General features: G+C 64.8%; 51 protein-coding genes and 2 pseudogenes (1 of these 53 cut by a window edge). 27 read left to right on the top strand and 26 right to left on the bottom strand.

Annotation, left to right across the window (positions count from 1 at the left end; translation table 11 throughout):
- Nucleotides 1-152: pseudogene (locus ABIB06_RS00005) on the top strand (transposase); the annotation flags it as partial.
- Between the two features lie 13 nt (nucleotides 153-165).
- On the opposite strand, the gene ABIB06_RS00010 reads toward ABIB06_RS00005, so the two are convergent.
- The 5 genes from ABIB06_RS00010 to ABIB06_RS00030 form a co-directional block, all read right to left on the bottom strand.
- Nucleotides 166-597, bottom strand: coding sequence for a hypothetical protein (locus ABIB06_RS00010; protein ID WP_354047694.1), 432 nt, complete (start codon nucleotides 595-597; stop codon nucleotides 166-168).
- 66 nt (nucleotides 598-663) lie between these two features.
- Nucleotides 664-1689, bottom strand: a complete 1026-nt coding sequence (locus tag ABIB06_RS00015) for an AlbA family DNA-binding domain-containing protein (RefSeq protein ID WP_354047692.1) — start codon at nucleotides 1687-1689, stop codon at nucleotides 664-666.
- A gap of 44 nt (nucleotides 1690-1733) precedes the next feature.
- Nucleotides 1734-2084: a HigA family addiction module antitoxin gene (locus tag ABIB06_RS00020; RefSeq protein WP_354047690.1), complete on the bottom strand. Its 351-nt coding sequence runs from the start codon at nucleotides 2082-2084 to the stop codon at nucleotides 1734-1736.
- 41 nt (nucleotides 2085-2125) lie between these two features.
- Nucleotides 2126-2542 carry a hypothetical protein gene (locus ABIB06_RS00025; RefSeq protein ID WP_354047688.1) on the bottom strand — a complete coding sequence of 139 codons (417 nt, stop codon included), beginning with the start codon at nucleotides 2540-2542 and terminating at the stop codon, nucleotides 2126-2128.
- Nucleotides 2539-2802 (bottom strand): type II toxin-antitoxin system prevent-host-death family antitoxin, encoded by a 264-nt coding sequence (locus ABIB06_RS00030; protein WP_502916535.1) that lies wholly within the window; start codon nucleotides 2800-2802, stop codon nucleotides 2539-2541. The genes ABIB06_RS00025 and ABIB06_RS00030 overlap by 4 nt, the downstream gene beginning before the upstream one ends.
- A gap of 798 nt (nucleotides 2803-3600) precedes the next feature.
- Between ABIB06_RS00030 and ABIB06_RS00035 the strand changes: the two genes are divergently transcribed.
- Both ABIB06_RS00035 and ABIB06_RS00040 read left to right on the top strand, forming a co-directional pair.
- Nucleotides 3601-5091: an amidohydrolase family protein gene (locus ABIB06_RS00035; RefSeq protein ID WP_354047684.1), complete on the top strand. Its 1491-nt coding sequence runs from the start codon at nucleotides 3601-3603 to the stop codon at nucleotides 5089-5091.
- A 3-nt stretch (nucleotides 5092-5094) separates the two neighbouring features.
- Nucleotides 5095-6066, top strand: a complete 972-nt coding sequence (locus ABIB06_RS00040) for a CobW family GTP-binding protein (RefSeq protein ID WP_354068824.1) — start codon at nucleotides 5095-5097, stop codon at nucleotides 6064-6066.
- Nucleotides 6067-6076: 10 nt separating this feature from the next.
- Here ABIB06_RS00040 and ABIB06_RS00045 read toward each other — a convergent pair whose 3' ends face one another.
- The gene (locus ABIB06_RS00045; protein ID WP_354047680.1) at nucleotides 6077-6454 is read right to left on the bottom strand and encodes a tautomerase family protein; all 378 of its coding nucleotides are present in this window, start codon (nucleotides 6452-6454) and stop codon (nucleotides 6077-6079) included.
- A 110-nt stretch (nucleotides 6455-6564) separates the two neighbouring features.
- Between ABIB06_RS00045 and ABIB06_RS00050 the strand changes: the two genes are divergently transcribed.
- The 5 genes from ABIB06_RS00050 to ABIB06_RS00070 all read left to right on the top strand — a co-directional run bounded on the left by ABIB06_RS00050 (nucleotide 6565) and on the right by ABIB06_RS00070 (nucleotide 15260).
- The gene (locus ABIB06_RS00050) at nucleotides 6565-7164 is read left to right on the top strand and encodes a TetR/AcrR family transcriptional regulator (protein ID WP_354047678.1); all 600 of its coding nucleotides are present in this window, start codon (nucleotides 6565-6567) and stop codon (nucleotides 7162-7164) included.
- A gap of 190 nt (nucleotides 7165-7354) precedes the next feature.
- Nucleotides 7355-10660 carry an acetyl-CoA carboxylase family protein gene (locus ABIB06_RS00055; protein ID WP_354047676.1) on the top strand — a complete coding sequence of 1102 codons (3306 nt, stop codon included), beginning with the start codon at nucleotides 7355-7357 and terminating at the stop codon, nucleotides 10658-10660.
- A 108-nt stretch (nucleotides 10661-10768) separates the two neighbouring features.
- Nucleotides 10769-12640, top strand: a complete 1872-nt coding sequence (locus ABIB06_RS00060; RefSeq protein ID WP_354047674.1) for a sigma-54-dependent Fis family transcriptional regulator — start codon at nucleotides 10769-10771, stop codon at nucleotides 12638-12640.
- Nucleotides 12641-12765: 125 nt separating this feature from the next.
- Nucleotides 12766-13653 carry a LysR family transcriptional regulator gene (locus ABIB06_RS00065; protein ID WP_354047672.1) on the top strand — a complete coding sequence of 296 codons (888 nt, stop codon included), beginning with the start codon at nucleotides 12766-12768 and terminating at the stop codon, nucleotides 13651-13653.
- 176 nt (nucleotides 13654-13829) lie between these two features.
- Entirely contained in the window at nucleotides 13830-15260 is a 1431-nt protein-coding gene (locus tag ABIB06_RS00070; RefSeq protein ID WP_354047671.1) for an FAD-binding protein, read from the top strand.
- A gap of 43 nt (nucleotides 15261-15303) precedes the next feature.
- Here the strand turns inward: ABIB06_RS00070 and ABIB06_RS00075 are convergent, their stop codons facing one another.
- Both ABIB06_RS00075 and ABIB06_RS00080 read right to left on the bottom strand, forming a co-directional pair.
- Nucleotides 15304-15858: a flavin reductase family protein gene (locus ABIB06_RS00075; RefSeq protein WP_354047669.1), complete on the bottom strand. Its 555-nt coding sequence runs from the start codon at nucleotides 15856-15858 to the stop codon at nucleotides 15304-15306.
- A 55-nt stretch (nucleotides 15859-15913) separates the two neighbouring features.
- Entirely contained in the window at nucleotides 15914-17011 is a 1098-nt protein-coding gene (locus tag ABIB06_RS00080) for an LLM class flavin-dependent oxidoreductase (protein ID WP_247339375.1), read from the bottom strand.
- Between the two features lie 240 nt (nucleotides 17012-17251).
- On the opposite strand from ABIB06_RS00080, the gene ABIB06_RS00085 reads away from it, so the two are divergent.
- From ABIB06_RS00085 to poxB, 3 genes are all read left to right on the top strand, one after another.
- A complete protein-coding gene (locus tag ABIB06_RS00085) occupies nucleotides 17252-18166 on the top strand; it encodes a 2-dehydro-3-deoxygalactonokinase (protein WP_354047666.1) in 915 nt (304 codons plus the stop codon).
- Nucleotides 18167-18179: 13 nt separating this feature from the next.
- Nucleotides 18180-18812 (top strand): 2-dehydro-3-deoxy-6-phosphogalactonate aldolase, encoded by a 633-nt coding sequence (locus tag ABIB06_RS00090; protein WP_354047664.1) that lies wholly within the window; start codon nucleotides 18180-18182, stop codon nucleotides 18810-18812.
- Nucleotides 18813-18892: 80 nt separating this feature from the next.
- Nucleotides 18893-20629, top strand: coding sequence for a ubiquinone-dependent pyruvate dehydrogenase (gene poxB / locus ABIB06_RS00095; RefSeq protein ID WP_354047663.1), 1737 nt, complete (start codon nucleotides 18893-18895; stop codon nucleotides 20627-20629).
- On the opposite strand, the gene ABIB06_RS00100 is transcribed toward poxB, so the two are convergent.
- Together ABIB06_RS00100 and ABIB06_RS00105 are read right to left on the bottom strand one after the other, a co-directional pair.
- Entirely contained in the window at nucleotides 20626-20991 is a 366-nt protein-coding gene (locus ABIB06_RS00100; RefSeq protein ID WP_247339388.1) for a hypothetical protein, read from the bottom strand. The genes poxB and ABIB06_RS00100 overlap by 4 nt on opposite strands.
- Before the next feature lie 67 nt (nucleotides 20992-21058).
- Entirely contained in the window at nucleotides 21059-21967 is a 909-nt protein-coding gene (locus ABIB06_RS00105; protein WP_354047661.1) for a PaaI family thioesterase, read from the bottom strand.
- Nucleotides 21968-22113: 146 nt separating this feature from the next.
- Here ABIB06_RS00105 and ABIB06_RS00110 point away from each other — a divergent pair, with 146 nt between their 5' ends.
- A complete protein-coding gene (locus ABIB06_RS00110) occupies nucleotides 22114-22431 on the top strand; it encodes a hypothetical protein (protein ID WP_247339390.1) in 318 nt (105 codons plus the stop codon).
- Between the two features lie 181 nt (nucleotides 22432-22612).
- Here the strand turns inward: ABIB06_RS00110 and ABIB06_RS00115 are convergent, their stop codons facing one another.
- Both ABIB06_RS00115 and atzD read right to left on the bottom strand, forming a co-directional pair.
- Nucleotides 22613-24082 carry an amidase gene (locus ABIB06_RS00115; RefSeq protein ID WP_354047658.1) on the bottom strand — a complete coding sequence of 490 codons (1470 nt, stop codon included), beginning with the start codon at nucleotides 24080-24082 and terminating at the stop codon, nucleotides 22613-22615.
- Nucleotides 24083-24214: 132 nt separating this feature from the next.
- Nucleotides 24215-25318: a cyanuric acid amidohydrolase gene (gene atzD, locus ABIB06_RS00120; RefSeq protein WP_354047656.1), complete on the bottom strand. Its 1104-nt coding sequence runs from the start codon at nucleotides 25316-25318 to the stop codon at nucleotides 24215-24217.
- Between the two features lie 299 nt (nucleotides 25319-25617).
- Here atzD and ABIB06_RS00125 point away from each other — a divergent pair, with 299 nt between their 5' ends.
- The 4 genes from ABIB06_RS00125 (at nucleotide 25618) to ABIB06_RS00140 (ending at nucleotide 30633) form a co-directional block, all read left to right on the top strand.
- On the top strand, nucleotides 25618-27951 hold the full coding sequence (locus tag ABIB06_RS00125; protein ID WP_354047654.1) for a Tex family protein: 2334 nt from the start codon (nucleotides 25618-25620) through the stop codon (nucleotides 27949-27951).
- Between the two features lie 295 nt (nucleotides 27952-28246).
- Nucleotides 28247-28780, top strand: coding sequence for a hypothetical protein (locus ABIB06_RS00130; RefSeq protein WP_354047652.1), 534 nt, complete (start codon nucleotides 28247-28249; stop codon nucleotides 28778-28780).
- Nucleotides 28781-28877: 97 nt separating this feature from the next.
- Nucleotides 28878-29570: a response regulator transcription factor gene (locus ABIB06_RS00135; RefSeq protein WP_354047650.1), complete on the top strand. Its 693-nt coding sequence runs from the start codon at nucleotides 28878-28880 to the stop codon at nucleotides 29568-29570.
- Nucleotides 29557-30633, top strand: coding sequence for a sensor histidine kinase (locus tag ABIB06_RS00140; protein ID WP_354047649.1), 1077 nt, complete (start codon nucleotides 29557-29559; stop codon nucleotides 30631-30633). The genes ABIB06_RS00135 and ABIB06_RS00140 overlap by 14 nt, the downstream gene beginning before the upstream one ends.
- A 12-nt stretch (nucleotides 30634-30645) precedes the next feature.
- Here the strand turns inward: ABIB06_RS00140 and ABIB06_RS00145 are convergent, their stop codons facing one another.
- Together ABIB06_RS00145 and ABIB06_RS00150 are read right to left on the bottom strand one after the other, a co-directional pair.
- A complete protein-coding gene (locus tag ABIB06_RS00145; RefSeq protein WP_354047647.1) occupies nucleotides 30646-31017 on the bottom strand; it encodes a response regulator transcription factor in 372 nt (123 codons plus the stop codon).
- Entirely contained in the window at nucleotides 31014-31880 is an 867-nt protein-coding gene (locus tag ABIB06_RS00150; RefSeq protein ID WP_354047645.1) for a S1C family serine protease, read from the bottom strand. Before ABIB06_RS00150 ends, ABIB06_RS00145 begins: the two co-directional genes overlap by 4 nt.
- Nucleotides 31881-32064: 184 nt before the next feature.
- On the opposite strand from ABIB06_RS00150, the pseudogene ABIB06_RS00155 reads away from it, so the two are divergent.
- The 3 genes and pseudogenes from ABIB06_RS00155 to ABIB06_RS00165 form a co-directional block, all read left to right on the top strand.
- Nucleotides 32065-32274, top strand: a pseudogene (locus ABIB06_RS00155) (VOC family protein); the annotation flags it as partial.
- A gap of 94 nt (nucleotides 32275-32368) precedes the next feature.
- Entirely contained in the window at nucleotides 32369-33244 is an 876-nt protein-coding gene (locus tag ABIB06_RS00160) for a dihydrodipicolinate synthase family protein (protein WP_354047643.1), read from the top strand.
- Nucleotides 33245-33362: 118 nt separating this feature from the next.
- Nucleotides 33363-35687 carry a xanthine dehydrogenase family protein molybdopterin-binding subunit gene (locus ABIB06_RS00165; protein ID WP_354047641.1) on the top strand — a complete coding sequence of 775 codons (2325 nt, stop codon included), beginning with the start codon at nucleotides 33363-33365 and terminating at the stop codon, nucleotides 35685-35687.
- A 107-nt stretch (nucleotides 35688-35794) separates the two neighbouring features.
- On the opposite strand, the gene ABIB06_RS00170 is transcribed toward ABIB06_RS00165, so the two are convergent.
- From ABIB06_RS00170 to ABIB06_RS00180, 3 genes are read right to left on the bottom strand one after another with little or no spacing between them, the layout of a single operon-like run.
- Entirely contained in the window at nucleotides 35795-36991 is a 1197-nt protein-coding gene (locus ABIB06_RS00170; protein WP_247339414.1) for an acyl-CoA dehydrogenase family protein, read from the bottom strand.
- Nucleotides 36992-37006: 15 nt separating this feature from the next.
- The gene (locus ABIB06_RS00175; protein WP_354047639.1) at nucleotides 37007-38155 is read right to left on the bottom strand and encodes an acyl-CoA dehydrogenase family protein; all 1149 of its coding nucleotides are present in this window, start codon (nucleotides 38153-38155) and stop codon (nucleotides 37007-37009) included.
- 5 nt (nucleotides 38156-38160) lie between these two features.
- On the bottom strand, nucleotides 38161-39015 hold the full coding sequence (locus ABIB06_RS00180; protein ID WP_354047637.1) for an enoyl-CoA hydratase: 855 nt from the start codon (nucleotides 39013-39015) through the stop codon (nucleotides 38161-38163).
- A 186-nt stretch (nucleotides 39016-39201) separates the two neighbouring features.
- Between ABIB06_RS00180 and ABIB06_RS00185 the strand changes: the two genes are divergently transcribed.
- From ABIB06_RS00185 to ABIB06_RS00195, 3 genes are all read left to right on the top strand, one after another.
- Complete coding sequence (locus tag ABIB06_RS00185) at nucleotides 39202-39804, top strand: LemA family protein (protein ID WP_354047636.1); 603 nt, start codon at nucleotides 39202-39204, stop codon at nucleotides 39802-39804.
- 138 nt (nucleotides 39805-39942) lie between these two features.
- The gene (locus tag ABIB06_RS00190) at nucleotides 39943-40845 is read left to right on the top strand and encodes a TPM domain-containing protein (protein ID WP_354047634.1); all 903 of its coding nucleotides are present in this window, start codon (nucleotides 39943-39945) and stop codon (nucleotides 40843-40845) included.
- A 3-nt stretch (nucleotides 40846-40848) separates the two neighbouring features.
- Complete coding sequence (locus tag ABIB06_RS00195; RefSeq protein ID WP_354047633.1) at nucleotides 40849-41346, top strand: TPM domain-containing protein; 498 nt, start codon at nucleotides 40849-40851, stop codon at nucleotides 41344-41346.
- Between the two features lie 155 nt (nucleotides 41347-41501).
- Here ABIB06_RS00195 and ABIB06_RS00200 read toward each other — a convergent pair whose 3' ends face one another.
- Nucleotides 41502-42314 carry an MBL fold metallo-hydrolase gene (locus tag ABIB06_RS00200; RefSeq protein ID WP_354047631.1) on the bottom strand — a complete coding sequence of 271 codons (813 nt, stop codon included), beginning with the start codon at nucleotides 42312-42314 and terminating at the stop codon, nucleotides 41502-41504.
- A complete protein-coding gene (locus ABIB06_RS00205) occupies nucleotides 42311-42682 on the bottom strand; it encodes a Crp/Fnr family transcriptional regulator (protein ID WP_354047629.1) in 372 nt (123 codons plus the stop codon). Before ABIB06_RS00205 ends, ABIB06_RS00200 begins: the two co-directional genes overlap by 4 nt.
- Nucleotides 42683-42971: 289 nt before the next feature.
- Here ABIB06_RS00205 and ABIB06_RS00210 point away from each other — a divergent pair, with 289 nt between their 5' ends.
- The 3 genes from ABIB06_RS00210 to ABIB06_RS00220 all read left to right on the top strand — a co-directional run bounded on the left by ABIB06_RS00210 (nucleotide 42972) and on the right by ABIB06_RS00220 (nucleotide 45807).
- Nucleotides 42972-43970: a hypothetical protein gene (locus tag ABIB06_RS00210; RefSeq protein ID WP_354047714.1), complete on the top strand. Its 999-nt coding sequence runs from the start codon at nucleotides 42972-42974 to the stop codon at nucleotides 43968-43970.
- A 94-nt stretch (nucleotides 43971-44064) separates the two neighbouring features.
- On the top strand, nucleotides 44065-45615 hold the full coding sequence (locus ABIB06_RS00215) for a hypothetical protein (RefSeq protein WP_354047627.1): 1551 nt from the start codon (nucleotides 44065-44067) through the stop codon (nucleotides 45613-45615).
- Between the two features lie 27 nt (nucleotides 45616-45642).
- Entirely contained in the window at nucleotides 45643-45807 is a 165-nt protein-coding gene (locus tag ABIB06_RS00220) for a hypothetical protein (protein ID WP_247441577.1), read from the top strand.
- A 9-nt stretch (nucleotides 45808-45816) separates the two neighbouring features.
- Here the strand turns inward: ABIB06_RS00220 and ABIB06_RS00225 are convergent, their stop codons facing one another.
- From ABIB06_RS00225 to putA, 3 genes are all read right to left on the bottom strand, one after another.
- Entirely contained in the window at nucleotides 45817-46464 is a 648-nt protein-coding gene (locus ABIB06_RS00225; RefSeq protein WP_354047625.1) for a glutathione S-transferase family protein, read from the bottom strand.
- Between the two features lie 146 nt (nucleotides 46465-46610).
- Nucleotides 46611-47816: a CaiB/BaiF CoA transferase family protein gene (locus tag ABIB06_RS00230; protein ID WP_354047623.1), complete on the bottom strand. Its 1206-nt coding sequence runs from the start codon at nucleotides 47814-47816 to the stop codon at nucleotides 46611-46613.
- Nucleotides 47817-47930: 114 nt separating this feature from the next.
- Nucleotides 47931-50942: a bifunctional proline dehydrogenase/L-glutamate gamma-semialdehyde dehydrogenase PutA gene (gene putA / locus ABIB06_RS00235; protein WP_354047622.1), complete on the bottom strand. Its 3012-nt coding sequence runs from the start codon at nucleotides 50940-50942 to the stop codon at nucleotides 47931-47933.
- Nucleotides 50943-51056: 114 nt separating this feature from the next.
- On the opposite strand from putA, the gene ABIB06_RS00240 reads away from it, so the two are divergent.
- Nucleotides 51057-51518 carry an Lrp/AsnC ligand binding domain-containing protein gene (locus ABIB06_RS00240; protein ID WP_007596520.1) on the top strand — a complete coding sequence of 154 codons (462 nt, stop codon included), beginning with the start codon at nucleotides 51057-51059 and terminating at the stop codon, nucleotides 51516-51518.
- Between the two features lie 171 nt (nucleotides 51519-51689).
- Here ABIB06_RS00240 and ABIB06_RS00245 read toward each other — a convergent pair whose 3' ends face one another.
- From ABIB06_RS00245 to ABIB06_RS00260, 4 genes are all read right to left on the bottom strand, one after another.
- On the bottom strand, nucleotides 51690-51890 hold the full coding sequence (locus ABIB06_RS00245; RefSeq protein WP_007596519.1) for a cold-shock protein: 201 nt from the start codon (nucleotides 51888-51890) through the stop codon (nucleotides 51690-51692).
- Between the two features lie 208 nt (nucleotides 51891-52098).
- The gene (gene sorB / locus ABIB06_RS00250; RefSeq protein WP_247441589.1) at nucleotides 52099-52407 is read right to left on the bottom strand and encodes a SorB family sulfite dehydrogenase c-type cytochrome subunit; all 309 of its coding nucleotides are present in this window, start codon (nucleotides 52405-52407) and stop codon (nucleotides 52099-52101) included.
- A gap of 11 nt (nucleotides 52408-52418) precedes the next feature.
- Nucleotides 52419-53618, bottom strand: a complete 1200-nt coding sequence (gene sorA, locus ABIB06_RS00255) for a SorA family sulfite dehydrogenase catalytic subunit (RefSeq protein WP_354047619.1) — start codon at nucleotides 53616-53618, stop codon at nucleotides 52419-52421.
- A gap of 324 nt (nucleotides 53619-53942) precedes the next feature.
- Entirely contained in the window at nucleotides 53943-55676 is a 1734-nt protein-coding gene (locus ABIB06_RS00260; protein ID WP_354047617.1) for an adenylate/guanylate cyclase domain-containing protein, read from the bottom strand.
- A 346-nt stretch (nucleotides 55677-56022) separates the two neighbouring features.
- Between ABIB06_RS00260 and ABIB06_RS00265 the strand changes: the two genes are divergently transcribed.
- Nucleotides 56023-56236: the 5' end (the start) of a glycosyltransferase family 39 protein gene (locus ABIB06_RS00265; RefSeq protein WP_502916534.1), read on the top strand. The gene runs 1316 nt beyond the window's last position; only the first 214 of its 1530 coding nucleotides appear in the window; it begins with the start codon at nucleotides 56023-56025; its stop codon lies beyond the right edge, outside the window.

The following is a 56236-nucleotide window of genomic DNA, read 5'->3' on the forward strand; positions in this document are numbered from 1 at the left end:
TCGACAAGGAGATGTACAAATGGCGGCATCTCATCGAGAACTTCTTCGGCAAGCTCAAGGAATTCAAGCGCATCGCAATGCGCGCCGACAAGACCCACCAGAGCTTCACTTCAATGATCTATCTGGCCGCGGCCGCGATAAACTCCAGATGAATCCCAACAGACCCTAGCCGACGACCTCAATCTCATTCTCCTTGCACCACTCCCGCAAAGCCTGCTCTGTCGCCTCATTTTCGAAGGCGTGCCAGCGATCGATTGCACCGCGTCGGGCGAGCAGGGCCTTGAATTTCGGATAGGCTCCCCGTTTGCTGAAGAAATACCGGACGTCGTCGAAATCGTCCGGCAGGACCTCGCGGGCAAAATCGAGCACCAGCGGCTTGCCCTGGCCGAGGTCGTTTTTGTCCGGGAGCGGTACGTATTTCTCCTCGTCGTCAATGTCGTCCGGCAGTTCGTCGTTGAACTCCGCTGCGTCCATAAAATCGGTTTGATAGTAAATCTTCCCGGTTTCCATGCAAACGAAGGCGCAAAACTCCCCCATGTCGCCGTTGGTGTTGGCCCAATTGAAGGCTTGAGTGATGTCCGCGAAATTCACTGGCATGGGATATCCGGTACTCGCGATTGCGTCGTTCTCAGACCGCCTCGTGAGTCTCCCTGGAGCGCCACATTAGAACGACGAATTTTCAAGGCTCTCGGCCAATATCTCAAACATCTCCCATTTGCCTAACTCGAACGTGGCGGTGTCGGGAAGGACGTTCTCCGCGCCGAACGTTACTCGGAAAGTGCCGAATGAAAGATCTGACGGATTTTGCTCCTCGAACGGCTTAATTCGAAACAGCTTGTCATCTCTGGTCTCGCGAATCTTCGAAATTATCTCGCGGCGATCTCCTGTCATCATCAACTCGATACCTGTTGCGCGTCGTGCGAGATGAAACTCGTCGTCAACGTGAACCAACTGATCAGTTTTGGCGTAGAGGCCTACTGTATTGCCCCGAAGCTGGCGCATATCGAGGAGCCCAACACCAACTGCCTGCCAACCAGAGCTCGGAGAAACCTTCAGATATGGCGCTCGTACCGGAAGCCGCCCGACGTTTGCGACCGAAAGCAAGAAGCTACCTCCGAATTTGTTTCCTGATCGGATGCCGATCTGAGTTGATGTTCTTACTTCTAGGCTGCCGTGGCGTGTGGCGAACATGAGGTCACGAATTTCACCATGTTCCATCACCCGGGTCCTGTCTGCCCCACGCGTAAAGTACTGGTGGTGGACGTTGCTGTAGTGAGGGCGGTCCGGTGATGCGGGGACGTCAATTACGACAAAACCCTCGTCATCCTTTGCAGCTTCAGTAATGGACAGTAGTTTGATCCCCGAATGTTGAGGCGAGAACATTTCAGGGATCTGTGCGCGTATCAGATTAGCCGTGCGCTGCAGTTGTTTGACAGGTCGCTTGCCGGCTGCCACATCGACCCCTTCGACGTGCCTTGTCTCGATACCGATGACCAGAACGCCGCCCTCCGCATTTGCGAGGCCGGCGAGAGCTTCTGCGATCATTTTTCGATCATCACGCGTGAGCCTGCCGCCATCTTGTGCGAGTGTCTTGAACTCCAGATGGAGCGTCTCCTCCTCACGGTCGGCGACTATCTGCTCGAAATAGCCGGCGCCAAGCGCGCGTATGTGATCAATACGACTTTCCATTGAGGGTTCTCGCTCACAGGTTGGCGGGTTACGCGAGGGTGCACTTAATTTTTCGGGTTTGGATGTCGCCTTGGAGGTCTGCTAGACATTTGCGCTCGCAACTGCATCAAACCGCCTCGTAAGCCGCAATCTTCCTGATCTGTGGTGCGAGCACGTCTTCGGCCGTTTCGAGGTCGTAGCGCGTCTGGATGTTCATCCAGAACGCCGCGCCGGTACTTGCCGAGCCGCAGCGCGGTGTCGGCCGTGACCGGCTTTTCCTCGCGCGCAATGCGCTCGATCCGGGTGCGCGGCACGCTCAGGGCGGCCGCGACCGCGTAGGGCGTCAGCTTGAGCGGAACGAGAAATTCTTCACGCAGGATTTCGCCGGGATGAATCGGCGGCAGCTTCCTTGCCATCGGCGCCCCCTTTTTTATTTGGCCACAACGGCTCGTCCATTTCAGCGTTGCCGGTTAACCGCGCGCGCGCTGGCGCGCCGCGCAATGAACTTCTTCATTAAGGGCAGGAAGAACGCTTTGCTGAAGCGACCAAGTGGCGGCTGCGGCTCGAGATAGAACGAGCGTCCGACCGTGTCCTGATTATATTCGTCGAGGATGATCCAGAGCCGCAATGCGACGTCGAGCCCGGCCCGGCGTTTTTCCATCTCGGGAATTTCGGCAGCGAAACGACCCGGAGCGGGCGGTTGGCTGGTGATCGGAAACAGCACCAGCACATCGTCGCCTCCGGGCCGCGGGATCCTCACGCCTACCGCGACCGGGCGAGATTTGCGGCCTTCGGTTTCGCCGCGCTCGGCCTCGCGGACCCAGAGATAGGGAAATCGGATCACATGGCCAGTGCGAAGCGCATCAAGGCTCACGTCTCGTCGCGCTCCTGTTCGTAACTGCCAATCGCGCTCTTGACCTCGTTGAAGAGGTCGTCAGGCATTGCTTCCAGCCGGCCAGCCTTGCGCGTATCCGCCTTGGACATGAGCCTATTGTAGTCTTCAATGCTCAGCAGCACTAGGCGAGGCTTGTTTCGCTGGGTAATCGTCACGGGCCTGCGCAAGGCCTCGGCAATGATATCTCCCGACTTTCGGGAGAGGTCGCTGGTCGAAAACTTAGCCATTGCAATCTCCATCATTGCTCTAAAATACAGCAAATACGTAAATGCTGCAAGGGGGCTGACTGTGACCAGTTCCCGCTGCCAAAACACTCCGATCCGTCGTCAACCCCTGTCCACAAAAATATTCCACTTTACCGAAATTCGGAAATATCGTATCTCTCGCCCATCCCAGCCCAGCAAAGGGGCGGTCGTACGTCGTCACGAACGCGGGCTGGAGTGCGGTGGACGCGGGCGGCGTTAAAGGCGGGCTTGTGCGTGCAGGGCGAGATGAACCTCGTGAGCATGGTACGAACCGCGATAGACGGACGGCGCTCAAGTCTTGCGGACCCTTTGGCGACGCAAGGCAGCCTGCGTACGGCGAAACCGTGTGGTCCTGGCCGTCGTTGCTACGGTCAAGCCTTTGCGAAGGCGTCAGCGCGTCAACCGGCGCGTTGCCGTGGATTTCGCGGGGGTGACGGAGGCAAGAAGGAACTCGTCTCCGGGGAGAGCGCGGCATAGGCCGTCAAACCATCCCGCAGGGAAGGTCTGGTCTCGGCTGCCCTGTGTCTCCCCTGTGCATTGCGTGTGCAATCAGTTCGCATAGGGGTTTTTATGGGTGCCAGCCGGCGCCCGGTCTTCCCTGCGCCCTTTCTTTCGAGAGGGGTGAAGCGAGAAGCATAGCTCGGGCAAACCTGCCGCGAGACTGCGAGCGCGTGTCTGCGACGCGCATGTGAATTGACCTCCCTTGCGAGCATGATGCGTCGGCATCGGTGGAGGTGGTCGGACCTTCCGGAATCTGCCTTGATGCGAATTCAGCGTGGAGGGAGTGACGATATGAGCGGCTTGGTGATCTCTGGCGGCCGGGTGGTGGATCCCGCCAGCGGAATGGACGCCATCGGGGATGTGGCGGTGGTGGACGGCAAGGTCGCCGCGGTCGGCTCCTCGCTCGGCGGCGCCGAGCGGGTGATTGACGCGACCGGGCTCGTGGTCGCACCTGGCTTCATCGATCTGCACGCACATGGCCAGTCGATCCCGGCCGACCGCATGCAGGCGTTCGACGGCGTGACGACGACGCTCGACCTCGAAGCAGGCGTGCTGCCGGTCGGGTCCTGGTATGAGCGCCAGGCGCGGAAGGGACGCGTGCTGAATTATGGCGCCGCCGCCAACTGGGCCTTTGCGCGCATCGGCGCGATGACCGGCTCCAATGCGGAAAGCTCGCTGGAGGCGTTCGGCAACGCCATGCGCGATCGTCGCTGGATCGACAACGTGGCGAGCGATGCGGAGGTCGCCGGCATCCTCGAGCGCCTCGCACGCGGCCTGAACGAGGGCGGCATCGGTATCGGCATCCTCAACGCCTACGCGCCGGGCGCCGGCGTGCAGGAGCTGACCGCGGTCTGCCAGCTCGCGGCCGCGCAGGACGTGCCGACCTTCACCCATGTCGCCTACATGTCGCGCGTCGACCCCGAGAGCGCGGCGGAAGCCTACATCCGCCTGATCGGCTATGCCGGCGCCACCGGCGCGCATATGCACATCTGCCATTTCAACTCGTCGAGCAAGACCGATGTCGAGCGCTGCCGCGTGCTGATCGCGAAAGCGCAGGCGCAGGGCCTGCCCATCACGGTCGAGGCCTATCCGTACGGCACCGGCTCGACCGTGCTGGCGGCTGCCTTCTTCAGCGACCCCGAATTCGTCGAGCGCAACGGCACCGGCTACGATTCCGTGCAGCGGGTCACCGACGGCCATCGCTTCAGCGATCGCGAGGAGCTCTTGAAAGCGCAGGCCGAAGAACCGTCTTCGCTGGTGCTGTGGCACATCCTCGACACCGAGAACAACGCGCATCATCGCGACCTGCTCGACATGTCGGTGCTCTATCGCGGCGGCGCGATCGCCTCCGACGCGATGCCGTGGACGACCTCGGACGGCAAGACCTACACCGGCGATGCCTGGCCGCTGCCCGATGACGCCACCTCGCATCCGCGTTCGGCGGGCTGCTTCACGAAATTCATCCGCGAATGGGTGCGCGAGCGCAAGACCGTGTCGCTGCTGGAAGGTGTGCGCAAATGTGCGCTGATCCCGGCGGAAATCCTGTCGCCGGGCACGCCGGCGATGCGCGCCAAGGGCAGGCTTGCGAAAGACGCCGATGCCGACATCGTCGTGTTCGACTACGAGAAGCTCAGCGACCGCGCCACGTTCACGGCGATGAACCGTCCCTCGGAAGGTGTGCGGCATCTGATCGTCAGCGGCCAGCCGCTGATCACAGATGGTGTGCTGGACGTGGCGGCGCGGCCCGGCCGGCCCGTGCGCCGCACCGTCGTCGAGGGCTGACCCGTGCCGGTCCCCATTCTTCTGGTGACAGGCTTTTTGGGAGCGGGCAAAACCACTGTCGTGAACCATCTGCTGGCGCATGCGGAGGGGCGGCGGATCGCCGCAATCGTCAACGATTTCGGGGCGATCAACATCGATGCCGAGCTGATCGCCGGCGCGAGCGACGGCGTGGTCAGCCTCGCCAATGGCTGCATCTGTTGCTCGCTCGAAGGCGACCTCCTGCGCACGCTCTCGACGCTGCTGCGGCGTGATCCGAAACCGGAATACATCGTCATCGAGACTAGCGGCGTTGCCGATCCCGCCGACATCGTCCGCAATCTGATGGATCCCGTGATCCTGCGCGCGGCGCCGCTCGAAACGGTGCTCTGCGTGATGGATGCGGCGACACCGCTGGCCGCCCTGGACGATGCGCTTCAGCGTTCGCAATTGCGCGTTGCCGACATCGTGGCGTTGAGCAAGCTGGATCTGGCGGACGAGGGCGCGGGCGGGCGGATGCGCGAGGCCATCCGCGCGCAACGCGTCCCTGCCGTGGTGGTCGACGCGCCGCACGGCGAGATTCCGTCCGCGCTGCTGTTCCCCCCGACCGTCGATCGCGCGTCCGCGCCGCGCGATCCCGGACCGCGCCGGCCGGCAGAAGAGCGCTTCGAAACGCTGAGCTGGACGTCGGACCAACCGCTCTTGCTGCCCCGCTTGCAAAAGGCGATCGGCAAGCTGGCGCCAAAACTCGCGCGGGCAAAAGGCCTGTTCGAGACCGTCGAGCAGCCCGGGCGCCAGATGCTGTTTCAATTCGCCGCCGGCCGCGCCACGCTCGCCCCTGGCGATGCCGCGCTCGCCCTTGGCGATGCCGCGCTCGCCCTTGGCGATGCGCCGGCCGAAGGCGTGCCGCGCGCGCGGATCGTCTTCATCGCCGAACTCGGGGTGCTCTCGAAAGCGGAGCTCGATGGAATCATGGAGACGTGCGTTGCGGATCGGTGACGCTGGCGCTTCAAGCGAATTGCGCGACGCCGTGGCCGACGGACCAGTTCTCTGCCGGCGCATCGAGCACGTTGACGAACACGTCTTCGGGACGGATGCCCGGATTTTCGCCGAGCAGGTCGGCGATCCGCCGGTACAAGGCCTTCTTCTGCTCAGGAGTGCGCGAGGCGAATACGGTGATCTGGATGAGCACGGCGTCGTCGCTGCGCCTGACGCCGTAGGCGTTGCCGCAGCGGAAGTTTGCGGCGGCATGCTCGCTGATGGTCATGAACTCGTCGCCTTCCGGCACGTTCAGTGCCTCGCGCATGGCGCGGTAAAGGCCGTCGAGGATCGCCTGCCGGTAGGGCTCCGGCTTTCCGGCGCGCATCGAGATATGAAGGAGAGGCATCGCGAGTTCCTCATTGACGAAAGGGGGCGTCGGCCCCAATTTGTTTTTGACGCAGCGTCTAGAATGCACGTTTTTGACATCGTGTCAAATATACCGGACAGGAGCGAAGCTTGAGGCCGCGCGAGTTCGACCACGACGATGTCCTGCGCATCGCGTTCGATCAGTTCTGGCGCAACGGCGTGCGCGGCACTTCGCTGTCGGACATCGCGCGCGACGCCGGTGTCCAGCGCGGCAGTCTCTACAACGCCTTCGGCAGCAAGGAGGCGCTGTTCCTCCTGGCCTATGAGCGCTATGCGGGCGACTATCTCATTGCCTTGCAAAAGGCGCTCGGTGCGGGCTCATTGCGCAAGCGTCTCACCGCGTTCTTTGATTCGACCATCACCAATTTCCGCTCCGGCTCACCGCCGCGGGGATGCCCGACCACGCGCGGATTGATGGAGCTCGGCGCGGCCGAAGGCGAGGGGCTGGATGAGGACGCGCGCCAGGCCTTCGCGAACCTCATCTCGCGCATCACCGCTCTGGTTCAGGATGCGTTGTCGGCGGGCGCAAAGCGCGGCGAATTCAGCGGCAACCCCGCGACCGCAGCGCTGCACATCATCACCGTGACGCGCGGCCTCGCCGTAATCGAGCGTGCCTTCGATGACGAGCCGCAGCTGCGCAAGATCGCCGCCCACACCATCGATCTCGTGCTCGACAAAAGGGGCCGCTAGGTGTCAGCAGAAAGCGAGCGCGATGCAGCAGGCCGCGCAAGGCAGCGCGCGCGACCAACTGATATTCCGGCTCGCGGGAACGGGCATCGCGACCGGCGTCCTCCACCCTTGACGGCCTCGGCTAAAGCGACGAAGCAGAACCATCGGACCTGCCGACCCGCGCTTGGACACGCGGGCATGGAGACGCTGCATGTCGTTCAAAAAACTCCTGATCGCCAACCGCGGCGAGATCGCCATCCGCATCGCGCGCGCGGCGGCTGATGCCGGCATCGCGACGGTCGCGATCCACCCGGCCGACGATGCGCTGTCGCTGCATGTGCGGGTTGCCGATGAGGCGACCGAAATCCCCGGCCGCGGCGCGCGGGCCTATCTCGACATCGAGGCCGTGGTGAAGGCGGCGAAGAGCGCAGGCTGCGATGCCGTGCATCCCGGCTATGGCTTCCTCAGCGAGAACGCTGCGTTTGCGAAGGCCTGCGCCGATGCAGGCATCGCCTTCGTCGGACCGAAAGCTGCGGCGCTCGAACTGTTCGGCGACAAGGTCGCGGCGCGGCAATTGGCAAGACGTTGCGGCGTGCCGATCATCGCCGGCACCAGCGGGCCTTCGTCGCTCGGGGAGATCACGGCATTCTTCGAATCCCTTGGCGAAGGCGCCGCGATCGTGATCAAGGCGATGGCCGGGGGCGGCGGCCGCGGCATGCGCGTGGTCGAGAACGCATCCGATCTCGCGGAGGCCTATGCGCGCTGCCAGTCCGAGGCCAAGGCCGCGTTCGGCTTCGACGGCGTCTATGCCGAGCGCCTGATCCGGCAGGCGCGCCATATCGAGGTGCAGATCATCGGCGACCGCCACGGCGCAATCTCTCATCTCTGGGAGCGCGAATGCACCATCCAGCGCCGGCACCAGAAGCTGATCGAGGTGGCGCCGAGCCCGTCGCTCGGCGAAGGCTTGCGCGGCCGTATCATCGAGGCAGCGAAGCAGCTCGCCGCAGCCGCGTCTTACGACAGTCTCGGCACCTTCGAGTTCCTGGTCGACGGCGCCGCCCAAGACAGTTTTGCCTTCATCGAAGCCAATCCGCGGCTGCAGGTCGAGCACACCGTGACGGAAGAGGTGCTTGGCCTCGATCTCGTCCGCGCCCAGCTCGCGGTCGCCGCCGGCGCCTCGCTTGCCTCGCTTGGCCTGGCGCAAGGTTCGATCCCGAAGCCGCGCGGCTATGCCATGCAGCTCCGCGTCAACATGGAGACGCTGGACGAGCTAGGCGCGACTCATCCGACCGGCGGCGTGCTTGCCGTGTTCGAACCGCCGTCGGGCCCCGGCGTCCGCGTCGATAGTTTTGGTTATGCCGGCTACAAGACCAGCGCCGCCTTCGACTCGCTCTTGGCGAAGGTCATCGTGCATACGCCGGGAGAGGCTTGGCACGACGTGGTTGCAAAAGCCTCGCGGGCGTTGCGCGAATTTCGGATCGACGGCGTCGTTACCAACATCGCCTTCCTTCAGGCGGTGCTGGCGCATCCCGATTTCAGGACCAACCGCATCGCGACCGACTTCATCGACCGCAATATCGCGAAGCTCGTGGAGGCCGCCGATGGCGCTGCAAAGCCGCTCTATTTTGCGGCGACGGAGCGAAGCGGCGGCCGCGGCACCGAAGCGCATACCGCACAGATCGTGCCGGAAGGCGCGGTGATGGTCGCGGCTCCCTTGCAGGGGACCATCGTCACCATCCAGGTCAGGGAAGGCGAGATCGTGCGCCCCGGCCAGCAGCTCGCCGTGATCGAGTCCATGAAGATGGAGCATCTCGTGATGGCCGAGCAGGGCGGCCGGGTCATGAAGCTCGTCGCCGGCGACGGTGTCACGCTGATGCATGGCGAGGCGATTCTCTACCTCGAGCCGCTCGACGTCGCCGCCGATCATTCGGCGCAGGAAGCGGATATCGCTCTCGACCACATCCGTCTCGATCTCGCCGAAATGATCGCGCGCCAGGCCAACACGCTCGACGAACATCGCCCGGCCTCGGTCGAGCGCCGCCGCAACACCAACCAGCGCACCGCACGCGAAAACGTCGCGCAACTCGTCGACGACGGCTCGTTCATGGAGTACGGCAGCCTTGCGATTGCGGCGCAGCGGCGCCGGCGCAAGCTCGACGATCTCGTCAAGAACACACCGGCCGACGGCCTCGTCATGGGTGTCGCGACCGTCAACGCCGAGAAGTTCGGCCCTGAGGGCGGGCGCTGCATCGTCGTGGCCTACGACTACACCGTGCTCGCGGGCACGCAGGGCCACATGAACCACAAGAAGATCGACCGCATGCTGACGCTCGCGGAAGACTGGCGCGTGCCTCTGGTGTTCTACGCCGAAGGCGGCGGCGGCCGGCCCGGCGATACCGACCGGCTCGGCATGACCGGCCTCGATGGTCCGTCGTTCGTGCAGTTCGCAAGGCTCTCCGGCCTCGTGCCGGTTATCGGAATCGTCTCCGGCTATTGTTTCGCCGGCAATGCCGCGATGCTCGGTTGCAGCGACGTGATCATCGCCACCAAGAACGCCTCGATCGGCATGGGCGGCCCCGCCATGATCCAGGGCGGCGGGCTCGGCGTCTATCACCCGGCCGAGGTCGGCCCGGTCTCGTTCCAGTCGCCGAATGGCGTCATCGACATCCTCGTCGAGGACGAAGAAGAGGCGACGCGCATTGCGCAAAAATACCTGTCCTATTTCCAGGGTGCGGTGACGGAGTGGCAGGCCGCCGACCAGCGGTTGCTGCGCCGCGCGATCCCCGAGAACCGCCTGCGCGTCTACGACATCCGCAGCGTGATCGACCTCGTCGCGGACAAGGATTCCGTGCTGGAGCTGCGCCGCGACTATGGTGTCGGCATGATCACCGCGTTGATCCGCATCGAGGGCAGGCCGTTCGGCCTGATCGCCAACAATCCGCGCCATCTCGGCGGCGCGATCGATGCCGATGCCGGCGACAAGGCCGCGCGCTTCCTCCAGCTCTGCGACGCCTTCGATCTGCCGATCGTCTCGCTGTGCGACACGCCCGGCTTCATGGTCGGCCCGGAAGCCGAGAAAACCGCGATCGTGCGCCACGTCTCGCGCATGTTCGTGACAGGTGCGAGCCTTACCGTGCCGCTGTTCGGCATCGTGCTGCGCAAGGGCTACGGGCTCGGGGCGCAGTCGATGATCGGCGGCGGCTTCCATGCCTCGTTCTTCACCGCGGCCTGGCCGACCGGCGAATTCGGCGGCATGGGCCTGGAGGGTTATGTCCGCCTCGGCTTCCGCAAGGAAATGGAGGCGATCGCCGACCCCGTCGAGCGCGAAACCTATTATCGCAACAAGGTCGCTGAGCTCTATGCCAACGGCAAGGCGGTCTCGATCGCATCCGTGTTCGAAATCGACAACGTCATCGACCCCTCCGAGACGCGACGCTGGATCATGGCGGGTCTGCGGTCGGTGCCGAAGCCGCCTGCGAGGACGGGCAAGAAGCGGCCGTGCATCGATACGTGGTGAGGGCGGTGCAGCAATCTTGATTGCGGCACGACCGTTTCCGGTTCCCGATTGACATCCCCGCCTGCGGTGCCAGACTTTGCACAATAATACAGGGTGGAGACGTCCGCGATGGCCAGCCTTTCGGCCTCGAACCATGTCGCCCGTGTCTTGTCCGTCGCCAATCACGTGGCCGACGTCGATGCCTCGTCGCGCATTGCCGATTCCTGGCGGCGCTGCCTGATCAGCCACAAGCTCGATCCCGCCCGCCAAGGCCCGCCGCAGACGCTGACCGAGGCGGAGGTCCGGCATGTCGCCGAGCCGATGGAGCAGCTGATCCGGCTTGCAACGCCGGAGCTGGAAGATCTCGCCCGCGTGCTGCGCCAGACCGGCTATTGCGTCAATCTCGCCGATCCCAGCGCCACGATGCTGTGGAGCCGGGTGCCCGGCGCGGCCGATGCCGAGATCTTCATGCGCTGGAAGGTCTATACCGGCTCGAATTTTTCCGAGGCCTTCGAAGGCACCAACGGGCTCGGCACGGCGCTTGCGGAGCAGAAGCCGATCCTGGTGCATCGCGACGAGCATTTTCGCGCGCAGTGGCACATGTTCTCGTGTGCCGTGGCGCCGCTGTTCGACCAGGCCGGTCGCCTCGCCGGTGCGGTGAACATCACCTCCTGCCGCGAGGACCTCGAACGCACCGCGCATCAGCTTGCGCTCGCGGTGACGATGGAGGCGACGCGGCGCATGGAGGGTGCGATCTTCCGCGGTCATTTCCGCAACGCCTGGATCGCGACCGTGCCGGGCGACGGCGGCAGCGGCCTGCTCGCCTATGACGACGATCGCCGCATCGTCGGTGCCTGCCGTTCGGCGCGCGCACTGCTGGGTCTCACCGACGGCTTGATCGCATCCGGCATCGATCTGTCGCGCTACGTCAAGTTCGATCATCCTGCCGCGCGCAACGCAGACGACACCGTCGAGCTGCGCCGGGCCGATGGCAGTCCGTTGGGGCATGGCCATGTCGCGCCGCCGCTGCGGGCGAGGTCATCGACCCGTCCGCTCGCGCCGCGCCGCGATGCACCTGCCGATCGCTTCGACGCGCTGCACCGGCTCGCCGGCCGCGACCCCGGCTTGATCAAGAGCGTGAAGCGGCTCAGGAGCATCGGCGATCACAATCTGCCGGTGCTGCTGCACGGCGAGACCGGCGTCGGTAAGGATGTGTTCGCGCGCGCCATTCACGCGGCCGGCAATCGCGCGCGCCACAACTATGTCGCGCTGAACTGCGCGGCGATGCCGGAAAGCCTGATCGATGCCGAGCTGTTCGGCTACGAGGCCGGCGCCTTCACCGGCGCGCGCCGCGACGGCTCGAAGGGCCTGATCGTGCAGGCCGATGGCGGCACGCTGTTCCTCGACGAGATCGGCGACATGCCGATCGCGCTGCAGACGCGGCTCTTGCGCGTGCTGGAGAATCGCGAAGTCTGGCCGCTCGGCGCGCCGAAGCCCGTGCCGGTCGACATTCGCCTGATCAGCGCCACCCATCGCGACCTCGGGCGCATGGCCGAGCAGGGCGCCTTCCGCGCCGATCTCTATTTCCGTCTGCGCGGCATGGAAGTGCGGCTGCCGGCCTTGCGCGAGCGCGCCGACCGCGACGACGTCATCCGGCAGATCGCGCGCGAGGAAGCGCCGAACTGCCGGCTCTCGGACGAGGCGTGGTCGCAGCTCGCGGCCTACCCCTATCCCGGCAACATGCGCCAGCTCCGGCATGTCCTGCGGCTCGCCGGCTGCACGGCGGAGGACGGCGTCATCACCGACGCCGACCTCGATCTGCCGCCGTTTGGTGGAAGGGCGGCGGAGCCCGACCTTGCCGTAGCCGAACGCGCGACCATCATTGAGGCGTTGCGCAAGCATGGCGGCCGTGTCACCGATGCGGCGCGTGCGTTGAAACTCAGCCGCGCGACGCTGTATCGCAAGATCAAGCAGTTGAAGATCGACTCGGGTTCATACTAGACCGGTTCGACATCCCGGCTCCGCCGAAGGCAGTCAGAAAATGCCGGCGCAGCCTGTGTCTTCGCTCGCGGCGGACAGGCCGTCGCGAACGTGCATTTCCAGAAATTGCGAGAGGAGAGGATTCGATGGAGGAGATCGAAGTCTTTCTGGCTGTCGTCGAGGCCGGCAGCCAGACCGCGGCCGCGCGACAATTGGGACGGTCGCTGCAGTCCGTCAACCGGGCATTGGCGGCGCTGGAACGCAACGTCGGTGTTGAGCTGGTGCGGCGGACCACGCGGCGATCGCTGGCGACTGAAGCGGGACTTGCGTTCTATCATCGCGTCAAGCCGGCCTTTGCCGAAATCAGCGAGGCGCGCCTGGAAGCGGCCAACCGCCGCGTCGAGCCGTCGGGTCTTCTCAGGGTCGCCGCGCCCGTCCTGTTCGGATCGACCCACGTCGTGCCGGCGATTGCGGATTTCATGGCGCGCTTTCCGCGGATCGAAACCGATCTCCATGTCTCCGATCGGCCCATCGACGTCGTCGCCGATGGATTCGATCTGGCCGTGCGGATCAGGGAATTGCCGGATTCCTCGCTCAAGGCGCGGCGGCTCGGCGAGCTTCGCACGGTTGTCTACGGCGCACCCGGCTATTTCGCGCGCCATGGGCGTCCGCTTCATCCCGACGACCTGACAGACCATCAATGTATTCTGCGCAGGACCGGCCCGGCTGACACGGAAGCGTGGCGGTTTCAGATCGGCGGCGAGGTGAAGATGGTGCAGGTGAACGGCCGCTTCCGGACCGATAATACGACGGCGGCGCAGGCGGCTGCCTGCCATGGCATCGGCGTCGGCTACGCGCCGTTCTGGCAGATACGCGATCGCGTCGATGATGGCGCGCTGGAGATCGTGCTGGAGGATTTCGAGGCACCGCGCATGCCGGTGTACGCCGTAGTCCCGCCGAGCGCGGCGCCGCCGGCCAAGACGCGCCTGTTCGTCGATCTGCTGGCGGGGCGATTGAAGCGCGAGCGGCTCTAAGAGCCCCGGCTCTTTTACCCATTGGCCACGTGCATCGCCGGCGTGCGTTCCGTCCGCATTCTCCCGGTTTGCGGGAATGTGTATCCCGCGATGTGTCGGTTGTTCGGAGGCGCGGGCGACCGCAGTTTGCGGGCCACGGGCACTTATCCGCCCGGTCCGGCGTGAAGGACCGCACCATGACCCCCAATCGACGCGCGCTGCTGCATGCAGGTGTCAGCGCCACCGCGACGCTAGCTTCCCTCGCTCTTGCCGGCCAGTCGCGCGGCCCGGCCGATGGACCATTTGCCAGTGCCGCATCGAACTGCAACCCGGAAGCTTGCGCGGCCGCGGGTGAGGATTTCGGTCACATCATCCACAAGCAGCCGCGTGCCGTGTTCAGGCCGACGACGATTCCCGGGATCGCGGGGATTCTGCGATGGGCCGCGGAGCAAGGGCTGACGGTTGCCGCGCGCGGGCAGGGCCATAGCATCTATGGTCGTGTCATGACGGAAGGCGGCATTGTGATCGACCTCGGCGCGCTGGCCACCATCCATCGGATCGAGCCGGACCGTGTCGTGGTCGATGCAGGTGCGATCTGGCACGCGGTGCTGGAAGCGACCTTGGCCAAAGGGCTGGTTCCGCCGGTCCTGACCAACTACCTCGGCCTGTCCGTGGGCGGCACCCTCGCCATCGGCGGAATCGGCGGATCGTCGTCGCGACATGGCCTGCTGACGGACCAGGCTATCGAGCTCGATGTGGTGACGGGCGAGGGCCGGCAATTGACCTGCTCGCCAACGTCCAACGCCGAGCTCTATGATGCCGTTCGGGCCGGGCTTGCCCAATGCGCGATCATCACGAGGGCGACGCTTCGGCTGGTGCGTGCGCCCGAACGGGTCCGACGCTTCCAACTCTCTTACCCGGATCTCCCCTCGCTGACGGCCGATCAGCGCCGTGTCCTGGCGGAGGCGCGCTTCGATCAGCTGCAGGGAGCCGTCGTGCCAGAGGCGGCCGGTGGCTGGCGATACCTGCTGGAAGCAGGCGTGTTCCATGACGGCGATTCTCATCCCGACGACGAGGCGCTGCTTGCAGGTCTGTCGGATCGCCGCGGGAGCGCCGTCGTCACCGACTTTGCCTTCCGCGACGACGCCAATGCGTTTGCAAAGCTGGAAGCGCTTCTGAGGGCGAACGGTCAATGGTTCAATCCGCATCCATGGCTTCTCGTGTTCCTGCGCGGCAGCAACGCGCTGGAGATCGCGAGCGAGGTCGTTGCCGGGACGAAGAGTGAGGACATCGGCCCGTTCGGACGGATCACCTGCTATCCCATGATCACGGATGAATGCCGCACGCCACTGGTCCGGTTGCCCGACGAGCGGATCGTGTTCGTGTTCAATCTGATCCGTATCCCGGTATCGGCAGACAAGACGAATGCCGAACGGCTGGTCGCGCAGAACCGCGAGCTGTACGACCGTATTCGCGGCGCCGGCGGCGTGTTGTACCCGGCGAGCGCGTTTCCCATGTCGTCCCAGGATTGGGCCGATCATTTCGGGGTGCAGTGGCCGTTGCTGCGCGATGCCAGGCGGCGCCACGATCCAGGCAACCACCTCACGCCCGGCTACAATCTGCTCTAGCGGGAACGGATCCCGGCGGCCGCATTCGCATGGCGTCGCGAATTCAGGAGAAATCGCTCCAGCTCAGATGTCGCGAATCGAGATCGCCGACTGAAACTGTGCCGCGGATTTCGTGCGGTACGTGGAAACTGCTGCGGAGATACACGAGCGCCGCGGCTGCGTCGGAATGTGACACGTAGCGCACCTCGCCGACGAAGATCGAATGCGTCTTCGTTTCAAATTCCTGCGCCAGTACGCAGTCGAATGCGGCGACCGCATCGCTCAGCACCGGCGCGCCGGTCTCGCCGCGCTTCCATTGGCCGAACGCAAAACGATCGTCGCCGTTGACGCCCTTCTGGCCGCTGAAGGTGAGCGCCAGCAGTGCATGGTCCTCGTGCAGGAAATTGATCGCGAAGGCGCCTTCCTCGCGGATGCGGGCATGCGCGCTGGCGTTGCGGTTGACGCAGACGATCAGGGACGGCGGTGAGTCCGATAGCGAGCAAGCCGAGGTCACAGTTAGCCCGGTGCGCTTGCCGTGCTCGGCGCCGACCGTCACCAGCGCGACGGCACCGGCGCATTGGCGCATCGCCTGCTTGAAATCCTTTGCGTCCACGCTCAAGCGATAATCTCCAGAAAGAACGGGTGCGGCACGATGGCGCCGCACCCGCGTCGGGTCAAGCCGCCTTCATCGCGGAGCCGAGATGCTTCAGGCGCGGCATCACCTCGTTCCTCAGCAACGACAGCGAGTGATGCCAGGCTTCAGCCTTGTGCTTGTAGTCGAAGCCGAACACCAGCAGCACGCCGAAGCCGCCGACTTCATCGTAGATCTTCTCGATCTTCTCGGCGACGGTCGCGGGCGAACCGACGATCCAGTTCCGCTTGGCGCAATATTCGACGGTGACGTCGCTATCGGGCACGTCGGGCGCGTGCTTCAGATAGTCCTTGAAGCCGAAATGGCCGAGCAGCGGCAGGAAGTACTCGCCCATCATCCGGCCCATCATGTCGCCGGTCGAGAGCTTCCAGGCCTCCTCGTCGGTGTCGGCGACGAACACCTCGCGAACCAGCCGCCAATCCGCGCGGTTCGGCTTGCGTCCGGTCTTGGCGGCACCTGCTACGACCGAATCCCAATGGCTGCCGACATAGGCCGGGTTGAGGTTGAGGCTCATCGGGATGAAGCCGCGCTCGCCGGCGAGCTTCAGCGTGTCCGAGTTCTTCGAGAGCCCGGCGACGCCGATCGGCGGATGCGGTGTCTGCAACGGCTTGATGTGAGGCTTGAGGAAGTCGAACATCGTGTCCGGCTTGGTCACCGTCCAGAATTTACCCTTGTAGGTCCAGGGCGCGGGGTCGCTCCACATCTTCAGGATGATCTCCAGCGCCTCGCGCGTCATGTCGCGGTTCTGTCCACTCATGCCGTCGACGTTGAACATCGCCCAGTCGCTCGGCAGGCCGCTGGCCGCGACCCCGAAATTGAGCCGGCCCTCGGAGAGATGATCGAGCATCGCGACGCGGTTGGCGAGCTCGGCCGGGTGGTGATAGGGCAGCAGGAAGCCGCCCGGTCCGATGCGCAGGCGCTTGGTCTGCATCAGCGCCTGTGCGATCAGCAGATCGGGCGTGGGATTGGGCTCCCAGGGCGCGGTGTGGTGCTCGCCGACCCAAGCCTCCTGATAGCCGAGTTCGTCGAGCCAGCGCATGACTTGCAGGTCCCAGTCGTTCCCTTCCTTCAGGCCGCACTCCGGCGGGTGCGAAGGCATCGTGAAATAGCCGATCTCCATGGAGTTCCTCATCTGATGTTGACGCGTCTTGTTGCGCGGTTCACGGACGTGAGCGGGGACACTTTAGCAAGCGGTGTGCCACCTCTTCGCAAGCGGTGTGCCAACGCGAGCGGCACCTCAGACCTGCGAGAAAACGCTGGTTTGCAGCCGCAATAGCCGATATCCCGGGGCAGATTTGCGAGGCCTCGTCTCATTGTCGCGAGACGGCGTCTTGGCGGTGAGACGAGGATGCGAATTGAGATGACCGAACCTGCCTATGTCGCGGTGGACTGGGGCACCAGCAGCTTCCGGCTCTGGTTGATCGACCGCGCCGGCAAGGTGCTGACCGAGCGCCGCAGCGACGAGGGCATGCTGGCGGCGGCGAAGGCCGGCTTCGCTGCCGTGCTGCAATCGCATCTTGCGGCGGTCGAGGCTCCCAGTCATCTGCCGGTTCTCGTCTGCGGCATGGCCGGTGCGCGTACCGGCTGGGTCGAGGCCGGCTATGTCGACACGCCGGCGCCGCTCTCTGCTGTTCTGAAGCAGGCCGCGCTTGTGCCGGGCGAGACGCGCGATATCCGCATCCTGCCGGGCATCGCGCAGCGCGATACAAAAGCGCCGGACGTGATGCGCGGCGAGGAGACCCAACTGCTCGGCGCGCTCGGTCTCGATACCGCCGGCGAGGCGCTGGTCTGCATGCCCGGTACGCATTCGAAATGGGTGCGGGTGAAGGACGGAACGGTCGCGCATTTCTCCACCTTCATGACCGGCGAGCTGTTCAGCGTCGTGTCGCGCGAGACGATTTTGTCACTCGCGGTCGCAGGCGCCGAAGACGCCGAGGATGTCGCGAGCTTCAAGGCGGCGGTCAAGGCCGCGTACGAAGCTCCGGCCTTCGCGGCCAATCTTCTGTTCACCGCGCGGTCGCGTCAGCTCCTGTTCGAGGGCACACCGGCCGCGGCGCGCGAAACGGTGTCGGGCACGTTGATTGGTGTAGAGCTGGCAGCAGGGCTCTCCGGCGTGGTGCCGAAAGCAGGCGTCACGCTGATTGCCTCGGGGCGGCTCGCGATGCTGTACAGGCTGGCTTTCGACGCGCTGTCAGTGACAGCCATGCCGATCGATGCGGATGAAGCCGTTCGCCGCGGTTTGTCGATGGCCGCTGCCGCGATCTGGGCGAAATGAGAGGACTATTGAGATGAGCGTTCCCTTTCCGGCGATGAAGCGACCACTTGTCGCGATCCTGCGCGGCGTGAAGCTTGAGGAGATCCAGGCCATCGTCGGCGTGCTGATCGAAACCGGCATGACCGCAATCGAGATCCCCCTGAACTCGCCGGATCCGTTCCGTTCGATCGCCACGGCGGTGAAGCAAGCGCCCGCCGGCGTGCTGATCGGCGCCGGCACCGTGCTGACGACGGCAGATGTCGATCGTCTCAACGACGTCGGCGGCAAGCTGATGGTCTCGCCGAACGTCGACACCCAGGTGCTGGCACGCGCGCATCAGTACGGCATGATCACGATGCCCGGCGTGTTCTCGCCGACCGAAGCTCTGCTCGCAGCGCGATCGGGGGCATCGGGCCTCAAATTCTTTCCAGCCAGCGTGCTCGGTGCGTCCGGCATTGCCGCGATTCGCGCCGTGCTTCCGGCCGGCGTGACGATCGCCGCCGTCGGCGGCGTGTCCGATCAGAATTTTGCCGAGTACATCAAGGGTGGCGTGACGGCGTTCGGGCTGGGCTCCAGCCTCTACAAGCCCGGCATGACGGCAACGGACGTTGCCGCTCGCGCAAAATTGACGATCACGGCCTACGATCGGGCGATTGCGAAAGACTGAGCCCGCAATAAACAAGCCGTGATGCCGTCACGGTCGCGCGTTATCCTATCTTGCTGCACCAGCGAGATCAGGAGACCGACATGGCGATCAACAATGTAGCCGATCTGTTCGTGGCAACGCTCGAACAGGCCGGCGTCAAGCGCATCTACGGCATCGTCGGCGACAGCCTGAACGCGCTGACCGAAGCGTTGCGGCGGCGCGGTACGATCGAATGGATTCACGTCCGGCACGAGGAGGTCGCGGCCTTCGCCGCTGCCGGGGAAGCGGAGATGACGGGCAGCCTTGCGGTGTGCGCGGGCTCGTGTGGCCCCGGCAATCTGCATCTGATCAACGGTCTGTTCGACGCCCATCGCAGCCGCGTTCCCGTGCTGGCGATCGCTGCGCAAATCCCGACCGCCGAGATCGGCGGCGGCTATTTCCAGGAGACCCATCCGCAAAACCTGTTCCGCGAGTGCAGCCATTATTGCGAGCTGGTCTCCGATCCGAGTCAGCTACCTTATGTGCTGGAAAACGCCATCCGCGCGGCGGTCGGTATGCGCGGCGTTGCCGTCATCGCCATGCCCGGCGATGTCGCCTTCCGTAGCCCACCCAAGCGCGCGCTGTCGACGGCGCGTGGCCTTACGCTGTCGGCGCCAAAGGTGGTGCCGCAGGCCGATGAACTGAAGGCGCTCGCGGACCTCCTCAACGGCGCCGAGCGCATCACCTTGTTCTGCGGCCGCGGCTGCGCCGGCGCGCATGCGCCGTTGATGCAGCTTGCGGAGGCCTTGAAGAGCCCGATCGTGCATGCGCTCGGCGGCAAGGAGCATGTCGAATACGACAATCCCTACGACGTCGGCATGACCGGCTTCATCGGCTTCTCCTCGGGCTACGCCGCCATGCACGCCTGCGACGCGCTGGTGATGCTCGGCACTGATTTTCCCTACAAGCAATTCTTCCCGACTGATTGCCAAGTCGCGCAGATCGACATTCGTCCGGAAAATCTCGGGCGGCGCTGCAAGATCGATCTCGGTCTCGTCGGCGACGTCAAGCTCACCATCGAGGCGCTGCTGCCGCTGCTCAAGGCCAAGACGCAGTGCAAGCATCTGGACGATGCGATCGCGCACTACAAGAAGGCGCGCGAAGGTCTGGATTCTCTCGCCAAGGGCACACCGGGCAGCAAGCCGATCCATCCGCAATATCTCGCAAAGGTCATCAGCGACCATGCGTCTGACGATGCCGTCTTCACCGCCGATGTCGGCACGCCGACGGTGTGGGCCGCGCGCTATCTCGACATGAACGGCCGCCGCCGGCTGATCGGCTCCTTCGTGCACGGCTCGATGGCCAACGCCATGCCGCAGGCGATCGGCGCGCAGGCCGCGCAGTCCGGCCGCCAGGTTATCTCGCTCTCGGGCGACGGCGGCTTCACCATGCTGATGGGCGACCTGATCACGCTGACGCAGATGAAGCTGCCGGTGAAGGTGGTCATCTTCAACAACGGCGTGCTCGGCTTTGTCGCGCTGGAGATGAAGGCGGCCGGCTTCGTCGACACCAATGTCGATCTGGAAAACCCCGACTTCGCGGCGATGGCGCGCGCGATGGGCATCTTCGCGAGGCGCGTCGAAGATCCGGGCGAGCTTCCAGGCGCGGTGAAGGAGATGCTGGCTCACAACGGACCGGCGCTGCTCGACGTCGTCACCGCGAAGCAGGAGCTGTCGATGCCGCCGACCATCACGCCCGAGCAGATCAAGGGTTTCAGCCTGTGGGTGCTGCGCGCCGTGATGAACGGCCGCGGCGATGAGGTGCTCGATCTCGCCAAGACCAATCTGTTACCGCGCTAGCCCCGTTTGACCGACGGCACGGGCAGCCGCTCGTGGCGGCGCTGGAAGCGTTGCCAGTGCAGCACGATGCCGATCAGCAGCGCCGGCACGAAGCCGAGTGCGATCAGGAAATGCGGCAGCTGCGTCGGCGAGATGAACGCGATGCCGATATCGGAGATCAGCCACAATGCGGCGAACATCACCACGAAATCCAGGCGCGGGCAGCGCAGATAGTAGAACACGGCGGTAATGACGACGGCGGGTCCGATGGCGATGCCGATCATCACCGCCGTCAGCTCCTTCGGCGTCAGCGCGTCGAGCACCATCGATGCCAGCAGCCAGAGCGCGGCGAACATGGCGACGATGTCGAGCGGATGCCGCAACCCAATACCTCTCGCAGAATCGCGCTATCGTTGTGGCCCGGGCCCCGGCCGTCAAGGGAAAATGCGCCTATTCCTCGTCGTTTCCGGGCGTCGGCCGCAGCATGAAATGGCCGAAGGCGGTGGCGATCGGCTTGTCCGCATCGTCCTGCCAGGCGCGCGCCTCGAAGGCGACGATGCGCCGGCCCTGCTTCACGATCGAAACGTTGGCGAACGTGTCGAGCGCGCGGCCGGAGCGCAGATAGTTGACGGTCAGTCCGATCGGCTTGGGCAATGCGGCCGCGCCGAGCTCGCGCGCCACTCCGAAGATCGCGGTGGTCTCGAGGAAGGCGCCGGTCATGCCGCCATGGATCGCGGGCAGGATCGGATTGCCGATGATCTTTGGCGAGAACGGCATCGTCAGTGTGCCGTCGTTATTGACGCGAATGCCGAGACAGCGCGCGAACGGGCTGTTGGCGAAGGGGCCCGCCGGATCGTCCGGCGCTTCCAGCGACGGGATGCTGGGCGAATCCATCCTGCGATCCGCGAGCATGTTGGTACGGTTGGCGCCGATCATGAAGCAGGCGGTGGCGGTCGCGACCGGATCGTCCTCGGATTCCTGATAGGCGGTGGAGCGCACGAAGGCGATCGAGCGCGTGGTGCGGTAGCAGACCGAATGCGCCTTGATGTCGAGGCCCGGCGTTGCCGGCTTCTGGTAGTCGATGCGCAGATCAAGCGTCGCGATGGCGCTCGTGCCGTCGAGCGCGAGCTGCACCGCCATGCCGCAGCTCTCGTCCAGCATCGCGGTGACGACGCCGCCATGCAGCACGCCGGTCTCGGTGTCGCCGACGAAGACGGGTCGGTAGGGCAGGCTGGACCAGGCCTCGCCAGGCGCGAAGCGGTCGAGCTGGAGCCCGCTGATATGTCCGTAATCGGAGCGGCGCCCCCGGATCGCCTCGGCGAGTTCCTCAAACGGAAGTGTGGTCGGTGAGCTGGACATGACGACGTTCTAGACCAGTGTCGGGTGCGGCGCAAAACCCCGAATGCGCGTCCACGGCAGGTGTGCCGGGTTTGGCCTCGACAGAGCGGGCCGAAGCAACGATGGTGGGCGCTTCGTCCTATCGACTAGCCGTAAGGAGTGTGCCCATGGCCGATCCCGAAACGCCCGCCACCAGCCAGGGGCCCGTCATCATTTCGACCTCGAGCTCGGAGCGGGCGCCGATCATCTATTTCGACGGCGCATCCTGCTTCGGCCACCACAACGGCGCGATCCAGATCGAGCTTGCGGCGAACCTGTTGATGCCGGTCGGTGCCGCCGTCAGGGTTGACGTCGTTCAGACCGCGCATCTGCGCTGCAGCGTGGCCGCCGCGCTGGCGCTGCGCGAAGCGCTCGAAAAGGCGCTGGCGATGTATCAGCAGGGCCAGCAGCAGCCGGCCGAGGAGATCCCGACGGTGAAGAACTGAAGCAGGCAACGTGATCGCAGGGGGCCTTCATGGTTCGAGACGCGCCGTAAGGCGGCGCTCCTCACCATGAGGGTCAAAGATCTCGCCGCGAGGATGACCTCATCCTGAGGAGCCCGCCAAAGGCGGGCGTCTCGAAGGATGGCCGCAAGCATATCGATTGTCGGATGCAGATAGCCTTCCTTCAGCTCACATGCACCTTCGGCTTTCTGCCTTCGTTCCACTTGCCGTCGAGCGCGCGCTCGATCTGGGCGGCGAGTTGCAGCAGGAGGCCGTCATTGGCCTGCTTCGCAATCGCCTGGATGCCGAGCGGCAGGCCGTGTTCCTGCGTGGCCATCGGCATCGATATCGCCGGCATGCCGCAGAGATTGGCGAGCGGCGTGAAGGCGAAGAAGCGCCAGAGATTGCCGAACCAGTCGAGCACGTCAGGATTGTCGGAGATGGTGAGATATTCCCTGGTGCCGACCTTCGGCGTCGGCAGCGCGGTGATCGGCGTCAGGATCACGTCCCACTGTTCGAAGAAGGCGCCGAAGGCGCGTGAAGTCGTGTTGAACACGCCTTGCATCTTCGCCCGCTCGGCAAAGCTCGTGTTCCGGCCGGCTTCCCAGATACGGATGTTCATGGGCTCGATGAGATCTTCCGGCGGCTTTTTCAGCCCGCGTGCGGCGAGCATGTTGGAGATCACCACGGCAAAATTCGAGATGTAACAGGTGGTCTGCGCTTCGAACGCGGCGCGGAAGTCGAGCTCGGGCAAGGCGTAATCGACGTGATGGCCGAGGCCTTCGAGGAAGCGGCCAGCTTTCTCCAGCTCGGCGGCGATCTCAGGCGTCGCGGTGTAGTCGCCCCAGGTGTGCGACAGCGCGATGCGAAGTTTTGACGGATCGCGCTTGATCATCTCGGAATAGGGCTGTGCCGTGGTCCAGAACGGCATGAATTCGCCCGGCGCCGCTCCCCTTGCATGATCGACGAAGGCGGCGGTGTCGCGCACGCTGCGCGACTGGCAGCCCTGGATCGAGACCAGCCCGGTGAGGTCCGACATGTGCGGGGCGAGCGAGAACACGCCGCGCGAGACCTTAAGACCGATATTGCCGTTGACCCCGGCGGGAATGCGGATCGAACCGCCGCCATCGGTTGCATGTGCGATCGGCACCACGCCGGCCGCGACCATCGCGGCGCTCCCCGCGGACGAGCCGCAAGTGGTGTAATCGGTATCCCAGGGATTGCGCGTGACGTAGACGGCCGGATTGTCCGCCGAGCTGCATACGCCGAATTCCGGCGTCGTGGTGCGTCCGATCAGGTTCAGCCCGGCCTGGCGGAATTTGGCGGTCAGGAACGTATCGGCCGCGGCGCGATTGCCGCGCATCAACAGCGAGCCCATTTCCTGGAGCCGGCCCTTCATGGTCGGGCCGAGGTCCTTCATCAGGAAGGGCAGGCCGGCGAACGGCCCGGCGAGATTGGCGCCGTCCTTGGCCGGATCGGCGATCACGTCCTCGAACAGCTCGACCACACCCGACAGTGCCGGATTGACCTTGGCGACGCCCGCAGCGGCCTGGCGGGCCAATTCCTTCGCCGTCAGCTCGCCCTTGCGGACGCGCGCCGCCAGTCCCACGCCGTCGTGCTGCGCCCATTCATTCCAGCTCATCGGGAAAGTCATGCGATCCAAACCTCTTCGTGCGGCGCCATCTTAGTTTCGCACAGGAGCACTTTAAACAACTGAGGCGACGCGAAGGGCAGGGTTGCGCCGGATGGAGAGGTCGGCTGCAAACCCGCATTGCATGCGGATGCATCAATTCGAGAGCTTTGCGATCACCGCGACCGGCCCGCCGCCGGCCGGCCCCTGATGCTCGGCCCCGCCGGAGACATAGATCGCGCCGGTGCCGGCGAGGCCGGCAATCAGGCCGCCGACGGCGGCACGGGCGTGGCGCGTCGAGCTGATGTCGGTATCTTCCAGCATGGTGTGGCGGAAGCAGCGCACGCTGCCATCAGGCGAGGCCTCGGCCTTGGCGAAGATGTTGACGAGCTCGCGGCCCGTCGTCGCGACGTCCAGCCCGACGCTCTCCAGCGCGGCAAGCACGGCGGCGGCGTCGATGGCATCGCTCATCACAGCATGCCCGATCTCGAATTCGCTCGTCGATGACATCGCGTTGCCGAGCACGATGACGACGTTGTGCATCAGCTCGATCCCGGACGAAGTCGAGGCGACCCTCGAGAACAGATCGTAACGTTGCAGCACGTCGTCGTCGCGAATGTCGGAGGCGATCTCGCCGAGCGCGACCGCAACCCCGAGCGCGGAGGCGCCGCGCGAATAGGCCATCGAGCTGTAAGCGCTGGTCGTCACCGTCTTGTTGCCGCGCGCGTTCGCCGCCTCGACGCGATCGCTGGTGAGCAGCGGGCACTTGATCTGCACGAAATGGATGTCGGTGGGGTCAGCAATGCCGGCATCCTCCATCGCGGCTTTCACGGCCTTGGCCGTCTCCGTGATCTGCGCGGAGCGGCCGAGCTCTTCGGGCAGGAAATCGCGGATGTGCGCCATGCCGATGCTCAGGCGTTTGCCTGATAAGCCTGCCGGTCGCTGCGGGACGTCCTGGCGCGTGAACACAGTGATGTGCGGGCTGAGCACGCCCTCGGTGCCGCCGGACATCACGAAAGCGATGCGCTGCTCGACCTCCTGCGGCGACAGGCCGAGTTGCGGCGCCAGCGCCGCGCACAGCGCGGCAACGGCATATTCCCGGGTAAAATCGTTGACGCCGCCATTGCCCTCGGTCTTGCCGAGGATGGCCAGGATGGATGTCGGATCGATCGCGCCGGAGGCGATCATGTCCAGGAGGCCGGAGACGTCGCCGGGGCCTTTGGTGGCAATCCTGATCACGCCGACCGATGTCGTCCGCATTGCTCGTCCTCATGGGAGTTCGATGGTCCGGCTCGTGAAACAGCCGTCGAACCGGGGCGCCTGTCAAGGTGTCGAGGCTATCCTCCGACGTCGTCCTGAACGCCAGGAAGACGGCGGAATATGTGCGCCGTTTGCGGCGTCCCCACGATTGTGGCGAGATCGCATCGCTTCGACAAAAAAATCCCTTGTCGACGGCCGCTCGCCGCACCTTGATGAATCAGCCCCGGTTGGTCCATAAGCGGCGTCCCGCAGCCGGTGGTTAGCCGCCGCGGTGCGTGCTTGGATAGAGGGGTTCTCGCGTGGCAAATATCAACCAGAAAATTGCGCAGGAGCTTGGGGTTCGGGCGGAGCAGGTCGAGGCGACGGTGACGCTGCTCGATGGCGGCGCCACGGTTCCCTTCATCGCCCGATACCGCAAGGAAGCGACCGGCGCGCTCGACGACGCGCAATTGCGCACTCTGGAAGAGCGCCTGGGTTACCTGCGCGAGCTCGAAGACCGCCGCAAGGCCATCCTCGAATCGGTCCGCGAGCAGGGCAAGCTCGATGCCGCGCTCGAAGCCTCCATTCTCGCTGCCGACAGCAAGGCGCGCCTCGAAGACATCTATCTACCGTTCAAGCCGAAGCGCCGCACCAAGGCGGAGATCGCCAGGGAAGCCGGCCTCGAGCCGCTCGCCAATCAGCTCATGGCAGAGCCCACCAACGATCCGAAGGTGGTGGCGGAAACCTTCGTCAATGCCGAGAAGGGCGTTGCCGACGCCGCTGCGGCGCTCGACGGCGCCCGGGCCATCCTGGTCGAGCGTTTCGACGAAGACGCCGACCTGATCGGGAGCCTGCGCGAGGAGGTGTGGACCAATGCGCGCATGGCCTCCAAGGTGCGTGACGGCAAGAAAATCGAGGGCGAAAAGTTCGCCGACTATTTTGAGTTCTCCGAGCCGCTGACCAAGCTGCCCTCGCACCGTATCCTCGCGATGTTCCGCGGCGAAAAGGAAGAGATCCTCGACCTTCAGATTCAGGCCGAGGCCGAAGCATCGCCGCCGGGCGTGCCGAGTGCCTATGAGCTGAAGATCATGAAGCGGTTCGGCATCGCCGACCTCAAGCGCGCCGGCGACCGCTGGATGATCGACACGGTGCGCTGGGCCTGGCGCACCAAGATCCAGGTGCATCTCAACATCGACCTGCGCATGCGGCTGTGGAATGCGGCCGAGACCGAGGCCGTGCGCGTGTTCGCCTCCAATTTGCGCGATCTATTGCTGGCCGCGCCCGCCGGCACCCGCGTCACCATGGGGCTCGATCCCGGCTTCCGCACCGGCGTCAAGGTCGCCGTCACCGACGCGACCGGCAAGGTGGTCGATACCGCTGTGATCTATCCGCACGAGCCGCAGCGGCAGTGGAACGAGGCGCTGGCGATCCTCGGCAAGCTCGCGCTGAAACATCGCGTCGAGCTGATCGCGATCGGCAACGGCACCGCCTCGCGCGAGACCGACAAGCTCGCGGGCGATCTCGTCAAGGGCCTCGCCGAACTGAAGATGACCAAGATCGTGGTGTCGGAAGCCGGCGCCTCGGTCTATTCGGCCTCGGCCTTCGCCTCCGAGGAATTGCCTGATCTCGACGTCACCCTGCGCGGCGCGGTCTCGATCGGCCGCCGCCTCCAGGATCCGCTCGCTGAGCTGGTCAAGATCGAGCCCAAGGCGATCGGTGTCGGCCAGTATCAGCACGATCTCGGCCAGGCCAAGCTCGCCAAATCGCTCGATGCAGTGGTCGAAGACTGCGTGAACGCGGTCGGTGTCGACGTCAACACCGCCTCGGCGCCGCTTCTTGCCCGCGTGTCGGGCGTGGGCTCCGGCCTTGCCTCGAGCATCGTGGCGTACCGTGACGCCAACGGCCCGTTCAAGTCGCGCAAGGCGCTGAAAGACGTGCCGCGGCTCGGACCCAAGGCGTTCGAGCAGTGCGCGGGCTTCCTGCGCATCGTCGGCGGCGAGGATCCGCTCGATGCCTCTGGCGTGCATCCGGAAGCGTATCCGGTGGTGCGTCGGATTCTTAGCGCCACCAAGAGCGACATCAAGGCGTTGATCGGCAGCAGCGAGATCGTGCGCACGCTGAAGCCGAAGGATTTCGTCGACGAGACGTTTGGTCTGCCGACCGTGACCGACATCCTGCGCGAACTCGAAAAGCCCGGCCGCGATCCGCGTCCGGCGTTCAAGGCCGCGGTGTTCATGGACGGCGTCGAGGAAATCAAGCACCTCAAGAAGGGCATGATCCTCGAGGGCACCGTGACCAACGTCGCCGCGTTCGGCGCATTCGTCGACATCGGTGTGCACCAGGACGGCCTTGTGCACATCTCGGCGATGTCCAAGACCTACATCAAGGATCCGCGCGAGGTGGTGAAGCCCGGCGACATCGTCAAGGTGAAGGTGCTGGACTTCGAGGTCGCGCGCAAGCGCATCTCGCTGACCTTGCGTCTCGACGACGAGGTCGGCGCCAAGGAGGCGCCCGGCATGCAGCGCGACAACAGCTCGCGCAACCCCTCCCGCATGACCTCGTCCGCACCGCGCCAACAGGAATCTTCCGGCGGCGGCGCCCTCGCCGAAGCGCTGCGCCGTGCCGCCGAGAAGAACGGCGGCAAGCGGGCGTGACGTCTTAACTTCTCTCCCCGTCCTTCTGCGGGAGAGGTGAGCCGCTCGACGTATGGCGAGCTTCATCCGTGTCGTCATTGCGAGCGAAGCGAAGCAATCCAGTCTGCCTGCGTGGAGGCACTCTGGATTGCTTCGTCGCGAGGGCTCCTCGCAATGACAAGGAGAGAGCGCGGGTCCGCCTTTCTAACTCCCGCGTCAGAATCTGGCGCATTTGTAAGTTGAAGGTGAGGGCGGGTTTTCCTCATCTGAGCCTCCGGAGTGGCGAGACCATCGCCGCGACAAGGAGGATACTTAGATGAACAACAGGCTTCTCACAGGCATCGTCGCAGCGGCAGTTGCTGCGACGCTGGCGGTCGCCTCGCCCGTTCTCGCCCGCGGGGGCGGCGGTGGTGGCGGACACGGCGGTGGTGGTTTTGGCGGTGGCGGTTTTGGCGGCGGGGGGATGCACGCCGGCGGTATGGGCGGCGGTGGCATGCACTTCGGCGGCATGGGCAGTGCTCACTTCGGTGGCATGGGCGGTGCTCACTTCGGTGGCGCCCGCTTTGCTGGCTCGCCGATGGCGGCCCACGCTGCCTTTGGGCCGCGCTTTGCCGGTGCGCCACTAGCGACCCGCGCCGCCTTCGGGCCGCGTTTCGCCGGCGCCGGCTGGCACGGCAGGCCCTTCATCGGCCGGCACGCATTTTTCTTCCGCCACCATCGCTTCCACCGGTTCGCCTTCGTTGGCGCCCCCTTCTACTACGCCAATTATTATGACGACGGTTGCTGGCGCAGGAACTGGACGCCCTATGGGCGGCAATGGGTCAATGTGTGCGGAGACTCTTGGTACTAGCATCGCCGTACCGCACCATTGTCGCGATCGTCATCGGGCGGTTCCGCTCAGCCCCGGAACGGGATAGTCTGATGGCGATCGTCGCGCGGAGTTTGTCATGACCGGAGGTCACCGCCGCATTCTGGTCGTCGAGGACGATGCGGAAACCGCAGGCCAGCTCGTCGAGGAGCTGACGATTTCTGGCTACGACGTCGATCTCGCCGCCACGGGGCGCGAAGCCCTCAGCCACGGCGCCGCGCGCGACTATGCCGTGATCACCATCGACCGCATGCTGCCCGACATCGACGGCATCACCGTGATGCGCCAATTGCGCGACGACGGCATCGCAGCGCCGTTCCTGATCATCTCGGCGCTGGGCGAGGTCGACGACCGCGTGCGCGGCTTGCGCGCCGGCGGCGACGACTATCTCGTCAAGCCGTTCTCTTTCGTCGAGCTTCTGGCGCGGCTGGAGGCACTCGGCCGCCGCAGCGACACGGTCGCCAAGGAGACGATTTTGCGGGTCGGCGATCTCGCCATCGACCTGATCGCGCGCAACGCCAGCCGCCGCGGCCGGAAGATTCCGCTATTGCCGCGCGAGTTTCAGTTGCTCGAATATCTCGTCCGCAACGCGGGCCGAGTCGTTTCCCGCGCGATGCTGCTCCAGCATGTCTGGGATCTGCACTTCGATCCCTCCACCAACATCATTGACGTCTATGTCGGCCGCGTTCGCCGCAAGGTCGACGATGCCCAGGCCTATCCGCTGATCCACACCATCCGCGGCATCGGATATTGTCTCCGTGCTCCTGGTTAAAACGCTCCGCTCCTCGACCTTCCGCCTGGCACTGATCGCGATCGCGGCATTCGGGCTGATCGTCGCGGCGATCATGGCCTATGTCTATTTCGGCACGATCGCCTATGTGAAGAGTCGCGTCGGCGATGCCGGCGGTCACAGCGGCTTTACCGCGATGATCGAGCTCGCAATGGCCGCGGTCGCCGTGCTGTTGCTGGTGCTCGCCGGCCTTGCCGCGGTGCTGGTCACGCGCCGCACGGTCGGGCGGATCGAGGAGATCAACGCCACCAGCCGCGCCATCATGATGTCCGGCCTCGATCAGCGCATTCCCTTGCGCGGCAGTCACGACGAGTGGGACCGTGTCGCCGAAAACCTCAACCAGATGCTCGACCGCATCGAGACGCTGATGGGCGAGGTCAAGCAGGTCAGCGACAACGTCGCCCACGATCTGCGCACGCCGCTGACGCGCATGCGAGGCCGGCTGGAAAAGGCCTATCATGCCTCGCGCAACGGTGAGTCCGACGCAGCGCTGATCGGTGACACCATCGCCGATCTCGACGCGGTGCTCGGCATGTTCGCCTCCATCACCCGCATTTCGGAGATCGAGACCCGCGCCCGCCGTAGCGCGTTTCGCACCCTCAATCTCGCCGGGATCGCCGGCGAGGTCGTCGAGCTCTACGATGCCGCCGCCGAACAGGTTGCGACCCGGCTCAGCCTGGATGGCGACCGCGAGATGGCGATCACGGGCGATCGCGACCTGCTGTTCGACGCCATCGCCAATCTCGTCGACAACGCGATCAAGCACGGCTGCAAAGGCGGGCAGGTGAGCGTCACCTGCCGCAGCGCCGACGGCGGTGCGACGATCGCGATCGCCGACGATGGTCCGGGTATTCCCACTGAGGAGCGCGATCACGTGTTCAAGCGCCTCTACCGGCTCGAACAGAGCCGCTACACGCCGGGCAACGGTCTGGGCTTGAGCCTGGTGGCGGCCGTTGCCGGCCTCCATGGCGCCGAGATTGCGCTGCATGACAATGCGCCGGGCCTCACGGTCCGGCTAAGCTTCCCCAAGACGTCGGCGCAATGAAGCCCGATCGTGTCAAAGCTCGATCACGCCGCGCCGTGCCGCATGCGCGACCGCATCGGTGCGGCCGGTGGCATCGAGCTTGTCGAGCAGCGAGCCGACATGGAACTTCACGGTGTGCACGGAGATGTTGAGCTGACGCGCGATCATCTTGTTGGAGCCACCTTCCGCCATCAGCGCCAGCACGTCGAGCTCGCGCTGCGTCAGCGCGATATCGCCGGGCATGATGCGCGGATCGCGGGTGACAATCGTCGCCGTGGCCTTCTCGCCGGGTCCGGCGAGGCGAAGCCCGGCGATATTGCCGAGCAGAGCCGCCAGGCGATCGGCGAGGGCGGGATCGTCGATCTCCAGGGACAGCACGATCTCGGGCGCGATGTCCTCGCTCACGCCTCGGGCCTCTCGCCGACCGTGACCTTGAAGCTGACCGGCTCGCCGCCGCGGCGCGCGGCCACGTCGACCACCGCTCCGACGCTCGCCGGACCCAGCGTCCGCGACAGCGCACGTACGCCTGACAGTTTCTGGTCGTTGACGGCGACGATGACGTCGCCCTGGCGGATGCCGGCCGCGGCCGAAGGTCCGGTCTTGTCGACGTTCATCACCATCGCGCCGACGCCGTCGTCGAGCCGGACCGGCTGGAGTCCGAGGCCGAGATATCCGCGCGCGATGCGGCCGCGCGCCTCCAATTGCGCCGCGACCCGCTCGATCGTCGCTGTCGGGATCACCAGCACACGCCTCGGGCCGAGCACGGCCATGCCGAAGGCTTCGCCCGATGCGTCGAGCGCGAGGCCGCCCTGTTGGCTGGAGCGCAAGCGGACGTCGAGCTCGATCCGCGCGTCGATGTCGCCGCCGCGCAGGCTGCGCCAGCTCTTGCCGGACGCTGATACCATCCCCAGCGCGGCGCTCGGCGTATCGCGGTTGGTGGCGATGACGACCGACAGCGCGCCGAGGGGCGGGACCGTTGTGGCCAGCTTGACCGGGGCAAGCGCAGTATCGGCGCGCAGCAGTGCGATATCGGTTGTGTGGTCGCGGCCCGCGATCGTGGCGGCCACTCGGCTGCCGTCGGGGAGGCCGATCTCGACTTCGCCCTCGTCGGCCAGCGCCTCGTCGGCGGTGATAATCAGGCCGGGCTTCCAGACGAAGCCGGTGGCGCGGGCGCGATGTGAATGTACGGCGACGACGGACGGCGCGGTGCGCGCCACCACATCCGCGAGTGCGGACGACAGTGAAGACAGCGGAGTGGGGTCGGTCATGGCAGGCTCCTGTAAGCTGCCCCCAATCTGGGATGTCGCGGCGGATTGTGAAACTGGCCGGATGGCCAGGAAAGCTGATCTGGAAAGCTGGTCCGTAAGACCACGGCCGACGAATATGTGATTGGGAGCCGCTCACGCGAACGTGTTGCAATCGCGAAATTGCGCCGCTTCCACGATTTTCAGCGAGCCACGCAATGCCCCCGGCCTTTACCACACCGCATTGCTGATGCCGACACGCAAGGACCTCGCGCGCTGGCTGGTGCACGCCGCCTCGTATCGGGTGCCGATGTCGGGCTTCGCCGATCACCTCGTCAGCGAGTCGGTCTAGCTCGACGACCCCGAGGGTAACGGCATCGAGGTCTATGCCGACCGCGTGGAGGCCGTCGATCCCTGGGGCACGCGGGCGCGGCTGATCAGGGTTTGATCGCCGGCGCGAGCGTTGGTAAGACCGGTCAGGCGTTAGCCAGTTTCCGGGATTCACACCTGCCATGTCCGACTTTCACGGCGTCTTTCCCTATCTCGTCTCACCTGTCGATGCCGATGGCGCGGTGCGGACGAACGTGCTCAGCAGGCTCTGCGATGATCTGATCGGCGCCGGCGTGCACGGCCTGACGCCGCTGGGCTCGACCGGCGAGTTCGCCTATCTCAACGCCGTGCAGCGCACGGCGATCGTGCGGACCACGATCGAGGCGGCGAAGGGACGTGTGCCTGTTGTCGCGGGCGTCGCCTCCACCTCGACGGCGGACGCGGTGGCACAGGCGAAAGCGTATCAGAAGCTCGGCGCCGACGGCATTCTGGCGATCCTGGAAGCGTATTTCCCGCTCGCCGATGCGCAGATCGAATCCTATTTCCGCGCCATCGCGGATGCCGTGGACATCCCCGTCGTCATCTACACCAATCCGCAATTCCAGCGCTCCGATCTGACCCTCGATATCATCGCGCGCCTCGCCGAGCATCCGCGCATCGGCTACATCAAGGACGCTTCGACCAATACCGGCCGGCTGCTCTCGATCATGAACCGCTGCGGCGATGCCTTGCGGGTGTTCTCGGCCTCCGCCCACATCCCGGCCGCGGTGATGCTGATCGGCGGGCTCGGCTGGATGGCGGGCCCTGCCTGCATCATCCCGCGCCAGAGCGTGGCGCTTTACGATCTCTGCAAGGCCGGCCGCTGGGACGAGGCGATGGCGCTCCAGCGCAGGCTGTGGCGCATCAATGAGGCTTTTGCCCGCTTCAATCTCGCCGCCTGCATCAAGGCCGGGTTGGCCATCCAGGGCTATGACGTTGGCGATCCCGTCCCGCCGCAGGCCGCTCTCACCGCCGATGCGCGCAAGGTCGTGGAAGCGGCTTTGCGGGAGCTTGCCTAACCGCCCTCCCCGACATGACGAATCCATGGTGCGGCCGCCCAAAACCGCGGCTGGTCTCGCCTGTCCCGATCCGCTAAAAGGCAGCCCGCATTTCAAGAGACTTCAAGGACCCCACGGAATGAACATTCTTCCCGGCAATTTGCGTTTCGGAGCGGGGCAGCCCGTCAAGCGTTTGGAAGATCAGCGGCTGCTCACCGGGATGGGGCAGTTCATCGACGACAAGCCGGAAGAGGGCGCGCTGTGGTTGTACCTGCTGCGCTCGCCGCACGCCCACGCGAAGATCGTCTCGATCGACACCGGCGCCGCCACTGCGATGCCCGGTGTGACCGCGGTCTATACCGGCGCCGACCTCGTCAAGGACGACGTCGGCGTCATCCCGACGCTGAGCATCTTCAAGCGCCCCGATGGTAAGCCGATGACGGTGCCGCCACGCCGCCTGCTGGCGCACGAAATCGTGCGCTACGCCGGCGAGGCCGTGGCCGCAGTGGTGGCTGCCTCGCGTGCTGACGCCCAGAGCGCGGCCGAAGCGATCGTTGTCGAATATGACGTGCAGCCGGCGGTGGTCGATCCCGTCGAGGCGGTGAAGCCCGGCGCGCCCGTGGTGTGGCCGGAGGCACCCGACAACATCGTCGGCGCGATGGCTTACGGCGATGCCGCCAAGGTTGGCGAGGCTTTTGCCAAGGCGGCGCATACTGTCGAACTCGATCTCGTCAGCCAGCGTCTTGTGCCGTCGGCCATGGAGCCGCGCTCGACCATCGCCGAGATCGACAAAAAGACCGGGCGGCTCCTCTTGCACGTGCAGTCGCAGACGCCGGCCTCGACCCGCGACGTGCTGGCCGAGGCCGTGCTGAAGCGTCCCAAGGACAGCGTGCGCGTGCTGGTCGGCGATATCGGCGGCGGCTTTGGCCAGAAGACCAATCTCTATCCGGAAGACGGCATCGTCGCCTATGCCGCGACCAAGCTGAACAAAAAAATCCGCTGGCGCGGTGACCGCACGGACGAATTCGTCGGTGGCACTCATGGCCGCGATCTGACCTCGACCGCTTCCTTCGCGCTCGACGAGAAGGGCAAGGTGCTGGCCTATCGCGTCAGCTCGATCGGCTGTACCGGCGCGTATTCCTCGGGCGCGGCCAACATCATTCCGCTGGTGCTGGGGCCGTTCGTTCAGACCGGCGTCTACGATTTGCCGCTGGTGCATTTCGAGGTGAAGTCGGTGATGACCCACACCGCGCCGGTCGGGGCCTATCGCGGCGCCGGCCGTCCCGAAGCGGTCTTCATCGTCGAGCGCCTGTTCGACGCTGCCGCGCGGAAAATCGGCATGGATCCGCGCGCGATCCGCAAGGCCAATTACATCAAGCCGGCGCAACTGCCCTACACCAATGCGGCGGGACAGGTTTACGATTCCGGCGCCTTCGCGCACATGCTCGACCGTGCCGTGAAGCTTGCGGACTGGGACGGCTTTGCCGCGCGCAAGAAGGCGGCGAAGAAGAAAGGCCTGCTCTACGGCCGCGGGCTCACCTCCTATATCGAATGGACCGGGGGCCGCGCTCATACCGAGAAGGTCAGTATGCACGCGACCGCGCAGGGCCGCGTTGTCCTGCATTCCGGCACCATGGCGATGGGGCAGGGGTTGCAGACCACCTACACCCAGATGATCTCCGACACGCTCGGCATTGCCATGGACAAGATCGACGTGGTCCAGGGCGACACTGATCTGGCAACAGGCTTTGGCAGCGTCGGCTCGCGTTCGCTGTTCGTCGGCGGCACGGCGGTTGCGGTCTCCTCCAACGATTTGATCCAGAAGGCGCGCGAGAAGGCGGCGAACGTGCTGGAGACCTCGGTCGAGGACATCGAATACCAGGGCGGCATGCTCACCGTGGTCGGCACCGACCGCCGCATCAGCCTGTTCGATATTGCCGAGAAGGAGAGCGGCGCAAAGCTCAGCGTCGATTCCGAAGGCGAGGTCGACGGTCCGAGCTGGCCGAACGGCACGCATATCTGCGAGGTCGAGATCGATCCCGAGACCGGCGTGTCCAAGGTCGTGCGCTACACCACGGTTGACGACGTCGGCGTCGCCGTGAACCCGATGCTGGTGACGGGGCAGATCCATGGCGGTGTCGCGCAGGGAATCGGCCAGGCACTGTACGAGGGCGTGTCCTATGATTCCGACGGCCAGCTTCTCACCGCGAGCTACCAGGACTATTGCATCCCGCGCGCCGACGACGTCCCGCCGATCGTGGTGACGCTCGACGATTCCGCGCCCTGCCGCACCAATCCGCTCGGCGCCAAGGGCTGCGGCGAATCCGGCGCCATCGGCGGCCCCCCTTGCGTCACCAACGGCGTGATGGATGCGCTCGCCGAGCTCGGCATCACCCAGCTCAACACGCCCCTGACGCCGCAGAAGATCTGGAAGGCGATCAGGGATGCGAAGGTGGCGGGTTAATACCGTCATTGCGAGCGCAGCGAAGCAATCCAGAATCCCTCCGCGGAGGCAGCCTGGATTGCTTCGTCGCAACGGCTCCTCGCAATGACGGGTGAGAGGGGCGCGCGCTAAATCCCCAGCATCATCTTCGCAATAATATCGCGCTGGATCTCCGAGGTGCCGCCGAAGATCGTGTAGGCGCGGCCGTTGAGATATTCCGGCACCACCGTCAGCATCTCCTCCGGCATCGCCGGCTCGTGGTTGAGCCTGTAGAGCGGGCGCATCGGCTCGACCGCGAGCGCGTCGTGGCCGATCACATCGGCCCCCAGCCGGGTCACCGCCTGGCGGATTTCGCTGTTGCGCAGCTTGAGGATCGACGACACAGCGCCGGGATTCTGCCCGGTCTGCAGCGCCGACAGCACACGCAACTCCGTCATCTCCAGCGCGTCGATGTCGACCTCGACCTCCGAGATGCGCGTCGCGATGTCGGGACTGTCGATCGCGCGTCCCGTCAAATCCGACTCGGCAAGCTCCGCAATCGCCTTCAGCCCTTCGCGCAGCTTCGCCGACGCGATGCCGGAGCCGCGCTCGAATTCGAGCAGGTACTTGCCGTAGGTCCAGCCCTTGCCTTCCTCGCCGACGCGGTTGGCCACAGGAACGCGCACGTCGTCGAAGAACACCTGGTTGACCTCGTGGTCGCCGCCGATGGTGAGGATGGGGCGCGTCGTGATACCTGGCGCATTCATGTCGATCAGGACAAAACTGATGCCGTCCTGCTGCCGCGGGCCGTCGCTGGTGCGCACCAGCGCGAACATGCGGTTGGCGTGATGGGCATGCGTGGTCCAGATTTTTGTGCCGTTGATGATGTAGTCGTCGCCGTCGCGCACCGCCCGCGTCTTCAGCGAGGAGAGGTCGGAACCGGAGCCCGGCTCGGAATAGCCCTGGCACCAATAGTCCTCGCCGGAGAGAATGCGCGGTAGGTAGAAGTTCTTCTGTTCAGGGCTGCCGAAACCGATGATGACGGGCCCGACCATCTTCACGCCCATCACGTTGACGTTCGGCACGCCGGCGCGCGCGCTTTCGGTCTCGAAGATCCAGCGCTGCGCCGGCGTCCAGTCCGGCCCGCCATGCTCGACCGGCCAGCCCGGCGCGCCCCAGCCTTGCTTGTGCAGCGTGCGCTGCCAGGCCATGCCGATATCGGGGTCGGAGAACACCGACGGTGTCAGCGCCGTCGCGCGTTTCATCTCCTCGGTGAGGTTTTTCGCAATGAAGCCGCGCACCTCGTCCTGGAAGGCGCGCTCCTCAGTGTTGAACGACAGGTCCATGATGCGCTCCTTGTGTCAGGCAGGCACGACGTTGCGGCCGAGCTGGGCGTGGCGGCCATAATGGTGAGCGCTGCCGCCGAACAGAGTGTCGAAGGCGACCAGCCGCTTGAAATAGGCGCCGACCTCGAGCTCCTCGGTGACACCCATGCCGCCGTGGAGCTGGATCGACTGCTCGCCGATAAAGCGCGCACATCTGCCGATCTTCGCCTTCGCGCCCGACGCGGCCCGCGCGCGCTCGACTGGGTTGGCATCGACCTTCAGCGCGGCGCGCAGCGCCATCGAGCGCGACTCGTCGACCTGCACCGCCATGTCGGCGAGGCGGTGGCGGATCACCTGGTTGGCCGAAAGGGGCCGGCCGAACTGCTTGCGGATTTTTGTGTACTCCAGCGTGGTCTCCAGGAGCACCTGCATGATGCCTACGGCCTCGGCGTCGAGCGCGGCCATGGCGCGATCGACGGCCCATTCGATCGCGGGCAGCGCGTCGTGTCCGTCACCGAGCAAGGCGGCTTGCGGCAGTTGCACGTCCGACAGTTCGATATTGCAGCCGCGCCCGCCGCCCAGGCGCTCATAGTCGCTGACGGCAACGCTCGGCGTCTTTGCCGGCACCAGGAACAGGCCGATCCGGCCGGAGGGGCCCTGATGATCATGGATATGCGCGGAGACGATAATCTCGCCGGGGGCGTGGCCGTCGAGCACCGCAACCTTGCTGCCGGAGAGTCGCCAGCCTTGCGCCGTCTTGTTGGCAATGGTCGCGACCTTGGCGAGATCGAACCGCGCCGCGCGCTCCGAATGCGCAAAGGCGAGTTTCAGCGATCCGTCGGCGACCTTCGGCAGGATTGCCTGCTTCTGCACCGTGCCGCCGCATCGCTCGACCAGTGCTGCGCCAAGCACTACCGTTGCGATATACGGCTCCGACACCAGCCCGCGGCCAAAGGCTTCCGTCAAAATGCCGATCTCGACAGCGCCGCCGCCGAGCCCGCCAAACTCTTCCGCGATCGGCAACGCCAGCCAGCCCAGCTCGGCGAATTGTTTCCACACCGCGGGGCTGAAGCCGAGCGGATCGTTCGCCATCTTGCGGCGGTGATCGGCATCATAGCTTCCGGCCACGAAGCGCTCCGCGCTCTCGCGCAGCAGACGTTGCTCGTCACTGAGATTGAGATCCATCGTGTCTACTCCGCGGCTGCCGGCGGCTTGCGCACGGAGGGATGCAGGCCGGATGGATCGACCACCATTCCGAATTCCTTAAGATTATGGGCGTGGCAGAGCTGATGCAGCGCAAAGGCCTGGTCGATCGCCGCCGGCTGGCCCATCACATCGACCGAGCGGTTCACGGCTTCCTTGGTCAGCTTCAGCGCAAAGGACGGTTTTGATGCGATTTTGCGCGCCAGCGCCAGGACGGCGGATGAAAGATCTGCGCGCGGTACGACCCGGTTGACCATCCCGAGTTGATGCGCCTCTTGTGCACTCCAGCTATCGGCGGTGAACAGAAACTCCTTGGCCTTGCGCGGGCCGAGCTCCCAGGGATGCACGAACCATTCGACGCCGCAGACGCCCATGGTGACCACGGGATCGCAGAACTGCGCATCGTCACTGGCGACGATGAGATCGCAGGCCCAGGCCAGCATCAGGCCGCCGGCGATGCACTTGCCGTGCACCTCCGCAATTGTCGGCTTGGCGAGATTGCGCCAGCGCCGCGTGATCTGGAGATAGATCTCCTGCTCGCGCGCGAAGCGGCCATGGGCGTTTGGTTCAGCGAAGCCGCCCCAATTTCCGATCGGCGGAAAATCGACACCCGCAACATTCTTGCTGCCGGGGCGCAGATCATGCCCTGAGGAGAAGTGCGGACCGTTGCCGGCGAGAATGATCACCTTGACCGCATCGTCCTGCACCGCCTCATCGAACGCGGCGTTGAGATCGTAGGTCATTTGCAGGTTCTGCGCGTTGCGCGCGTCGGGCCGGTTCATCACGATCCTCGAGATCGCCGGCTCCGGCCTCTCCACGAGGATGGTCTCGAACGAGGTCATTGCGTTCCCCCCCGGCGTTTCCGTCTTGGTATTATTGTTCTCTTGAGTTGACTATTACAGCCGGGATTAAGCAAGAGGCTTGCGTAAATCGGCTGCTTTTCGCAAGCCTCAGCCTGGATGCAAGATGTCTGGCATCTCGCGCACGCAATCTGGTAGTTTGCGCCCGATTCCACCGGGAGAAATTTGATGCGCAAGATCCTGACCGTGCTGGCGGCGTTGGCCTCGCTGGGCCTCACCAACTGCGGCTACAACGCCATCCAGAGCGAGGACGAGCAGATCAAGGCCAACTGGTCCGAAGTCGTGAACCAGTATCAGCGCCGCGCCGATCTGGTGCCCAACCTCGTCAACTCGGTGAAGGGTTTTGCTCAGCAGGAGAAGGACGTGCTGCTCGGCGTCACCAATGCCCGCGCCAAGGTCGGCAGCATCCAGGCGACGCCCGAGGTGCTGAACGATCCCGCCGCATTCCAGAAATTTCAGGCCGCCCAAAGCGAGCTCTCCGGCGCGCTGTCGCGACTGCTCGTGGTCACCGAAAACTACCCGCAACTCAAGTCGGATGCGCTGTTCAAGGATTTGATGTCGCAGCTCGAAGGCACCGAGAACCGCATCACGGTGGCGCGCAATCGCTACATCAAGGCGGTGCAGGATTATAACGTCACCATCCGCTCATTCCCGAACAACCTCACTGCGATGATGTTCAGCTACAAGGAGAAGCCGAACTTCTCGGTCGCAAACGAGAAGGAAATCTCGACCGCACCGAAGGTCGATTTCAATCCGGCGCCCTCGAAGTAAGTGCGTTCGATTTCGCGCATGCGCCCAACCCCGACCACAGCCGTCATTCCCCGCGAAGGCGGGGAATCCAGTACGCCGCGGCTCCTCGGTTCAAGCGCTGCTGCTTCTGGAATACTGGATCGCCCGCCTTCGCTGGCGATGACAGCGATATTGTGGCGTGCCGTTTCGAGCTTCTCATTGTTCGTCTTCGCACTGCTCTTCGCCTTTGCTTTCCCGGCCTCAGCCGATGTCGCCGTGCCGCAACTGACCGGCCGCGTGGTCGATCAGACCGGCACGCTCTCCAGCGCCGACATCGCCGCGCTGTCGCAAAAGCTGCGGGACTTCGAGACGCGCAAGGGCAGCCAGCTCGTCGTCCTGATCGTGCCGACGACGGAGCCGGAGACGATCGAGCAGTTCGCGATCCGCGTTGCGGAGGCCTGGAAGATCGGGCGCAAGAAGGTCGACGACGGCGCGATCCTGGTGGTCGCCAAGGGCGACCGGCATTTGCGCATCGAGGTCGGTTACGGCCTCGAGGGCGCGCTCACCGACGTCACCTCGCGGCGCATCATTGACGAAGACATCACGCCGAAATTCAGGAGTGGCGATTTCGCCGGCGGCATCGCGGCGGGCGTCGATCGCGTGATCCGCGTCATCGACGGCGAGCCGCTGCCGACGCCCTCGCGCAGCGTGAATTTCGGCAACTGGAACGACATCGAGCCGCTTTTCTTCTTCCTGCTGTTCGGCCCGCTGGTCATCGGCGGCATCCTGCGCTCCATGTTCGGGCGGCTATTCGGTTCGGGGATAACTGGAGCGATCGTTGGTGTCCTCGCCTGGTTCGTGATCGGCTCTGCGGTCGTCGGGTTGGGCGTCGGTATGCTTGGCGCTATCCTGACGTTTATCGCCGATCTGTTTGGGGCGGGATCGGGCACGGGGTCCTCGCGGGGCCGCTCGTGGTCGAGCGGCTCGTCATCCGGCGGCTGGAGCAGCGGATCGTCGTCGAGCGGCGGCTTCAGCGGCAGTGGCGGCAGTTTTGGCGGCGGCGGCGCTTCGGGGAGCTGGTAGGTCATGAGCATCAAGCGCATCACCCGGCATCTGCTCCAGCATCATTGGCGGGCCAAGCGGGTGTTTCCAAAAGGGGTGCTCCACCGCATCGAGCAGGCGATCAAGCGCGGCGAAGCCATGCATTCCGGCCAGGTCCGGTTCGTCGTCGAAGGCGCGCTCGACGGCGGGCCGCTGTTTCGCAATCAGCCGGCGCGCGAGCGCGCGCTCGACGTGTTCTCGCATTTGCGCATCTGGGACACTGCGCACAACAACGGGGTCCTGATCTATCTCCTGCTCGCCGACCGCGATGTCGAGATCGTCGCCGATCGCGGCATCGACGCGAAGGTTGATGTGAAGCGCTGGGAACAGATCTGCCGCGCGATGGAAGCCGAGTTCAGGTTGGGCCAGTTCGAGCGCGGCGTGATCGGCGGCATCGAGGCCGTGTCGCAGGAGCTGGCGCGGCATTTCCCGCCGCATGGACCGCATCGCAACGAATTGCCAGATGCGCCGGTTGTGATGTAGCCCCGGCTGATAGCCCACACTCCGTCATTGCGAGCGTAGCGAAGCAATCCAGACTGTCTCCGCAGTGGGACTCTGGATTGCTTCGCTACGCTCGCAATGACGACGTTGAAGCGCCGTGTTTCTTTGCAAAGAGGCACACGCAGCCGCACGCCCACCTAATCATCCAGCTTGTTCAAATCCCGCACCGACTGCATGATCGGCTCGAAGTTCGAGCGCGCATCCAGCGCATCGAACAGTTGTGCGGTGTCCTCCAGCAAGCCGTGTGACCTCGCAATCGCGATGCGGACGTCCTCCTGTGGCGTGTCCGACAGCCGCCCGTGTCCCGACAGCAATATCTTCGAATTCAGCCCCTTGAGCCGCTCCAGTGACTGGATGTAGTCGGCGATGCTGCCCGAGCCGAACACGCCGCCCATCACGCCGCCGGGCATGAGCGTATCGGCGGCAAACAGCAGGCCTTTGTCCTGGTCGTACAGCGTGATGCAGGCCGAGGTGTGCCCCGGCGTGTGCATCACGTTGAGACGGAAATTGCCGAGGTCGATCAGATTGCCTTCCTCTAGCCAGATGTCGATATTGATCGGCACGTTCGGCTCGTTGAACATCTTCCGCAGCATCGAGAAGTCGTCGCGCAGCATGATCTTGTTGGCGGCAAGCCGATGGGCGGCGACAAAAGTGCGGCGCTCGTTGAAGTGCCAGGCGGCACCGATGTGGTCGAGATGCTCGTGGCTCAGCACCACCATGTCGATCTTTTCCGGCGGGCAGCCGGCGAAGTTGAGACATTCCACCATCGCAGGGTAATTCGACGACAGCCCGACATCGATCAGGATGGTGCGCACCGAGCCGCGAACGAGATAGACGTTGGCGGCGCGGTTGGAGAAGCGAATTTGATAGACGTCGTCCGCCGCCTGGATCAGCGAGCAGATGTCGTTCTTCATCAGGATTGGAAACGAAGTGGGCTTGCGCTCGCTCATGACTGCGCTGCCCGGTAGGTGACATCGTTGGACGCGCGCAGGCGTTTGGAGAGTGCATCCATCACCATCAGCGCAAAGGCCGGTTGCTGGCTGACGAGATAGACGAAGCGGGCGTGATTGATTCTCATGACTTTCGTGCTCGGCGCTGCCGCGATTGCGGTCGCCGAGCGCGCCGAGCCGTCGATCACGGCCATCTCGCCAAAGAATTCGCCCCTGCCGAGCTTGACGATGGTGGTCTTTCTGGCGCCGCTCAACTTGGCGATCTCGACTTCGCCGTCGAGGACGACGAACAGCTCCCGGCCGGTCGAGCCCTCCTCGAAGATGATGTCATCGACGCCAAACTCGTTGATGCACTTCTCGATCGCCATGACACCCCCAAGGGCCTTCTACAGCCGTTCTGGCTGACAGGACAGACATGTTAGCCGGGTAACAGGAGCGGGCAAACAGCCCGTTCGGAGAGAGCGTGGCCTGCCGCAGGGCAGCATCCGCTGACGATTTGTTGCACGCCGCCACACCGGTTCCACTTTGCCGGCCAAATTCGGCCCCGGATGAGTTCCTAAAATTTTGGTAAGCGGGTCCGCAGGTAAGGAATTCGCAAGCAATGAAAGTTACCAAAAAGTCAACCGAGACTGGAGTATTTGAGCCGTGAGCGAACCAATGCCCGAGCAGGCCGTCCAGGATACTGGCGCCGTTGAAGCCGCAGCGACCGTGCCGCAGGCCGTCGCGGCTGTTGCCGGTATCGAGGCCCCCTCGATTGCCCCCGACCACGAGACGCCGCCCAAGGCTGATCCAGTGAAGCCTGATCCAGTGAAGCCTGACCCGGTCAGGGTCGAGCCGCCGAAAATCGAGGCATCGAGGCTCGATGTGCCGAAGCTCGAACCCAAGGCAGAGACCAAGCCCGAGCCAAAGCCCGGCAAGCTCATCGTCATGGCGCCCGCGGAGCGGTCCTGGGACCGCGAAGAATTTGCCCCGCATGTGAAGGCCGACGAGCCGCGCGAGGCCGGCGGCAAGCGCCGCCTGTCGGCTATGGCAGCTGTGGTGGCGATCGCGGCCAGCGTCGGCGCGATCAGCGGCGCGCTCGCGACCGCCGGCATGATGCACTTCGCAAGCCCCGCGCCGGCGCAGGTCGCCGACACCAGCGCGCTGGAATCCTCGGTCGCCCGGATCGACGCCGATGTCGTCGCGCTCAAGGCGAATGTCGAGCACACCTCCAAGACCGGTCTGGGTCAGTTCAACCGGACCAACGACCGTCTCGACAAGCTCGAGAAAGCGCAGGCCGAGCCGATGGCCAGAATCGCAAAGCTGTCCGAGTCCGTCGACAAGCTCCGTGCCACCCCGCCCGCGGCGCCCACCCAGGCCGCGGCCGCCGTGCCCGCCAGGGAGACCACCGGCTCGATCACGCCGACCCAGGCTGCGGCCGCCGCAGCCGCGCCGGCTCCTGCCGCACCCAAGACCGAGATCGGCCGGCTGCCGATGGTTGAGGGCTGGGTGCTGCGCGACGTCTCCAACGGCGGCGCGCTGGTCGAGGGCCGCAATGGCCTCTACGAGGTCTATGCCGGTGACCCCATCCCCGGGGTCGGCCGCGTCGATGCGATCCGCCGCCAGGACGGCCGCTGGGTGGTCGTCACCAGCAAGGGGCTGATCGTCGCGCGCTGAGCGACTGATATCCGAATTCCAAAGAGGCGCTTCACCACGATGTGAAGCGCCTTTTTTGCTTGAATAGCCGTCCCCGCGCGGTGTTACCTAAGGCATGAACCGCGCGTTGCGAATTCTCGTTGCTGCCGTCGTATTTTTTGGCGGCGTTGTTTCGCTTTTGGCGGCAGAGACCGCGTCACTCACGCGCGGCACGGCGATCACCGATCCCGATCTCCTGCGTAAGCTCGACCAGAACGATGCACTCACGATCTCGCGCCTGCTGTGGCCGGAGCGGAACGCGAACTTTCCGCTGACGACCGATCTGATGTTTTCGTGGTTGTCGCAGCTCAAGGAAATTCCCTTAGCAATCGACGCGGAGTTCGACCGCTACGTGGCCCGGCAAAAGGCGGTCTATCCGACCGAGACCATCGGCGTCGGTGAAGGCTTTGACGTGCAATTGTTCGATCGGGCCAATCTGAAATCCCGCGATACCCGGTTCGTGCTGGCCGGCATCGTCAACCGCATGGACCGTGCCTACGTCGCGGAAGACTCGTGCGGCGAGATCAGGCTGATCTACCGTCTTGTGGGTTTCGAGACCAAGCCGGACGGCAGCAGGGCAGCAACGCGGCTGCCGATGACGCTCAATCTGGTGATGAAGGCGCGCGATGCGCGCCAGACGGACGAGAGCGGCAAGCCGGTCACCTGCGCCGAGGTCGCGCGACGGTGGCTGGACAATGGCGACTGGCAGGGGCTGATCGGCAGCAGCTTCTATCCTTACGATGCGATGCTCGACCGCATCGAGACCAACATTCAGATCTCGGTTGCAGCGAAATCGGCGCTGCATGATTTCCGCTCCGACTATCTGCTCAAGGTGTTCAAATACGACGCGACCACAAAGCGGTTCGAGGAATCGACGCTGGAGAACCAGATCGACCGTGACCGCATCCTCGCCGACCACGATCTCTGGCGCGACCTCAGGGATTGGCTGCTCGCGCCCGATCATCTTCGCGACTTCGACCGCGGCACGGTGCTGATCCCTGAAAAATTCCTGGCCAAGGCTGCCGTGGTGCCGACGCCCGCCGGCCTCGATGCTTCCTCGTTGCAGCCGGAGTTCGGCATGATGCAAGGGGAGGGCAAGGAAGAGCGCAAAGGCGAGCCTGTTTTCACCGACAATGACGTGGTCGGTGCGCTGAAGCAGGCGGCTGCGCGCGGCATCGACTTGCAGAACGTCCGCTCGGTCGCAGGCTTCCAGCGCCGCCTCAACGACGTCACCTGTGCCGGCTGCCACCAGACCCGTGGCATCGGCGGCTTCCATTTCCCGGGCGTCGATTGGCTTGCGGACAAGCCGTCCAACTCCGTCATCGTGCCGGCCTCGCCGCATTTTCTCGGCGACCAGGTGCGCCGCCGCGACATCCTGACCGCGTTTGCCGCGGGCAAACGTCCTGATTTCTCACGTGGATTTGCCAGCCGGCCGCAAACCCGGGGCAATAGCGAGTTGGCCGGGACCGAGTATCAGGACGGCTGGGGCGCGCATTGTTCCCTGGAAAATGCGGGATCGGGATCGGCCGACAGGAGTTTTACGTCATGGAGCTGTGCTAAAGGTTTGACCTGTCAGGCTGCCGCGGCCTCGCGCCGCATCGGCATGTGCTTCATCAAGACGCGTTAGCGCTATCTCCAGCCGGTTTGGATGACCATGACGGACTCCAGCGAAGCCAACAAGGAGCGCAATCGCGAGATCGCGCGCAATGAGGAAGCCAAGCAGGTCACCGGCAGCGTCCGCGTCAGTATATGGGCTGTCGCGGTCGTCGTCATCGTCGGCGGGATTCTGTTCACGCTCGGCTGGCTGGCGCTGCGATAGCGAGCGCCCTCACTTCGCGTAATTCGTCATTCGCTTGCCGGGCAGCAGCTCGTAGGCCGGCTGCCAGCCGGGGAGTGCGGCCATGCGGCCGAGCCAGGCGTGGATGGCGGGATAGCTCGTCGCGAAATCAAAACCATGCTCGTCGCTCGGATAGTGCAGATAGGCCATCATCGAGATATCGGCGACCGTGGGCCTGGCGCCGATCGCGAATTCATTGTGCTGAAGATGGCCGTCGAGAATGCCGAGGAAATCCTCGAGCCGCCGGCGAAAGTGCTTCAGCACCTGCGGATCGTTGTTTTGCGTGAAGGCGCGCATGAAGCGGTAAGTCGCCATGTACCCGGTGAGCTTGTGATTGTCCCAGAACAGCCAGCGCAACAGCTCGAACTTCTCGTCCGCGGTGTCGCCGCCGAAGTGGCCATATTGGTCGGCGAGCTTGAGCAGGACCGGCGCGGTCTGCGTCATCTTCACGCCGTCGACTTCGAGCACAGGAATCTCGCCCATCTCATTCACGCTCTTGCGCCATTCCGGCGTGCGCGTGACGCCGCCGCCAAAGTCGGTCCAGACCGGCTCGAATTTCTCGCCGCAAAGCGTCAGCATCAACGCCAGCTTGTAGCTGTTGCCGGATTCGGGGAAGTAGTGCAGGCGGTAGCTGGGCATGGGACCTCAGGGGATGTTGCCGTGAGGTTATACCGAAATCACTCCACGCCGTCATTGCGAGCGCAGCGAAGCAATCCAGAAATGCATCCGCGGAGGGACTCTGGATTGCTTCGCTGCGCTCGCAATGACGGGGGCGCCCGCGTCCCTTACCCCACCGCCCCCTTCGACCGCAGCTGCTTGATCGCGGCCTCGTCATATCCCGCGCCACGCAAAATCTCGTCGCTGTGCTCGCCGACGCCGGGCGGCTTGCGTGGCTGCACTTTCTTGGCGCCGTCGATCCAGATCGGGCTGGAGATGGTGAGCATGGTGTCGTTCTCGAACGGCACCAGAACCTCATTGTCGAGCATCTGCTTGTCGTTCGGGATGTCGTCCAAAATGCCCACGATGCCGAACACAAGGCCGTTGCCATCGAGGAGCTTGCGCCATTCGGCGAGATCCCTGGTCGCAAAGGTCTCGTCAAATATCTTGATCAGCTCGACCGAGCGGGCGTGACGGTCGGGTTTGGTGGCGAAACGCGGATCGGTGATGAGGTCTTCGCGGCCCAGACACTTGGCCAGCGTCGGAAACTGCTTCTCCTCGCTCAGCAGCGACAGGATCAGCCAGCGGCCGTCCTTGCATTGATAGTGGTTGGCGACCGCGTTCAACGCGCGTTCGCGCGGCCGCCGCTCGGCGAACTTGGCGCCGCAGAGCTTTGCCTGCGCCAGCACGCTCGCAGCCCACACGCCATTCGCCATCAGGTTCGAGGCGACATGCGAGCCCTTGCCGGTCTTCTCGCGCTGATACAGCGCGGTGACGATGGCTCCATAGAACGCCATGGCGCAGGGATGATCGCCCATGCCGGCGACCGAACGGGCCGGCGTCGTGTCGGTATCGGCGCGGACGAGATCCATCAGGCCGGAGCGCGCCCAATAGGCGTTGCTGTCGAAGCCGGGTTTGTTGGCTTCCTCGCCCTTCTCGCCATAGCCGGTGAAGGAGGCGTAGATCAGCCGGTCGTTGAGATGGGCGAGGTGATCATAGGTGATGCCGAGCTTTGTCCGCACCGGCGGCGGCATGTTGGTGATGAAGACGTCGGCCTCTTCCACCAGCTTGTAGAGCACGGCCTGCGCTTCCGGCTTTGCGAGGTCGAGCGCGATGCTCTTCTTGTTGCGGGCCTCCAATAGCCAGGCGAAATTGTGCTCACTGCTCGGATAGCCCGGAATGTTGGGCAGATTGCGGTAGGGATCGCCGGCGCCGGGCGGCTCGATCTTGACGACGTCGGCGCCGAAATCCGACAGCACGGTCGCGGCCGCGGGCGCTGCGATGAAGCTCGCGCAGTCCAGAACCTTGAGCCCTGCAAAAATGCCCTTTTCCATCGCGGCGTTGCTCCCTCGCTCTTGTTGTTTCCCGCGCGCTGGAATTGGCGCGGGGCACGTCATGGGCAGCATTAGACCGATGTTTTGCCGGGATGCAACGCTCCTCGCCGCGCCTCACTCATCCCCTGCGAGCAGGGCGGCGTTGCCGCCGGCTGCTGCGGTGTTGATCGTCACGGTCTGCTCGGTCGCAAAACGCGCGAGGTAGTGCGGGCCACCGGCTTTCGGGCCGGTTCCGGACAGGCCGTTGCCGCCGAACGGCTGCACGCCGACCACGGCGCCGATCATGTTGCGGTTGACGTAGATGTTGCCGATCTGGAGACGGTCGATGATCGCCTCGATCGTATCGTCGATGCGGGAATGGACGCCGAGCGTCAGCCCGTAGCCGCTGCGCTCGATGGCTTGCAGGACGCGTTCGAGATTTTCGGCAGGGTAGCGCACGACATGCAGGATCGGGCCAAACACCTCCTCGGTGAGCTGGCCGGCATCCCTGAGCTCGAAAATATGCGGCGCGACGAAGCAGCCTTCCGGGGCGGTGCCGGCAAAGTGCAGCCGCGCCGCGGTCTTCATTCGCGCGATATGCGCATCGAGGCGCTGCTTGGCCTCAACGTCGATTACCGGACCGACATTGGTCGCGACGTCGCTCGCGTCGCCGATCTTCAGCTCGCGCGCCGCACCCGCGATCATCTCGATCATGCGGTCGGCGACGTCCTCCTGCACGAACAGCAGCCGCAGCGCCGAGCAGCGCTGGCCGGCAGAACGAAACGCCGAGGTGACGACGTCGTCTGCGACCTGCTCGGGCAACGCAGTCGCATCCGCGATCATGGTGTTGATGCCGCCGGTCTCCGCGATCAACGGCACGATGGGCCCATCCTTGGCCGCCAGCGCCCGATTGATGCTGCGCGCGACCTCGGTCGAGCCGGTGAAGACGATTCCAGCGATATCGGGGTGCGCGGCCAGCGCGGCGCCGATCCGGCCGTCGCCGGTGACGAGCTGCAGCGCGCTTGCGGGGATGCCGGCCTCGTGCAGCAGAGCTACGGCTTCGCGCGCGATGCGCGGCGTCTGCTCGGCGGGTTTTGCGACCACGCTGTTGCCGGCAATGAGCGCGGCCGTGACCTGGCCCAGGAAAATCGCCAGCGGAAAATTCCATGGCGAGATGGCCACGAAGACGCCGCGGCCGCGCATGGCGAGCGTGTTGCTCTCGCCGGTTGGGCCCCGCATCGCGACCTCGTTGCCGAACAGCTTGCGGCCCTGCGCGGCATAATAGCGGCAGAAGTCGGCAGCCTCGCGCAGCTCCGACAGCGCATCGTCGAGCGTCTTGCCGCCCTCGCGTTGCAGCAGTGCGATGAAATGGGGCGCGCAGTTCTCAAGAAGATGCGCGGCCTGCTCGAGCGCTGCCGCGCGCGCGGCTGCCGGAGTCCGGCTCCAGGCGGCAAAGCCCGCGCGCGCCGCGGCCACTGCCGCGTTGGCCTGATCCGGCGTTGCCTCAGTGACAGGCTTGAGGTCGGCCGTCTCGGCCTCGACGTCCGCCAGCAACCGGTCGAGCGCTGCGCGCGCGCCGAATTCGACGCCGCGCGAATTGCGGCGCTCCGGCGCGTAGAGATCGCAGGGAAGCGGAATTTTTGGATGGGCCGCCTGCTGCGGCCGGACGATGGCGTCGGCCGGCCGTTGCAACAGCGCCGGGAGCGGCACACGATAATCGGCCGCCTGCGCCACGAAGGAGGAGTTGGCACCGTTCTCCAACAGGCGCCGCACCAGATAGGCGAGCAGGTCGCGATGGCTGCCGACCGGCGCATAGGTGCGGTAGGCAATGTCGGGGTGGTTCTTGGCATGATCCTTGGCAAGCTGCTCGTAGAGCGCCTCGCCCATGCCGTGCAGGCGCTGGAATTCGAAGCCGCCGCTCTCGCCGGCAAGCTCCAGAACGGTCGCGACGCTCAGCGCGTTGTGGGTGGCGAATTGCGGGAATATCCGCGGCCGCAGACTCAAAAGCTTTTGAGTACAGGCGACGTAGTTCAGATCCGTCATCGTCTTGCGCGTGAACACGGGATAGCCGTCGAGCCCGCGCTCCTGGGCGCGCTTGATCTCGGTGTCCCAATAGGCGCCTTTCACCAGCCGCACCATCAGCTTGCGGTCATGCGCGCGGGCGAGCGCATCGACATAGTCGATCACGGCGCTTGCGCGCTTCTGATAGGCCTGGATCGCGAGCCCGAACCCGTCCCAACCGGCAAGGGAGGGATCGGCGAGCGTTGCCGCGATCACGTCGAGCGACAGCTCCAGCCGGTCGGCTTCCTCGGCATCGACGGTGAAGTTGAGATCATGGGCCCTGGCGCGCTGCGCGAGGTCCAGCAGTTGCGGCACCAGCTCGCGCATCACGCGGTCGCGGCTGATCGCCTCGAAGCGTGGATGCAGCGCCGAGAGCTTGACGGAGATGCCGGGCCGGTCGGGCAGGGGATGGTTACCGGCCGCCTTGCCGATCGTCTCGATGGCACTGGCATAGGCGTCGAAATAGCGCTTGGCGTCAGTGGCCGTGCGCGCGCCTTCGCCGAGCATGTCGAAGGAATAGCGCGGTGTCTCGCCGGAGCGCGGCCGGCCCCGCTCCAGCGCCTGCTCGATGGTCTCCCCCAGCACGAAATGATTACCCATCAGCCGCATCGCCTGGCGCGTGGCGGTGCGCACGGCCGGCGCGCCCAGCCGCTTCACCAGTCGGCCGATGGTGCCGTCGGGCGTCTCGCCGGGCTGGATCACCCGTGCCGAGAGGCCGAGCGCCCAGGCCGAGGCGTTGACCAGGAAGGCGGTGGACCTGGTCTCGTGATGGATGAAGTCGCCTTCGCCCAGCTTGTCCTCGATGAACTGGTCGGCGGTGCGCGCGTCCGGCACGCGCAGCAGCGCCTCGGCCAACACCATCAAGGCGAGGCCCTCCTTGGTCGAGAGCGCGAACTCCCGCAGCATGTCCTCGACCCCACCAAGCCGGTCGTCACGCTTGCGGATGGCCTCGATCAGCCGCGTCGCGGTGCGATCGATCCGCGCCTCCTGTGGCGGGTTGAGATGTGCAGCCGGCAAAAGCCGCGCGGCGATCTCAGCATCATCGGGCGCGTAAGCGGCGGAGAAGGGAGGCGGAATGTTCGGCATGGCGTGTCCTGTGGCTGGAATCCAGGATAATGCCCGCGCTACCATAGCTCGATAGACAAATTAGCTGATTTGCCTTAGAAAATGAAGCATACCAGCGACTTGGCCTTACAAAACATGGAACTTGATCGAACCGACCGGAAAATCCTCTCGATTTTGCAGCAGGATGGGCGCATCGCCAATGTCGAGCTCGCCGAACGCATCGGGCTGTCTCCGACCTCGATCGGCGAGCGGTTGAAGCGTTTGCAGCGGGAGGGTTTTATCGAAGGCTATGGCGCGCGGCTCAACCCGCACCGGCTCGGCCTCGGGCTCCTGGTGTTCGTCGAGGTGCTGCTCGACAAGACCACGCCGGATAATTTCGAGCGTTTTGCGCGCGCGGTGAAACTCGCGCCCGAAGTGCTGGAGTGTCACATGGTTGCCGGCGGCTTCGACTATCTTGTGAAGGCGCGGCTGGCGGACATGACCGCGTATCGGCGTTTCCTCGGCGAGACCTTGCTGTCGATGCCGGGCGTGCGCGAGACGCGAACCTATGCGGTGATGGAAGAGATCAAGCGCGACGCACCGTTGCCGGTGGATTAACGAAGTGCTGTCGCGATTGTCATTGCTGCGGCGTTGAACGAGCGGTGTTCGCGGGGAAAATAGTTCTCCGTGTGCAATCGCAACGCCTGTCGTCGAATGCACTGACCGACTTCTAAAATTTTCTTGGCCCGGCTCCCGGATCGACCCGGGAGGTAGCAAAAGCTGGCGGGCTTATACTTTGAGGTTCTCTGCGGAGCTTTTGCCTCGGTTTGCGATCTCTTCGTATTCCACCGTCTGTCCTTCGTTCAGGGACGACAGACCGGCTTTCTGCACTGCCGAGATATGCACGAACACATCCTTGCCGCCCGACGCAGGCTGGATAAATCCATAACCCTTCGTCGGGTTGAACCACTTGACCGTACCTTTAGCCATCACGACTTCTCCGCGGGTCTTCCTCCGAGATCTCGAACCGCCAGTCCCCGCCAACCGGCCGGTTCGGTCCTAATACGATACGCGGAATGTCGTTGGCTTGGTAGCTCAAACCACATCGGCATTTCGCCGAATTCCGCTCAACTTCGCGGCGTTTTTGCCGGTTTTGCCCGTTTCGCGGTCAATTGGTCCGTACGTCACGCGCCATCCGTCAATAAGTCGCGGCCAGGTAATCGACGATCTTGCCGACATCGGCATCGTCGATCGGCGCGCCATAGACCTTGATCATCTTTGTGACCTCGGCCTGCCAAAAACCTTTCTTGTCCTTCATCGGCGGCTGCGTGTTGATGTAGTCGGAGGAGTGGCAGGCTGTGCAATTGCCCTGAACCACTTCGAGATTGGGCCCGGGCTTGAACGCCGCGACCTCATCGGGGGTCTTGTAATTGACCGGTGCTGCAAGTGCCGAGCCCACCACGGCGGCGAGGGCGAGCGTGATGGCGGGGAAAACGGTGCGCTGCATGATCATTCCCCTCAGGCCACGGTGACGCGGACGGTTTCGACGACGTTGCGTAGATAGCCCGCCGGATTCCAGCGCGGTGTATCCGGCTGGGTTTCGCCGCCATTGCCGGTGGCGCGCACCTTGAGCTCGTGGGAGCCGGCCGCGAGCTTCACCGGCAGCTTCCATTCACGGAACGAGTATTTGCCAAGATCCTTGCCGAGCCTGGCGCTGGTCCAGGTCTTGCCGCCGTCGGTGGAGACCGCGACTTCCTTGATGCCCTTGCCGCCGTCGAAGGCGATGCCGCGCAGCGTCGTGCCGCCTGATTTCAGCTTGGCTCCGTCACTGACGCTGGTGATGAAGGAGCGAATGGTGAAGCGGCTGATCGGGATCGTCGCCTTCGGCGCGGTGCCGGGCTCGATCGCATTGTTCGGGGTGTCCGGAATGCGATAGGCCGACTTCATCCAGAAGCCGTCATAGACATTGTCGATGACGGTGATCTCGTTGAGATGCTTGACCCAGTAGGTGCCGTAATAACCGGGCACGATCAGGCGCAGCGGGAAGCCGTTGAGGAACGGCAGATCCTCGCCGTTCATGCCATATGCCAGCATCACCTCGCCGTCGGTGGCGTGGTCGAGGTCGAGCGCCTTGGCGAAATCCGGAGTCTTGTCGCTGACCGGGCCGTCCAAGCCCCCGAACACGACTTGCTTGGCGCCGGCCTGCACACCCGCCATCTCCAGCACGGCCTTTAGCGGCACGCCGCGCCAGCGCGCATTGCCCATCGCGCCGTTGGCGAGTTGGCCGCCGGCGACGCGCGGCTCTACGAGGCCGCGGCTGTTGCCGGAGCACTGGTTGACGGCGACGATCTCGCTCGCCTTCATTTTCTTGATGTCCTTGAGCGACAGCTTGAGCGGCTTGTCGACCTTGCCCTTGATCTCGAGCGTGAACTTGTCGGGGTCGAGATTGTAGGGCAGGTCGGAAAGGTGATAGCGCACGAAGAACGCGTTGTTGGGCGTGATCGGGCCATCGTTGAACACCGCGAACGGCGTCTCGAGCTGCGGCGGCCGGGCGGTCAGGCCGATCATCGGCCGCTTCTGCGGATATTTCACCAACGGCCGGTCGCCATTGGCGAAGGGCAGGGTGACGGTGTCGAGTGCCAGCGCCTTGCTTGAATTCAGTGCGGCCGTAATAGCGGCAAGGCCCGCTCCTTTGAGCAGGTCGCGTCGATCGAACATGTGGTCTCCTCCCGGAGCTTGTCGTTGGATCGCGGTCATCACCGCGTTCCTGCGCTCATCTGTCGCAACGACTCAGTTGAAGTCAATTCGTGCTTTCGCAGCAGGCCCATGCCGCTGCGTTGCAGCAAGCCGGTGTTACGTTTGTAACGAGATTGAGCCGAGCCGTAGCCGCAGGCGACGGTGCACCTCTCCCGCTTGCGGGAGAGGTCGCGCCGAAGGCGCGGGTGAGGGCTTTCTCCTCTCTAGGGGATCGTCCCTACGCGGAGACACCCTCTCCCCAACCCTCTCCCGCAAGCGGGAGAGGGAGCGCACCTCTCGCGCGGCTTACGCGGCCACGCGCTCGCTCCGGTCAACGAGCGCCGACAGCTCCCTGGCGTCCGCGACGACGCGCACGGCCATCGGTTCGTCGCGGCCACGGATCGCGACCTCCTGCTGCGGCAGCGCGTCATCGGCGAGGCCCGCGGTGCGGCGGACTTCCTCCGAGACGATCGCTTCGCAGGCCAGCGTCTTGGTCATGTCCTGGAGGCGGGCCGCGACGTTGACGGCATCGCCCAGCGCCGTGAAGACGATGTGATCCCGATAGCCGATGTCGCCGATGATGACCTCGCCGCCGTGAATGCCGATGCCGAAGCGGATCGGCTGGCGCAGATCGTGGCCCAGCAGCTCGTTGAGCTCGTCGATCTGCGTGGCGATCCCGGCGGCGGCCTTCAGCGCCTGCCGGCAGGCGTTCTGCGGATCGGCGGAGAGCCCGAACAGCGCCAGCATGCCGTCGCCGACGAACTGGTTCGGCTGGCCGCCGTTCTCGATCACGGCCTGCGAGACGGCGCCGAGGAAGCGGTTGACGATGAACACGGTATCGAACGGCAGCCGCTTCTCGGCCAGCTGCGTCGAGCCGCGCATGTCCACGAACAGGCTGACGAGATAGCGCTCCTGGCCGATTCTGGCGGGCGTCGAGGCCTGCGCGTTCGCCGGTAGAGTGTGCGAGGTGAAGAGCTGAAAGAAGGAGAGGTCCGATGTCGGCCGCAGCTGGCAGGCCAGCCTGATCGAGGGATCGCTGGTGCCGACACGGGTGAGCACGAACGCCTCGCGCTGCGACGGCTCGGGCAGGGCGCCATGATCGCCGATGATGCGGATGCGGCAGGTCGAGCAGCGGGCGCGGCCACCGCAGACGCTGGCATGCGGCACATTGTGGCGCAAGCTCGCTTCCAGCACGGAGAGGCCCTTGGGGACGCGCACCGTCTTGCCGTTGCCGTAGGACAGCGCGATCATGCCACCGCGCCGCTCGCGCAAGGCGCGTGCGCCGCGCGCCAGCAGCGCCAGGGCGAGCAGTCCGAGATAACCGGCGGTGAGGCCGCCGGTGACGCGGTCGAGCGTCGCGGCCTCGGCAGCGGTGCCGACCTGGCGGTGCGTGAGATTATGCGTCCGCCATTCCCCGTCGTCGGCCTCGACCTCGACGCTGCGGCCACCCTGGTAGACACCAAGCAGCGACAGCGTCGGGATCAGCACAGCCGCCGCGAGCAGATAGGGCGCCGCGCGCGTGAAGAATGATTTGAGGCGGAGCCAGAAAAAGATGCCGATGCAGCCGTGCACCCAGGCAATGATCAGCAGGATCGTCATGGTCCAGATTCGGTTCGACGCGACGAAGAACAGATAGAGTTCCTGCGGATAGAGTTTTTGGTGTCCGTAAAGCGTCTGGCCGAGCCGCACGCCGATCACATGCGCCATGACCAGCGCGGGGATGCTTAAGCCCAGCACGAGTTGCAGCGGCTCGACCGTCCGCCAGCGGAACTGCCGGCGCTGATACAGCGCGTAGATGCCGAGCCCCATATGCGTGAGCGCCGCCGCGTAGAACACGATCGCAACCGGCAGGAACTGCCAGAACAGCGTGTGGTAATAGACCCCGATCTCCATGGCATCGACCGAGATGTTGCCGAGCGCATGGTTGAGGAAATGGCTGACCACATAGGCGAACAAAATGACGCCGCAGACCAGCCGCACCTGCCGCAAGCTGATGGCGCGGGAAAGCTCGAAAAATCGTGAGGATGCGGTGGCGGCCATGATTCTGTTCTATCAGTTCATGAAGGAGAACAGCCAGCGTCGCGTTTAATTCCGGGGCTGGACAGCTTGCGGGATCACATACGCGGCACGGTTACGAAATCGTAGGTTGGGCCGAGGCGCCTTGGCGCCGTGCCACCAATCGGCACTTAGGGTGGGCACGCTTCGCTTTGCCCACCCTATGGTCTCCTCGTCGGGGCTGGGATCGTCGCTCGCTTGTCCGGGACGACACCAGATGCACGGTACCCCCGCATTGACTCCCCCTCTCAGGTTGGCGAAAAGCGCGGCCGTGACGACAGCTCCCGATATCACCGTGCTCCCCAATGGCGCCGCGCGCCGGCCGCTCGTCATGGCCGCGGCGATCATTGCCGCGATGACGCTGCTGCGCATCGTCTACGCCTCTGCGATCGAGCTGCGCACGGATGAGGCCTATTACTGGACCTGGTCGCAGGAGACAGTCCTCAGCTTCCTCGATCACCCCCCGGGCATCGCCTGGCTGATCCGGTTCGGCACCGCCATCTTCGGCGACACCACGCTCGGTGTGCGCTTCGGCGGCATCGTCG

This window comes from Bradyrhizobium sp. LB8.2 (assembly GCF_040548035.1).
Taxonomy (GTDB): domain Bacteria; phylum Pseudomonadota; class Alphaproteobacteria; order Rhizobiales; family Xanthobacteraceae; genus Bradyrhizobium.

Coding starts and splice junctions, on each gene's coding strand:
- ABIB06_RS00215 (WP_354047627.1), top strand. CDS start 44,065: ATGAACCGCGCGTTGCGAATTCTCGTTGCTGCCGTCGTATTTTTTGGC.
- ABIB06_RS00260 (WP_354047617.1), bottom strand. CDS start 55,676: ATGGCCGCCACCGCATCCTCACGATTTTTCGAGCTTTCCCGCGCCATC.
- ABIB06_RS00015 (WP_354047692.1), bottom strand. CDS start 1,689: ATGGAAAGTCGTATTGATCACATACGCGCGCTTGGCGCCGGCTATTTC.
- ABIB06_RS00190 (WP_354047634.1), top strand. CDS start 39,943: ATGACAGCGATATTGTGGCGTGCCGTTTCGAGCTTCTCATTGTTCGTC.
- ABIB06_RS00065 (WP_354047672.1), top strand. CDS start 12,766: ATGGAGGAGATCGAAGTCTTTCTGGCTGTCGTCGAGGCCGGCAGCCAG.
- ABIB06_RS00220 (WP_247441577.1), top strand. CDS start 45,643: ATGACGGACTCCAGCGAAGCCAACAAGGAGCGCAATCGCGAGATCGCG.
- ABIB06_RS00030 (WP_502916535.1), bottom strand. CDS start 2,802: ATGGAGATTGCAATGGCTAAGTTTTCGACCAGCGACCTCTCCCGAAAG.
- ABIB06_RS00010 (WP_354047694.1), bottom strand. CDS start 597: ATGCCAGTGAATTTCGCGGACATCACTCAAGCCTTCAATTGGGCCAAC.
- ABIB06_RS00195 (WP_354047633.1), top strand. CDS start 40,849: ATGAGCATCAAGCGCATCACCCGGCATCTGCTCCAGCATCATTGGCGG.
- poxB (WP_354047663.1), top strand. CDS start 18,893: ATGGCGATCAACAATGTAGCCGATCTGTTCGTGGCAACGCTCGAACAG.
- putA (WP_354047622.1), bottom strand. CDS start 50,942: ATGCCGAACATTCCGCCTCCCTTCTCCGCCGCTTACGCGCCCGATGAT.
- ABIB06_RS00170 (WP_247339414.1), bottom strand. CDS start 36,991: ATGGACCTGTCGTTCAACACTGAGGAGCGCGCCTTCCAGGACGAGGTG.
- ABIB06_RS00135 (WP_354047650.1), top strand. CDS start 28,878: ATGACCGGAGGTCACCGCCGCATTCTGGTCGTCGAGGACGATGCGGAA.
- ABIB06_RS00150 (WP_354047645.1), bottom strand. CDS start 31,880: ATGACCGACCCCACTCCGCTGTCTTCACTGTCGTCCGCACTCGCGGAT.
- ABIB06_RS00045 (WP_354047680.1), bottom strand. CDS start 6,454: ATGCCTCTCCTTCATATCTCGATGCGCGCCGGAAAGCCGGAGCCCTAC.
- ABIB06_RS00160 (WP_354047643.1), top strand. CDS start 32,369: ATGTCCGACTTTCACGGCGTCTTTCCCTATCTCGTCTCACCTGTCGAT.
- ABIB06_RS00230 (WP_354047623.1), bottom strand. CDS start 47,816: ATGGAAAAGGGCATTTTTGCAGGGCTCAAGGTTCTGGACTGCGCGAGC.
- ABIB06_RS00105 (WP_354047661.1), bottom strand. CDS start 21,967: ATGTCCAGCTCACCGACCACACTTCCGTTTGAGGAACTCGCCGAGGCG.
- ABIB06_RS00060 (WP_354047674.1), top strand. CDS start 10,769: ATGGCCAGCCTTTCGGCCTCGAACCATGTCGCCCGTGTCTTGTCCGTC.
- ABIB06_RS00070 (WP_354047671.1), top strand. CDS start 13,830: ATGACCCCCAATCGACGCGCGCTGCTGCATGCAGGTGTCAGCGCCACC.
- ABIB06_RS00185 (WP_354047636.1), top strand. CDS start 39,202: ATGCGCAAGATCCTGACCGTGCTGGCGGCGTTGGCCTCGCTGGGCCTC.
- ABIB06_RS00240 (WP_007596520.1), top strand. CDS start 51,057: ATGGAACTTGATCGAACCGACCGGAAAATCCTCTCGATTTTGCAGCAG.
- ABIB06_RS00175 (WP_354047639.1), bottom strand. CDS start 38,155: ATGGATCTCAATCTCAGTGACGAGCAACGTCTGCTGCGCGAGAGCGCG.
- ABIB06_RS00055 (WP_354047676.1), top strand. CDS start 7,355: ATGTCGTTCAAAAAACTCCTGATCGCCAACCGCGGCGAGATCGCCATC.
- ABIB06_RS00245 (WP_007596519.1), bottom strand. CDS start 51,890: ATGGCTAAAGGTACGGTCAAGTGGTTCAACCCGACGAAGGGTTATGGA.
- ABIB06_RS00210 (WP_354047714.1), top strand. CDS start 42,972: ATGCCCGAGCAGGCCGTCCAGGATACTGGCGCCGTTGAAGCCGCAGCG.
- ABIB06_RS00180 (WP_354047637.1), bottom strand. CDS start 39,015: ATGACCTCGTTCGAGACCATCCTCGTGGAGAGGCCGGAGCCGGCGATC.
- ABIB06_RS00085 (WP_354047666.1), top strand. CDS start 17,252: ATGACCGAACCTGCCTATGTCGCGGTGGACTGGGGCACCAGCAGCTTC.
- ABIB06_RS00205 (WP_354047629.1), bottom strand. CDS start 42,682: ATGGCGATCGAGAAGTGCATCAACGAGTTTGGCGTCGATGACATCATC.
- ABIB06_RS00165 (WP_354047641.1), top strand. CDS start 33,363: ATGAACATTCTTCCCGGCAATTTGCGTTTCGGAGCGGGGCAGCCCGTC.
- ABIB06_RS00020 (WP_354047690.1), bottom strand. CDS start 2,084: ATGGCAAGGAAGCTGCCGCCGATTCATCCCGGCGAAATCCTGCGTGAA.
- sorB (WP_247441589.1), bottom strand. CDS start 52,407: ATGCAGCGCACCGTTTTCCCCGCCATCACGCTCGCCCTCGCCGCCGTG.
- ABIB06_RS00225 (WP_354047625.1), bottom strand. CDS start 46,464: ATGCCCAGCTACCGCCTGCACTACTTCCCCGAATCCGGCAACAGCTAC.
- ABIB06_RS00115 (WP_354047658.1), bottom strand. CDS start 24,082: ATGACTTTCCCGATGAGCTGGAATGAATGGGCGCAGCACGACGGCGTG.
- sorA (WP_354047619.1), bottom strand. CDS start 53,618: ATGTTCGATCGACGCGACCTGCTCAAAGGAGCGGGCCTTGCCGCTATT.
- ABIB06_RS00090 (WP_354047664.1), top strand. CDS start 18,180: ATGAGCGTTCCCTTTCCGGCGATGAAGCGACCACTTGTCGCGATCCTG.
- ABIB06_RS00110 (WP_247339390.1), top strand. CDS start 22,114: ATGGCCGATCCCGAAACGCCCGCCACCAGCCAGGGGCCCGTCATCATT.
- ABIB06_RS00035 (WP_354047684.1), top strand. CDS start 3,601: ATGAGCGGCTTGGTGATCTCTGGCGGCCGGGTGGTGGATCCCGCCAGC.
- ABIB06_RS00200 (WP_354047631.1), bottom strand. CDS start 42,314: ATGAGCGAGCGCAAGCCCACTTCGTTTCCAATCCTGATGAAGAACGAC.
- ABIB06_RS00130 (WP_354047652.1), top strand. CDS start 28,247: ATGAACAACAGGCTTCTCACAGGCATCGTCGCAGCGGCAGTTGCTGCG.
- atzD (WP_354047656.1), bottom strand. CDS start 25,318: ATGCGGACGACATCGGTCGGCGTGATCAGGATTGCCACCAAAGGCCCC.
- ABIB06_RS00080 (WP_247339375.1), bottom strand. CDS start 17,011: ATGGAGATCGGCTATTTCACGATGCCTTCGCACCCGCCGGAGTGCGGC.